General features: G+C 63.9%; 56 protein-coding genes and 4 tRNA genes (2 of these 60 running past the window's edge). 46 read left to right on the top strand and 14 right to left on the bottom strand.

Annotation, left to right across the window (positions count from 1 at the left end):
* A protein-coding gene (gene denD, locus U0004_RS21785; RefSeq protein ID WP_070254034.1) for a D-erythronate dehydrogenase crosses the window boundary here: on the top strand, nt 1–4 show its 3' end. 974 nt of this gene lie to the left of the window's left edge; only the last 4 of its 978 coding nucleotides appear in the window; its start codon lies off the left edge, out of view; its stop codon occupies nt 2–4.
* Here the strand turns inward: denD and U0004_RS21780 are convergent.
* Nucleotides 1–843: a helix-turn-helix domain-containing protein gene (locus U0004_RS21780; RefSeq protein WP_231958015.1), complete on the bottom strand. Its 843-nt coding sequence runs from the start codon at nt 841–843 to the stop codon at nt 1–3. The genes denD and U0004_RS21780 overlap by 4 nt on opposite strands.
* Before the next feature lie 56 nt (nt 844–899).
* On the opposite strand from U0004_RS21780, the gene U0004_RS21775 reads away from it, so the two are divergent.
* Nucleotides 900–1,397, top strand: a complete 498-nt coding sequence (locus U0004_RS21775) for a DUF3224 domain-containing protein (protein ID WP_231958017.1) — start codon at nt 900–902, stop codon at nt 1,395–1,397.
* 24 nt (nt 1,398–1,421) lie between these two features.
* Here U0004_RS21775 and uvrB read toward each other — a convergent pair whose 3' ends face one another.
* Nucleotides 1,422–3,509, bottom strand: a complete 2,088-nt coding sequence (gene uvrB / locus U0004_RS21770) for an excinuclease ABC subunit UvrB (protein WP_034788988.1) — start codon at nt 3,507–3,509, stop codon at nt 1,422–1,424.
* Nucleotides 3,510–3,621: 112 nt separating this feature from the next.
* On the opposite strand from uvrB, the gene U0004_RS21765 reads away from it, so the two are divergent.
* The 5 genes from U0004_RS21765 to U0004_RS21745 all read left to right on the top strand — a co-directional run bounded on the left by U0004_RS21765 (nt 3,622) and on the right by U0004_RS21745 (nt 5,874).
* Nucleotides 3,622–4,836 (top strand): amino acid aminotransferase, encoded by a 1,215-nt coding sequence (locus tag U0004_RS21765; protein WP_174718107.1) that lies wholly within the window; start codon nt 3,622–3,624, stop codon nt 4,834–4,836.
* 131 nt (nt 4,837–4,967) lie between these two features.
* A tRNA-Asn gene (locus U0004_RS21760) sits at nt 4,968–5,043 on the top strand.
* A gap of 136 nt (nt 5,044–5,179) precedes the next feature.
* Nucleotides 5,180–5,255, top strand: a tRNA-Asn gene (locus U0004_RS21755).
* Nucleotides 5,256–5,378: 123 nt separating this feature from the next.
* Nucleotides 5,379–5,705, top strand: a complete 327-nt coding sequence (locus U0004_RS21750) for a Dabb family protein (RefSeq protein WP_081345588.1) — start codon at nt 5,379–5,381, stop codon at nt 5,703–5,705.
* A gap of 93 nt (nt 5,706–5,798) precedes the next feature.
* Nucleotides 5,799–5,874 (top strand) — tRNA-Asn (locus U0004_RS21745).
* A 248-nt stretch (nt 5,875–6,122) separates the two neighbouring features.
* Here the strand turns inward: U0004_RS21745 and U0004_RS21740 are convergent.
* The 4 genes from U0004_RS21740 to U0004_RS21725 form a co-directional block, all read right to left on the bottom strand.
* Entirely contained in the window at nt 6,123–7,145 is a 1,023-nt protein-coding gene (locus U0004_RS21740; RefSeq protein ID WP_230520921.1) for an alpha/beta fold hydrolase, read from the bottom strand.
* A gap of 99 nt (nt 7,146–7,244) precedes the next feature.
* On the bottom strand, nt 7,245–8,267 hold the full coding sequence (locus U0004_RS21735) for a sulfotransferase (protein ID WP_070255765.1): 1,023 nt from the start codon (nt 8,265–8,267) through the stop codon (nt 7,245–7,247).
* Nucleotides 8,264–9,010 carry an aspartyl/asparaginyl beta-hydroxylase domain-containing protein gene (locus U0004_RS21730; protein WP_070255762.1) on the bottom strand — a complete coding sequence of 249 codons (747 nt, stop codon included), beginning with the start codon at nt 9,008–9,010 and terminating at the stop codon, nt 8,264–8,266. Before U0004_RS21730 ends, U0004_RS21735 begins: the two co-directional genes overlap by 4 nt.
* Nucleotides 8,995–9,513 carry a GNAT family N-acetyltransferase gene (locus U0004_RS21725; RefSeq protein WP_070255759.1) on the bottom strand — a complete coding sequence of 173 codons (519 nt, stop codon included), beginning with the start codon at nt 9,511–9,513 and terminating at the stop codon, nt 8,995–8,997. The genes U0004_RS21730 and U0004_RS21725 overlap by 16 nt, the downstream gene beginning before the upstream one ends.
* A gap of 148 nt (nt 9,514–9,661) precedes the next feature.
* Between U0004_RS21725 and U0004_RS21720 the strand changes: the two genes are divergently transcribed.
* The 6 genes from U0004_RS21720 to U0004_RS21695 all read left to right on the top strand — a co-directional run bounded on the left by U0004_RS21720 (nt 9,662) and on the right by U0004_RS21695 (nt 16,625).
* Complete coding sequence (locus tag U0004_RS21720) at nt 9,662–10,684, top strand: SAM-dependent methyltransferase (protein ID WP_070255756.1); 1,023 nt, start codon at nt 9,662–9,664, stop codon at nt 10,682–10,684.
* A gap of 119 nt (nt 10,685–10,803) precedes the next feature.
* On the top strand, nt 10,804–11,463 hold the full coding sequence (locus U0004_RS21715) for a sugar dehydrogenase complex small subunit (RefSeq protein ID WP_070255753.1): 660 nt from the start codon (nt 10,804–10,806) through the stop codon (nt 11,461–11,463).
* Complete coding sequence (locus U0004_RS21710; RefSeq protein ID WP_070255750.1) at nt 11,460–13,118, top strand: GMC family oxidoreductase; 1,659 nt, start codon at nt 11,460–11,462, stop codon at nt 13,116–13,118. Before U0004_RS21715 ends, U0004_RS21710 begins: the two co-directional genes overlap by 4 nt.
* On the top strand, nt 13,115–14,575 hold the full coding sequence (locus U0004_RS21705) for a c-type cytochrome (protein WP_081345587.1): 1,461 nt from the start codon (nt 13,115–13,117) through the stop codon (nt 14,573–14,575). Before U0004_RS21710 ends, U0004_RS21705 begins: the two co-directional genes overlap by 4 nt.
* A 278-nt stretch (nt 14,576–14,853) precedes the next feature.
* On the top strand, nt 14,854–15,255 hold the full coding sequence (locus U0004_RS21700; RefSeq protein ID WP_034788967.1) for a GtrA family protein: 402 nt from the start codon (nt 14,854–14,856) through the stop codon (nt 15,253–15,255).
* Between the two features lie 71 nt (nt 15,256–15,326).
* Nucleotides 15,327–16,625, top strand: coding sequence for an NCS2 family permease (locus U0004_RS21695; RefSeq protein WP_070255747.1), 1,299 nt, complete (start codon nt 15,327–15,329; stop codon nt 16,623–16,625).
* A 242-nt stretch (nt 16,626–16,867) separates the two neighbouring features.
* On the opposite strand, the gene U0004_RS21690 is transcribed toward U0004_RS21695, so the two are convergent.
* Nucleotides 16,868–17,575 carry a GntR family transcriptional regulator gene (locus U0004_RS21690; RefSeq protein ID WP_052140687.1) on the bottom strand — a complete coding sequence of 236 codons (708 nt, stop codon included), beginning with the start codon at nt 17,573–17,575 and terminating at the stop codon, nt 16,868–16,870.
* A gap of 260 nt (nt 17,576–17,835) precedes the next feature.
* Here U0004_RS21690 and U0004_RS21685 point away from each other — a divergent pair.
* Nucleotides 17,836–17,911: transfer RNA gene (locus U0004_RS21685), tRNA-Asn, on the top strand.
* A 152-nt stretch (nt 17,912–18,063) separates the two neighbouring features.
* On the opposite strand, the gene U0004_RS21680 is transcribed toward U0004_RS21685, so the two are convergent.
* Nucleotides 18,064–18,447 (bottom strand): hypothetical protein, encoded by a 384-nt coding sequence (locus U0004_RS21680; RefSeq protein ID WP_225317379.1) that lies wholly within the window; start codon nt 18,445–18,447, stop codon nt 18,064–18,066.
* A 325-nt stretch (nt 18,448–18,772) separates the two neighbouring features.
* On the opposite strand from U0004_RS21680, the gene U0004_RS21675 reads away from it, so the two are divergent.
* Nucleotides 18,773–19,564: an alpha/beta fold hydrolase gene (locus tag U0004_RS21675; protein WP_070255744.1), complete on the top strand. Its 792-nt coding sequence runs from the start codon at nt 18,773–18,775 to the stop codon at nt 19,562–19,564.
* The gene (locus tag U0004_RS21670) at nt 19,561–19,938 is read left to right on the top strand and encodes a VOC family protein (protein ID WP_034787247.1); all 378 of its coding nucleotides are present in this window, start codon (nt 19,561–19,563) and stop codon (nt 19,936–19,938) included. The genes U0004_RS21675 and U0004_RS21670 overlap by 4 nt, the downstream gene beginning before the upstream one ends.
* Before the next feature lie 26 nt (nt 19,939–19,964).
* Here the strand turns inward: U0004_RS21670 and U0004_RS21665 are convergent, their stop codons facing one another.
* Nucleotides 19,965–20,648: a hypothetical protein gene (locus U0004_RS21665; RefSeq protein WP_167468686.1), complete on the bottom strand. Its 684-nt coding sequence runs from the start codon at nt 20,646–20,648 to the stop codon at nt 19,965–19,967.
* Between the two features lie 135 nt (nt 20,649–20,783).
* Here U0004_RS21665 and U0004_RS21660 point away from each other — a divergent pair, with 135 nt between their 5' ends.
* From U0004_RS21660 to U0004_RS21645, 4 genes are all read left to right on the top strand, one after another.
* Nucleotides 20,784–21,623, top strand: coding sequence for a M15 family metallopeptidase (locus U0004_RS21660; protein WP_070255738.1), 840 nt, complete (start codon nt 20,784–20,786; stop codon nt 21,621–21,623).
* Nucleotides 21,624–21,840: 217 nt separating this feature from the next.
* Nucleotides 21,841–25,677, top strand: coding sequence for a type VI secretion system membrane subunit TssM (gene tssM, locus U0004_RS21655; RefSeq protein ID WP_070255735.1), 3,837 nt, complete (start codon nt 21,841–21,843; stop codon nt 25,675–25,677).
* Nucleotides 25,674–26,654, top strand: a complete 981-nt coding sequence (tagF, locus tag U0004_RS21650; protein WP_070255732.1) for a type VI secretion system-associated protein TagF — start codon at nt 25,674–25,676, stop codon at nt 26,652–26,654. The genes tssM and tagF overlap by 4 nt, the downstream gene beginning before the upstream one ends.
* 9 nt (nt 26,655–26,663) lie before the next feature.
* Nucleotides 26,664–27,443, top strand: a complete 780-nt coding sequence (locus U0004_RS21645; RefSeq protein WP_070255729.1) for an OmpA family protein — start codon at nt 26,664–26,666, stop codon at nt 27,441–27,443.
* 14 nt (nt 27,444–27,457) lie between these two features.
* Here the strand turns inward: U0004_RS21645 and icmH are convergent, their stop codons facing one another.
* The 3 genes from icmH to tssJ are packed head-to-tail and all read right to left on the bottom strand — an operon-like array spanning nt 27,458 to nt 30,235.
* The gene (icmH, locus tag U0004_RS21640) at nt 27,458–28,243 is read right to left on the bottom strand and encodes a type IVB secretion system protein IcmH/DotU (protein ID WP_070255726.1); all 786 of its coding nucleotides are present in this window, start codon (nt 28,241–28,243) and stop codon (nt 27,458–27,460) included.
* Nucleotides 28,240–29,610, bottom strand: coding sequence for a type VI secretion system baseplate subunit TssK (gene tssK / locus U0004_RS21635; RefSeq protein ID WP_070255723.1), 1,371 nt, complete (start codon nt 29,608–29,610; stop codon nt 28,240–28,242). Before tssK ends, icmH begins: the two co-directional genes overlap by 4 nt.
* A 37-nt stretch (nt 29,611–29,647) precedes the next feature.
* Nucleotides 29,648–30,235 (bottom strand): type VI secretion system lipoprotein TssJ, encoded by a 588-nt coding sequence (gene tssJ / locus U0004_RS21630; protein WP_070255720.1) that lies wholly within the window; start codon nt 30,233–30,235, stop codon nt 29,648–29,650.
* Between the two features lie 278 nt (nt 30,236–30,513).
* Here tssJ and U0004_RS21625 point away from each other — a divergent pair, with 278 nt between their 5' ends.
* From U0004_RS21625 to U0004_RS21570, 12 genes are all read left to right on the top strand, one after another.
* Nucleotides 30,514–31,110, top strand: a complete 597-nt coding sequence (locus U0004_RS21625; RefSeq protein WP_070255718.1) for a tetratricopeptide repeat protein — start codon at nt 30,514–30,516, stop codon at nt 31,108–31,110.
* Nucleotides 31,111–31,147: 37 nt separating this feature from the next.
* Nucleotides 31,148–31,657, top strand: coding sequence for a type VI secretion system contractile sheath small subunit (gene tssB, locus U0004_RS21620; RefSeq protein ID WP_070255715.1), 510 nt, complete (start codon nt 31,148–31,150; stop codon nt 31,655–31,657).
* A 1-nt stretch (nt 31,658) separates the two neighbouring features.
* On the top strand, nt 31,659–33,158 hold the full coding sequence (gene tssC / locus U0004_RS21615; protein ID WP_070255712.1) for a type VI secretion system contractile sheath large subunit: 1,500 nt from the start codon (nt 31,659–31,661) through the stop codon (nt 33,156–33,158).
* Between the two features lie 31 nt (nt 33,159–33,189).
* Complete coding sequence (locus U0004_RS21610) at nt 33,190–33,681, top strand: Hcp family type VI secretion system effector (RefSeq protein WP_034779593.1); 492 nt, start codon at nt 33,190–33,192, stop codon at nt 33,679–33,681.
* Nucleotides 33,682–33,747: 66 nt separating this feature from the next.
* On the top strand, nt 33,748–34,221 hold the full coding sequence (gene tssE / locus U0004_RS21605) for a type VI secretion system baseplate subunit TssE (RefSeq protein ID WP_035820620.1): 474 nt from the start codon (nt 33,748–33,750) through the stop codon (nt 34,219–34,221).
* A complete protein-coding gene (tssH, locus tag U0004_RS21600; RefSeq protein WP_070255709.1) occupies nt 34,218–36,860 on the top strand; it encodes a type VI secretion system ATPase TssH in 2,643 nt (880 codons plus the stop codon). The genes tssE and tssH overlap by 4 nt, the downstream gene beginning before the upstream one ends.
* Nucleotides 36,861–36,880: 20 nt before the next feature.
* On the top strand, nt 36,881–37,912 hold the full coding sequence (tssA, locus tag U0004_RS21595) for a type VI secretion system protein TssA (protein WP_070255706.1): 1,032 nt from the start codon (nt 36,881–36,883) through the stop codon (nt 37,910–37,912).
* A gap of 42 nt (nt 37,913–37,954) precedes the next feature.
* Nucleotides 37,955–38,746, top strand: a complete 792-nt coding sequence (locus U0004_RS21590) for a substrate-binding periplasmic protein (protein WP_231958019.1) — start codon at nt 37,955–37,957, stop codon at nt 38,744–38,746.
* Between the two features lie 25 nt (nt 38,747–38,771).
* On the top strand, nt 38,772–39,284 hold the full coding sequence (locus tag U0004_RS21585) for a lipocalin family protein (RefSeq protein WP_070255819.1): 513 nt from the start codon (nt 38,772–38,774) through the stop codon (nt 39,282–39,284).
* Between the two features lie 266 nt (nt 39,285–39,550).
* Nucleotides 39,551–41,323: a methyl-accepting chemotaxis protein gene (locus U0004_RS21580; RefSeq protein WP_070255700.1), complete on the top strand. Its 1,773-nt coding sequence runs from the start codon at nt 39,551–39,553 to the stop codon at nt 41,321–41,323.
* 71 nt (nt 41,324–41,394) lie between these two features.
* The gene (locus U0004_RS21575; RefSeq protein ID WP_081345585.1) at nt 41,395–42,102 is read left to right on the top strand and encodes a tRNA-uridine aminocarboxypropyltransferase; all 708 of its coding nucleotides are present in this window, start codon (nt 41,395–41,397) and stop codon (nt 42,100–42,102) included.
* A 128-nt stretch (nt 42,103–42,230) separates the two neighbouring features.
* On the top strand, nt 42,231–43,373 hold the full coding sequence (locus tag U0004_RS21570) for a PA0069 family radical SAM protein (RefSeq protein WP_070255815.1): 1,143 nt from the start codon (nt 42,231–42,233) through the stop codon (nt 43,371–43,373).
* Between the two features lie 192 nt (nt 43,374–43,565).
* Here U0004_RS21570 and U0004_RS21565 read toward each other — a convergent pair whose 3' ends face one another.
* The gene (locus U0004_RS21565; protein WP_115057640.1) at nt 43,566–44,156 is read right to left on the bottom strand and encodes a gamma-glutamylcyclotransferase; all 591 of its coding nucleotides are present in this window, start codon (nt 44,154–44,156) and stop codon (nt 43,566–43,568) included.
* Between the two features lie 61 nt (nt 44,157–44,217).
* Nucleotides 44,218–45,186 (bottom strand): LysR family transcriptional regulator, encoded by a 969-nt coding sequence (locus tag U0004_RS21560; RefSeq protein ID WP_070255694.1) that lies wholly within the window; start codon nt 45,184–45,186, stop codon nt 44,218–44,220.
* A 126-nt stretch (nt 45,187–45,312) separates the two neighbouring features.
* On the opposite strand from U0004_RS21560, the gene U0004_RS21555 reads away from it, so the two are divergent.
* The 14 genes from U0004_RS21555 to U0004_RS21490 all read left to right on the top strand — a co-directional run.
* A complete protein-coding gene (locus tag U0004_RS21555) occupies nt 45,313–45,846 on the top strand; it encodes a VOC family protein (RefSeq protein ID WP_092606169.1) in 534 nt (177 codons plus the stop codon).
* Nucleotides 45,847–45,906: 60 nt separating this feature from the next.
* Nucleotides 45,907–46,929 (top strand): fumarylacetoacetate hydrolase family protein, encoded by a 1,023-nt coding sequence (locus U0004_RS21550; RefSeq protein WP_070255688.1) that lies wholly within the window; start codon nt 45,907–45,909, stop codon nt 46,927–46,929.
* Between the two features lie 14 nt (nt 46,930–46,943).
* Nucleotides 46,944–47,594, top strand: a complete 651-nt coding sequence (gene maiA, locus U0004_RS21545) for a maleylacetoacetate isomerase (RefSeq protein ID WP_070255685.1) — start codon at nt 46,944–46,946, stop codon at nt 47,592–47,594.
* A gap of 137 nt (nt 47,595–47,731) precedes the next feature.
* Complete coding sequence (locus U0004_RS21540; RefSeq protein ID WP_070255682.1) at nt 47,732–48,511, top strand: uracil-DNA glycosylase family protein; 780 nt, start codon at nt 47,732–47,734, stop codon at nt 48,509–48,511.
* A 38-nt stretch (nt 48,512–48,549) separates the two neighbouring features.
* Nucleotides 48,550–49,101: an NADAR family protein gene (locus U0004_RS21535; protein ID WP_070255680.1), complete on the top strand. Its 552-nt coding sequence runs from the start codon at nt 48,550–48,552 to the stop codon at nt 49,099–49,101.
* Nucleotides 49,102–49,317: 216 nt separating this feature from the next.
* Nucleotides 49,318–49,794 carry a Fe-S cluster assembly transcriptional regulator IscR gene (iscR, locus tag U0004_RS21530; protein WP_034779566.1) on the top strand — a complete coding sequence of 159 codons (477 nt, stop codon included), beginning with the start codon at nt 49,318–49,320 and terminating at the stop codon, nt 49,792–49,794.
* A 40-nt stretch (nt 49,795–49,834) separates the two neighbouring features.
* Nucleotides 49,835–51,091: an IscS subfamily cysteine desulfurase gene (locus tag U0004_RS21525; RefSeq protein ID WP_034779564.1), complete on the top strand. Its 1,257-nt coding sequence runs from the start codon at nt 49,835–49,837 to the stop codon at nt 51,089–51,091.
* A gap of 55 nt (nt 51,092–51,146) precedes the next feature.
* On the top strand, nt 51,147–51,533 hold the full coding sequence (gene iscU / locus U0004_RS21520; RefSeq protein WP_034750082.1) for a Fe-S cluster assembly scaffold IscU: 387 nt from the start codon (nt 51,147–51,149) through the stop codon (nt 51,531–51,533).
* Between the two features lie 157 nt (nt 51,534–51,690).
* The gene (iscA, locus tag U0004_RS21515; protein WP_010399774.1) at nt 51,691–52,011 is read left to right on the top strand and encodes an iron-sulfur cluster assembly protein IscA; all 321 of its coding nucleotides are present in this window, start codon (nt 51,691–51,693) and stop codon (nt 52,009–52,011) included.
* Nucleotides 52,012–52,077: 66 nt separating this feature from the next.
* Nucleotides 52,078–52,593 carry a Fe-S protein assembly co-chaperone HscB gene (gene hscB / locus U0004_RS21510; RefSeq protein WP_070255677.1) on the top strand — a complete coding sequence of 172 codons (516 nt, stop codon included), beginning with the start codon at nt 52,078–52,080 and terminating at the stop codon, nt 52,591–52,593.
* Between the two features lie 108 nt (nt 52,594–52,701).
* Nucleotides 52,702–54,582: a Fe-S protein assembly chaperone HscA gene (gene hscA / locus U0004_RS21505; protein ID WP_070255674.1), complete on the top strand. Its 1,881-nt coding sequence runs from the start codon at nt 52,702–52,704 to the stop codon at nt 54,580–54,582.
* Nucleotides 54,583–54,653: 71 nt separating this feature from the next.
* Complete coding sequence (gene fdx, locus U0004_RS21500) at nt 54,654–54,995, top strand: ISC system 2Fe-2S type ferredoxin (RefSeq protein WP_034750070.1); 342 nt, start codon at nt 54,654–54,656, stop codon at nt 54,993–54,995.
* A gap of 1 nt (nt 54,996) precedes the next feature.
* A complete protein-coding gene (gene iscX / locus U0004_RS21495; protein WP_070255671.1) occupies nt 54,997–55,191 on the top strand; it encodes a Fe-S cluster assembly protein IscX in 195 nt (64 codons plus the stop codon).
* Nucleotides 55,178–55,439 carry the beginning of a class I SAM-dependent methyltransferase gene (locus U0004_RS21490; RefSeq protein ID WP_070255659.1) on the top strand. It continues 656 nt past the right edge of the window, so only the first 262 of its 918 coding nucleotides appear in the window; its start codon is at nt 55,178–55,180; the stop codon falls past the right edge of the window. Before iscX ends, U0004_RS21490 begins: the two co-directional genes overlap by 14 nt.

The following is a 55,439-nucleotide window of genomic DNA, read 5'->3' as shown; positions in this document are numbered from 1 at the left end:
CTAGGCGACTGTCGCCAGCTGCGAGCGGCGATAGTCGAGCGGCGTACTGCCCACCAGTTCCGCAAAACTGCGGCTGAAATGGGCCTGGTCAAAAAAGCCCAGTTCATGCGCCAGGCTGGCCAGGTCGGGCGCATCGGGCTGCGCCAGGCGCCAGATCGCTTCCTGCAGGCGGTAGCGCTGGATCACCCATTTCGGCGGCACGCCCACGTAGTTGGCGAACAGGCGCTGCAGCCGGCGTTCGCCGATGGCCATCTTTTCGCACAACTGCGCCACGCTCGCCGGGCCGTTGCGGGCCGCCGCCGCGGCAGTCAGCCTGGCGGCCAGCAGGGCGGCGTCATCGGCTTGCGGCAGCCTTGCCTGCAGCAGCGCCTGTGCCTGCGCCACCATGGCCGTATCGCCGGCTTGCTGCAGTACCAGCGCCTCGGCTTGCGCAGCCGGCATGTCCAGCAGGGCATCGGCGGCGATGGTCGTATCGGTGAACGACGATAAGGGCTGAGTGATGAACGGGCGCAGGCCGCCCGGCGCAAAACGCACGCCCAGCACCTTGCCTGCACCAATCAAGGGCCTGTCAAAGGCGCCGCGCACCACGCCATGGATGGCGGTGCGCCCAAGCTCGAAGACCAGGTGGGCGTTCGGGTAGGGCAGCACGCGCTGCGTCTGCGGCGCGCAGCCCCGCCTGTCCCATTCCACGACCCAGAAGTACTCGACGAACGGCGCCAGCGCGCCAGCCGGCGGATAGGTCGCCAGCCGTATGCGGCGCGCCGCTGCCTGCGGGTCGACGATGCCTTTCGGCGCCTGGCCGCGCGCGGCGAGCACATTGCGCGTGCTGTCGGTTTTATCCAATATTTGTCTCCTGCGCTGCCTTAAGCTGCTTCTCTCGCATCGATTGAAAGGGAATCATGAAATCACACAGTTTGCCGGGCCTGGTGCTGGCCGCATGTTGTCTATCGGTGGCGCCAGCCGGCGCCGCCTCGTTTGCAGAAGGGGATCATCGCATGCATGTGCACGCCACAGGAAGTTTCAGCATCACCATGACGCCATCCGCGGCGCCGCAGCGCTCCGGGCGCACGACCTTGGGCAAGGTACTGCTCGACAAAGTCTATGCCGGCGACCTGGTCGCCACTGCCACGGGCGAGATGCTCAATGCCGTCACCGACACCAAGGGCGCGGCCGCTTATGTCGCCATGGAAGCCATCACGGGCGTCCTGCAGGGCAGGGAAGGCAGCTTCGTGGCGCAGCATGCGGGCACGATGGCCGATGGCAAGCAGCATCTGTCCATCGTGATCGTGCCGCATTCCGGCACGGGGCAGCTGACGGGCATCAGCGGCACGCTGGCCATCCGCATCGTCAATGGCCAGCATTTCTACGACATCGACTATTCGCTGCCGCAGCCGTAGGCCAGGCAAGGCACGGATAGCCGTTTATTTGCCCAGGATCGACGCCACGTTGTCGGTGCCGGGCGCGCCGAACAGCTGCTGCTTGAGGACGTGCAGCTGGTCGCGCACCTGCGCCGCCTTTTCGAACTCCAGGTTCTTGGCGTGGTCGACCATCAGTTTTTCCAGGCGCTTGATTTCCTTGCTGACCTGTTTCTCGCTCATGGCTTCGAACTTGGCCGCTTCCTGCGCCACTTGCAGGGTTTCTCGCGCTTCCTGCGGGCTGTAGACGCCGTCGATCATTTCGCGGATCGATTTCTTGACGCCGATCGGGATGATGTTGTTGGCCGTATTGAAGGCGATCTGCTTGGCGCGGCGGCGTTCCGTCTCGTCGATGGCGCGGCGCATGGAGTCCGTGATGCGGTCGCCGTACAGGATCGCCGTGCCGTTCAGGTTGCGCGCGGCGCGGCCGATGGTCTGGATCAGGCTGCGCTCGGAGCGCAAGAAGCCTTCCTTGTCCGCGTCGAGGATGGCGACCAGCGACACTTCCGGCAAGTCCAAGCCTTCGCGCAGCAGATTGATCCCCACCAGCACGTCGAAGGTGCCCAGGCGCAGGTCGCGCAGGATTTCCACGCGCTCCACCGTCTCGATATCGCTGTGCAGGTAGCGCACCTTGATGCCATGGTCGCCCAGGTATTCCGTCAACTGCTCCGACATGCGCTTGGTCAGGGTCGTCACCAGCACGCGTTCGTCCTTCTTGATGCGCTCGACGATTTCCGACATCAGGTCGTCCACCTGGCTGCTGGCGGGGCGCACGATGATCTGCGGGTCGACCAGGCCGGTCGGGCGCACGACCTGCTCGACCACCTGGTCGGAATGGCTCTTTTCGTATTCGGCCGGCGTGGCCGAGACGAACACGGTCTGGCGCATCTTCTGTTCGAATTCCTCGAATTTCAAGGGCCGGTTGTCGAGGGCCGACGGCAGGCGGAAGCCGTAGTCGACCAGATTCGTCTTGCGCGAACGGTCGCCGTTGTACATGGCGCTCAGCTGGCCCGTCAGCACGTGCGACTCGTCGAGGAACATCAGGGCGTCGGGCGGCAGGTAGTCGACCAGGGTCGGCGGCGGCTCGCCCGGCAGCGCACCGGACAGGTGGCGCGAGTAGTTCTCGATGCCCTTGGTGAAACCGATTTCCGCCATCATTTCCAGGTCGAAGCGCGTGCGTTGCTCCAGCCGCTGCTCTTCGATCAGTTTATTCTCCTTGCGGAAGAACTCGAGACGCTCGCGCAGCTCGTCCTTGATGGTCTCGACGGCGCGCAGCACGGTGGAGCGGGGCGTCACGTAGTGCGAGCCCGGGTACACGGTGAAGCGGGGGATTTTCTGGCGCACTCTGCCCGTCAGCGGGTCGAACAGCTGGATCGATTCGATCTCGTCGTCGAACATTTCCAGGCGCACGGCCAGTTCCGCATGCTCGGCCGGGAAGATGTCGATGGTATCGCCGCGCACGCGGAAGGTGCCGCGGCCGAAGTCGACCTCATTGCGCGTGTACTGCATCTGGATTAGGCGCGCGATGACGTCGCGCTGCGCGACCCTGTCCTTGACGCGCAAGGTCAAAATCATCTGGTGGTACTCGTTCGGATTGCCGATACCGTAGATGGCCGAGACGGTGGCGACGATGATGACGTCGCGCCGCTCCATCAGCGACTTGGTGCACGACAAACGCATCTGCTCGATATGTTCGTTGATCGACGAGTCCTTTTCGATGAACAGGTCGCGCTGCGGCACATAGGCTTCCGGCTGGTAGTAATCGTAGTAGCTGACGAAGTATTCGACCGCGTTCTGCGGGAAAAAGTCGCGGAACTCGCTGTACAGCTGCGCCGCCAGGGTCTTGTTCGGCGCGAAGACGATGGCGGGCCGGCCCATGCGCGCGATGACGTTGGCCATGGTGTAGGTCTTGCCCGAACCGGTCACGCCCAGCAGGGTCTGGAAGGCCAGTCCGTCGGCAATCCCCTCGGATAACTGGTCGATTGCCGTGGGCTGGTCACCGGCCGGAGGAAAGGGCTGGTGCAGCTTGAAGGGGGAGTCCGGGAAAGAGATAATTGCGCTTTCCGCCTCGCTGGCGGTAGATAATTCGGGCATGTGAATCAGACCTTTGTTAGAATAGTGCTCTGCTGGCGGCCCTGGCGTTGTATTTTGGGGCGCTGTCTACAACTCCGCTGTGAACCTGCTTCCAATCGAATCCAATCTTATCATGACGAACCCAACTGTTTCTGCCAGTCTGTTTAGCGCCATCGAGATGGCCCCACGCGACCCGATCCTGGGCATCACCGAAGCATTTAACGCGGACCAGAATCCCGCCAAAATCAATCTGGGCGTTGGCGTCTATTATGACGACAACGGCAAGGTGCCTCTGTTAGCTTGCGTACGCAAGGCGGAAGCCATCCTGATCGAACAGGCGGCGCCACGCACCTATCTGCCGATCGAAGGCCTCGCTGCCTACGACAAGGCGGTGCAAGAACTCGTATTTGGCGCCGATAGCACCGTAATTCAAGAGCGCCGCGCCGTGACCGTGCAAGCCATCGGCGGCACGGGCGCATTGAAGATCGGTGCCGACTTCCTGCAGCGCTTCGCGCCGGGTGCCCAGGTCTACATCAGCGACCCGAGCTGGGAAAACCACCGCGCGCTGTTTGAAAACGCCGGTTTCGTCGTGAATAACTACACCTACTACGATGCCGCCACCCATGGCGTGAACTTCGACGGCATGCTGGCCAGCCTGAACGCCATGCCAGCCGGCTCCATCGTCGTGCTGCACGCCTGCTGCCACAACCCGACCGGCGCCGACCTGAGCGTGGCCCAGTGGGATCAGATCATCAGCGTGGTGACCTCGCGCGGCCTGGTGCCGTTCCTGGACATGGCGTATCAAGGCTTCGCCAACGGCATCGCCGAAGATGGCGCCGTGGTGCGCCGCTTCGCCGACGCGGGCGGCCCGCTGCTGGTGTCGAACTCGTTCTCGAAATCGTTCTCGCTGTACGGCGAGCGCGTGGGCGCCCTGAGCGTCGTCGCCGCCAGCGCCGACGAAGCGGCCCGCCTGCTGTCGCAACTGAAGCGCGTCGTGCGCACCAACTACTCGAACCCGCCAGTACACGGCGGCAAGGTGGTCGCCACCGTCCTGGCCACGCCGGAACTGCGCCAGCTGTGGGAAGAGGAACTGGCCGGCATGCGCGTGCGCATCCGCGAAATGCGCAATGCCTTCGTGGAAAAGCTGAAAGCCAAGGCGCCGGCCCACGACTTCGAATTCGTGCGCCAGCAAATCGGCATGTTCTCGTACTCCGGTCTCACCAAGGAGCAGGTGGCATCGCTGCGCGAGCAGTCGATCTACGCCGTCGACACGGGCCGTATTTGCGTGGCAGCATTGAATTCGCGCAATATCGACATCGTTATTGACGCGATCGCCAAAGTGCTTTAAGATCTTGCTTCTTCGGCGCTGCATGCAAGTGCGGCGCTGATGGCGGTAGAAAGTCGGCGATGGCCGTGTTTGTGTAGATGCAGTATCAGTCTTGCAAATATGGAACAAGCGACATATAATATTGCCTCTTTTCCCTGATAGCTCAGTTGGTAGAGCGACGGACTGTTAATCCGCAGGTCCCTGGTTCGAGTCCAGGTCGGGGAGCCAGAATTCGGAAGGCCACGTTGAAAAACGTGGCCTTTTTTGTTATTGCGCCGCCTGGCATGGGCGCCAGGGCAAGATAAGATTTCCCCTATGGAAATCTGGACAGCGCCAAGTTTGGCCTATATAATACGGCCTCTTTTCCCTGATAGCTCAGTTGGTAGAGCGACGGACTGTTAATCCGCAGGTCCCTGGTTCGAGTCCAGGTCGGGGAGCCAGAATTCGGAAGGCCATGTTGAAAAACATGGCCTTTTTTGTTTTCTGCCGCAGCCCGCAGGGACGGCCGGTGCGTTATCGCGTTTTGCGCTATCCTGAATGCATCACTTCAGGAGCACCTTCCCATGACTTGTCCCTCCGCCTTGCGCCATATCGTCCTGTGCGACTTCCTCGATGGCATCACGTCTGCCAAGCACGCCGAGCTCGTCTACGAGTTTTCCCAGCTGAAACACCGCATTCCCGGCGTGCGGCAATTTGAATGGGGGCCGAACGTCAGCCCGGAAGGCCTCGACGATGGCTTTACCGATTGCTTTACCCTGACCTTCGATGACGCCGGCGCGCGCGACGTGTATCTGAGCCATGCGGCCCACCTGGCCTTTGTCGAGCAGCTCAAGCCATGGCTGGGTCGCGTGCTGGTCTTTGACTACTATCCGCAAGAGCATCCCGGCTGACCGCTGCCAGGCAGGGTAGCGCCGGGAAAATACACATTTTTCTGGGGGAAATCTGGACATCGTAAAATTTACCCTATAGAATGCGGCCTCTTTTCCCTGATAGCTCAGTTGGTAGAGCGACGGACTGTTAATCCGCAGGTCCCTGGTTCGAGTCCAGGTCGGGGAGCCAGAACACGCAGTAGCAAAAAGCCCAGCCTTCACCGGTTGGGCTTTTTGCGTTGCAGGGCCCGCGTGCGACGCCCGTGTCGCTCGACGGTGGTCGAAGTTGCCGGGAGTCATGCCATTTATATTTCGCAAGCCCGCGCGGTGGCGTTGCTGATCGGCAAGGCTGCGGCGAGCATTGCCGGCGACTAGGCCGGCAGTACGCCGGCCAGTCTGTCGGCCCTCCAAAAGGGCCCCATGTCATGGGGCGTCGTATCAGAACTTGGCAGTCGCATCCAATGTCTTGATGATGGCTTCTTGAAATTGCACCGGTTCATCCTGGTGTATCTGATGCCCGGAATGCTCGAAGAAAAACAAGCCCTTCCTTGGCGCCTTCAAGGTCTCGAAATACGCCTGCGTGATCCTGGTCGAGGTCTGGATATCGTTTTTGCCGACGAAGAAATACACGGGGCAGTCAACGCTCTTCAAGGTCTTGGGCAAATCAATGTTCATGACCTCGTTCCAGACGGGCGACCAGGTTTTTGACCATTGCAGAAAACCCGTCTTGAACCCTTCGCTCGTCGCAAATGCCTTGCCATCCTTGTAAAAAAGCCATTTCCTTAAATAAAACATGCTTTCGTCACTTGCAAACGGAAAATTGATGCTGTTCAGCTCCTGGCTGGCGACGGCATTGTCCTTGAAATGCACTTTCAAGGCTTGCAGCAATTCCTTCTCGCTTTCCAGCTGGCTCACGACAGGATTCGACGCGAAATAGGCATGCAGCAGTTCCGGGTGACGCTTGACGATATCAAAGCCCAGGACGTTGCCCCAGGAACTGCCCAGCAAGTATATTTTGTCCTGCTTTAACTCCTTGCGCAGAAACTGGATGACTTGATACGTATCCTGCTCCATCTGCCCGACGGATGGCTGCGTGGGGGAGGGATTCAGTTTCAAGGTTTTTCCGGCATCCCGCTGGTCCCATTGCACAATCGTAAATCTGCTTTTCAGGAGATTCGTAAAGGCATCCGCCCCCTTGATCATGGAGCTTCCCGGGCCGCCGGATAAAAATAGCAGCACGGGCTTGTTCGCGTCGTCCGTCCTGATTTCCACCACTTGCTTGATGCCGCCAATATCGGGTGTCAGGGTGGTGGTGACTTCCGCGGAAGCCGGTTTCGCTTCCGCCGTGGTTTGCGCCTGGCATGCGTAGAAGGGAATCAGGGCGGTCAAGAGCACTGCCAATGTCATTTTTTTTATCATGGTGTGAGGGTCAGTTTCAGGTTGCTTGTAAGGGCGGCGCATTGCACGCGGGGATTGCGCCGTAGTTGAACAGCTATCTATCGCATGGTCTTGAGCGGGTACGTCGACATGCCTCCTTGTCAGAGTTGGGTTTCATGGAAGTCATTGGCTTTGCCCGGCATGCAGCCGCAACGCTTCCAGCGCCAGATAGCCTGGTTGCAATTGCGCGGCGATGGCGGCCAGGCCGTCTGCTGCTGGCACTGGCGGATCGCCGCGGTAGACGGTGCCGTATTTCGCATGCACGCCGCCGCGCGCGCGCATCGCTTGCAACTGCGTCGCTGTAGTGGCGATGCCGAAGCGGGCCAATAAATCGCTGAAGAGGATGCCTGGCAATTGCTTGTAGTTAATTAACTGCAACTGGCCGGCGGCCGCATGGGGCAGGGCGGCGTTGAGCAGGCTGGCCAGCACCAGGCCCGTATAACCGTCGATATCGCCCGGCGCCAGCTGGTGCGCGGGCAGCGGCAGCTGTGCCGGGTGCAGCATGCCGGGCACCATTTGCGGCCCGCGCTGGCGCTGGTGCGAGGCGAGCACGGCCAGCGGTTCGCGGTAGACGAACAGGCAGGGCGTGCCGGGAAATGCTTGCCGCAGCAAGTCCAGGCTGTGGATGTGCCAGCAGTCGAACTTGATGATGAAGTGTGATTCTTCGCCGGAGCGGCGCTGGCCCAGTGCCAGGATGGCCTGGCGCAGCAGGGTGATGCTGGCCGCCGGGTCGCCGCTGTCGTGATGCAGGCGCAGCAGCGAGTCGATAACGGGCGGCTCGGACATGACTATGCATTGCGGCAAGGACGCCAGCAGCTGGCTCAGCAGGGTTGAGCCGCAGCGCGAGACGTGGAAGATGAAGGCGTCTGGCGCCAGGCAATCGCCGGGCGTCGCCAGCGCGGCCAGCGGCGTGCGGCAGACGCGGCGCTCCTCGTGCGGCTGGCGCGTCAGCGTATTGACAAAGAAGGCGTCGCTGAAAGCCGTTTCTCCCAGCTCGCGCCAGCACATGGCAGCGTCCGCCAGCGCATCGCCGCGCTCCACGTACAGCGGATACCAGCCGCGCAGATCCATGCCCTCGTGCCATGCCACCGTCTCGCCCCTGGCCAGCAGGCGTTCTTGCTGGGCCAGGCCCGGCGCGGCGCTCACGGCGCGCTCCCGTCTGCCAAGGCGGCCAGGGCGGCCAATTCCCTGGCCAGTGCCAGGCTGGCAGGCGAGGGCGACAATCGCAGCTGGGCGATGACGGCCCGCACATTGCCATCGTGGATGCCGGGGTCGCCATACTTGTGGGCCGCTTTCGGCACGAATCCCGCCGAGGCGAACAGCGCTTCGAGCCAGGCATTGGTGACGCAGTCGAGCACGAGGTGGATGCGCGGCGTCGTGCCCCGGTTGTGCACCGCGTGCAGGCAGCTGGCGTCCATGTACCAGGCGTGGCCAGCCGTGAAGTGGACAGTTTCACCATCGATGGTAAACAGCACCTGCGGCGAAGTGTGGATGGGGATGTGGATGCGGATCAGGCCATCGGCCAGCGACGTGCCGGCGTCGCGGTGCGCGCGGATGATGGCGCCCGGCGCCAGCGCCATCAGGCGCGCGGCGCGGATCTCGCATGCGAAGCTGGCAAGCACTTCGCGCAGGCAGGGGCAGCGCGCCAGTTGCGGCGTGCCTGCGTAGGCGGCGCCGTCGACGGGCATGATGTTGTCGGCTGCACCGCCGGGCGAGAACAGCGGCACGCAGCTCCAGCCCTGGTCGTAGGCGCCCGTATTGAAATGGCTGATCCACTCGTCCGTGGCGAACTGGTCGCTGTCGTCCTGCATGCGCGCCACGTCGAAGTGCAGCGGCAGCTGCAGCCAGCTGCTGGGGATATGTTGCGCCGGCACTATGGCGCGCTCCATTCCAATTGCTCCTGCACCTCGTTTTCCCCGCGCAGGCGAAAGCCCAGCCGCTGGTACAGGGTGCGCGCGGCGGCGTTGCTTTTGTTGACGGCAAGGTGGATCTGCCATTGCTCCGCGCCCGCTTGCGCCTGCAGGCCGCGCAGCACGGCGCTGCCGGCGCCCTGGCCTTGCGCGGCGGGCAGGATGGCGATGTCGACCAGGTGCAGCACCTGATCCTGGCGGTCCAGGATCAGGCGGCCGATGGGGGTATCGCCGTGCTGCAGCACCAGGTACACGGCGTGCGGATAGGCCTGGCGGTAGCCGTGGCTTTGCATGCGCTGCTGCATGGCGATCAGCTGTTCGATGACGGCGGGCTCGGCCGGCATCTGGCGCAAGTCGCCGCGTGTGGAACTGTACAGCGCGGCGGCAAAGCCATCGTCGTCGTCGCGCTGGACGCGCAACTGGTAGGGGGCGGGCAGGCTGGCGAGGACGAGGGTGAGGTCGGAAAGCGGCAAGGCGTGCATCGATGCTCCGGTAGGTGTTTGCGGCTGGAGATAAATTAACAGGCGTACAGTTATTTGCTATGCTGCCAATTTTTCCGCGTACTTGCAATCATTTCAAGGAAGCCGCCATGCATTCTGTCTTTATCCCGTCTTGCCAGTGGAGTCTCGCATGAATCCGGCACGCGCGGAACTGGCCGCCATCGCGGCTGCGCTGTGCGATCCGCAGCGTTCGCTGGCAAGCCTGGTCGGCGAAACGGTGCAGCTGCGCCAGCTCGTCGAACGCCATTCGCGCCTGCCCATGGACCGGCAGGACGGTTTGCGCGACGGCGAAAGCTTTCTTCCCAGCGGCTGGGCCATCTCGCCCGTGCAGGCGGGCCTGTGCGCGCGCGAGCCGTACCGCAGCGCCGCCTTCATCCAGGGCCTGGCCCTGGCCGTGCGCGAGCGCCTGGAGGTGAGCGGTGGCCGGCCCGTGCGCGTGCTGTATGCGGGCTGCGGCCCGTTCGCCTTGCTGGCCCTGCCGGTGATGGCCATGCTGGATGCGGACTTGGTGCAGTTTGCCATCCTCGACGTGCATGCCGAGACCCTGGCCTATGCGCGCGAACTGATTGCAAGCCTGGGCCTGGATCGCCATGTCACGGCATACATTTGCGCCGACGCGGCCGCCTACCGCATTGCTGGCGGCGCCATGCCGGACGTGATCGTCAGCGAAACCATGAATACGGCGCTGGGCAAGGAGCCGCAGGTGGCCATCCTGCGCAATCTGCACGCGCAAGCGCCTGCGGCGGCGGCGCTGCTGCCGGCGTCCGTTACCGTGCACCTGGGCCTGGACCGGCGCGCGCCGGATGCACCGTGCACCGACTGGGGGCGCGTGTTTGCCCTCGATGGTGACGCCCTGCGCGCCTGGCAGGACGAGCAGGGCGACAGTTTGCCGGCCGCCAGCATCCGCCTGCCTGACGTGCTGGAGCAGGCGCCGCGCCTGCTGACGCGCATCCGCGTGCATGGCGACATCGTCCTGGGCGACCATGACTGCAGCCTGAACCTGCCCCTGGCCCTGCCGGGCAAGCCGGCCCTGGCTGGCGGCAGCGTGCTCGACTTCCATTACCGCCTGGGCGGCCAGCCGGGACTGGCGTTTAGCGTGCGCGACACGCCTGAATCCATCCAGGAATTGCACCAGCCAGTGTCTCAGTCGTAATACTACATTGGCAGACAATTTACTTCTGTAGGATAATATGGAACCGGTTCCATCTATGCGCAAATGCAATGTAGCGCAATCATCGAAGTCAATAAAACAACAAGTCTTGCGGGAGTCTCATGAACCATCCAGGCAGCGAACCATCTGCAACATCCGTTTCATCCCTTCCCCGCATCAGCCGCCGCCACGCCCTGATCGGCCTGGCCGCCTTGCTGGCGCAGGCAGGTTTCTGGAGCAATCCCCTGTCCGCCGCCATGCAGGCGCCGGCCAGCGCTCCGGCACCCGGCCTGGCGCCCGTCACGATGCTGTTCTACACCTTGTCGCAAACGATCACGGGCCACCGCGATTTGTCCGCCGACACGGCGGCGCGCATCGAGCAAGCCATGCGCACGAACGTGCCCGGCTTTGCCGAGCGCTTACCGCAACTGGGCGCGCTGCTCGTCACGGGCCAGGAAGCGAAAGCCCTGCTGGCGGCCGCCAGCGCCGCGGACACCGGCCTGCGCGAACTGGCGCTGGCCATCGTTGCCGCCTGGTACACGGGCACTGTCGCCGGCAACGCGGCGCAGGGCACGAAATCCATCGTCGTTGCGTATGCGGAAGCGTTGATGTACCGCACGGTGGCCGATGGCCAGGTCGTGCCGACCTATTGCAATTACGGCCCCTTGTGGTGGCTGAAGGCGCCGCCGGCCGTGCGCGTCTCCGCGCCCGTGGCGCCAAAACCCGTACCGGCCCCGGCCACCACCGGCACTCCCGAACCGAAAGGCAAGCAAGCAAAATGAAATCACCCCAATTCAAGAGTAATGGCGACGTCGTCGCCGATGTCGTCATCGTCGGTACTGGCGTCGTCGGCGCCATGATGGCCGACCAGTTGGCCGCACAGGGTCACTCCGTGATCATGCTGGAAGCGGGCTTGCGCATCGAGCGGGGCCAAGCCGTGGAAAACTGGCGCAACATGCCGTTCGAGAATCGCGTCGGGTCCGACTTCCAGGGGCTGTATCCGCAGGCCGACAACGCGCCCGCGCCGCTGTATTTCCCGAAGAATAACTACGTGGAATTGTCCGGCCCCAGCGGCAGCAGTTTCCAGCAGGGCTATCTGCGCACGGTGGGCGGCACGACCTGGCACTGGGCCGCGTCGTGCTGGCGCCATTTGCCGTCCGACATGCGCATGAAAAGCGATTACGGGGTGGGACGCGACTGGGCCATTTCCTACGATGAGCTGGAACCGTACTATTGCCGCGCCGAACAGGAAATGGGCGTGGCCGGCCCCAACGATCCCGCCCTGCAATCGCCCAGCGAACGCAGTGCGCCGTACCCGATGGACATGGTGCCCTGGGGCTATGGCGACAAGCGCTTCGCCGAAGTAGTCAACCCCCACGGCTACCGCTCCGTGCCGATCCCGCAAGGCCGCTCGACGCGTCCGTGGCAGGGCCGTCCGACCTGCTGCGGCAATAACAATTGCCAGCCGATCTGCCCCATCGGCGCCATGTACAACGGCATCCACCACGTGGAGCGTGCCGAGCTGAAAGGCGCGGGCGTGCTGGCCGAGGCCGTCGTCTACCGCATCGACACGGACCAGAACAACCGCGTGACGGCCGTGCACTGGTATGACGCGAAGAAACAGTCGCATATGGCGACGGGCAAGGCTTTCGTGATTGCCTGCAACGGCATCGAAACGCCGCGTTTGCTGCTGCTGGCGGCCAACCAGAACAATCCGAACGGCATCGCCAACAGTTCTGATCAAGTCGGCCGCAACATGATGGACCACTCGGGTTTCCACTGTACTTTCCTCGCCAATGAACCGATCTGGACGGGCCGTGGTCCTGCGCAGAGCAGCTGCCTGGTGGGCCCGCGCGATGGTGCCTTCCGTGCACAGTATTCGGCCAACAAGATGATCCTGAACAATATCACCCGCGTCGGACCCGCTACGCAGCAGTCGTTGAAGCTGGGCCTGGTGGGCAAGGACCTCGACGATGAAATCCGCCGCCGCGCCGCGTTTGGCGTGGACTTGTCGATCAGCCTGGAACCGCTGCCCGAAGCGCATAACCGTTTGACCTTGAGCAAGACGCGCAAGGACCCGCTGGGCCTGGCTTGTCCCGACATTTACTATGACGTGGGCGATTACGTGCGCAATGGCGCGAAGGCCGCGCATGCGCAGCTCGAGCACATCGGCAAGCTGTTCGGCGCCGTGGAATTCCATATCACCGAGAGCCTGAACGCGAACAACCACATCATGGGCGGCGTCATCATGGGCAGTAACCGTGCCGATTCTGTGGTCGACGGCAATTGCCGCGCGCACGACCATGCCAATTTGTGGCTGCCGGGCGGCGGCGCCATGCCGTCGGCCAGCGTGGTCAACACCACCCTCAGCATGGCAGCGCTCGGCTTGCGCGCGGCCGACGACATCGCCCGCACCCTGGCAAGGGAGGCAGCATGATGCGCCGTTTATTACTGAGCCTGGCGCTGGTGGCCGGCTTGCCGCTGGCCGCCCACGCTGTGCCACCGGCACCGCCTGTCACCCTGACGCCGGACCGCCCGGCCGCGCCTTCGGCTGCCAGTCCCGATGCGCGCCTGGAGCGGGGTCGCTACCTGGCCATCGCGGCCGATTGCATGGCTTGCCATACGGCAGCGGGCGGCAAGCCGTATGCGGGTGGCTACGCCATCGATTCTCCGCTGGGCACGATCTACGCGACGAACATCACGCCGTCGAAACAAGGCGGCATCGGCCACTACACGGAAGCCGACTTTGCGCGCGCGCTGCGGGAAGGCGTGCGCGCCGACGGCAGCCATCTGTATCCGGCCATGCCCTACACCAGCTATGCGCAGCTGACGGATGCGGACGTGGGCGACCTGTATTATTACTTCATGCAGGCCGTCAAGCCCGTCGATGAGCCGGCGCGCCAGACGGCCCTGCCATTCCCGTTCAATGTGCGCTTGTCGATGCTGGGCTGGAATACCTTGTTCCTTGACAATAAACGCTTCGTGCCGGACGCGGCGAAGAGCGCGCAGATCAACCGCGGCGCCTACCTGGCCGAAGGCCTGGCGCACTGCAGCGCCTGCCACACGCCGCGCAACGCGCTGATGGCGGAAATCGGCAGCCAGACCCTGGCCGGCGCGTCGCTTGGTTCCTGGCATGCGCCGAACATCACGTCCGACAAGGTCAGCGGCATCGGCGCGTGGACGGATGCGGAAATCACGGCCTACCTGAAGACGGGCCACGTGGAAGGCAAGGGGCAGGCGGCGGGCGGCATGGCCGAAGCCATCCAGAACAGCCTGCAATTTTTGCGCGACGACGACGTGGCCGCCATCGTGGCCTGGCTGCGCACAGTGCCGCCCGTGCGCGCGCCGGGCCAGACGAAAGCTGCCTTCAGCCATGGCAGCGCCGCCAGCGAAGAGCCGTTGCTGCGCGGCATGGCCGGTTCCACCGAGCACCATTCGCTCAACAGTGGCGCCGTGCTGTTTTCCGGCTACTGCGCCAGCTGCCATTCGGCCAGCGGCGCCGGCAGCACGGGGCAGGCGTATCCCGCCCTGTTCCACAACACGGCGACGGGCGGCAACACGCCGGCCAATCTGGTCTCGGCCATGTTGTTCGGCGTCGAGCGCAAGATCGAAGGGGAAGAACACGAAGCGTTCATGCCCCGTTTCGACCAGCGTTCCTACGTGCAGCCATTGACGGATGAGCAGATCGCCGCTATCGCCAATTACGTATTGAAACAGTACGGCAACCCCGATGTATCCGTCACGCCCGCGTATGTGGCGCAGGCGCGCAGCGGCGGCGAGAAGCCCTTGCTGGCGCGCGCACAACCGTTCATGCTACCGGGCGGCATCGTGGGAATCTTGCTGCTGATCGCGCTGTTCGTGTGGCTGCGCCGACGCCGCCAGCGCAAGGAATAAGTACGCCTATCAAAACCTGCTGCGCGTCGTAATTTGCGGTCTGCGATGCTCACTGCCTCGGCGGCCCCGTACTTCGTACAGTTGCGCTTCTCAACCACAACTTCCTTCCGCTCGCTACGGTTTTGTTAGGCGTTGTAAGTGTCGAAACGGCGGCGAATATGAACGTTGGGCGCAACTTGCAGTAAAATGCAGGCTGAAAAATGGTTACGAGCAATCGTAGCCATTTTTTATTCTGGCCTGATCCTGGCGATTGTTTTCGTCTTATTTGAAAATTGACAATGTCCCATTCCCTGCATCACCAATTTTTACGTTTCGCCGCCGTCGGCGCTTCCGGCACGGCCGTGCAATACAGCGTGCTGTGGGGCGGCGTGGAATGGGCCGGCATCAGCGCCGCCGCCGCGTCCGGCATCGGCTACATCCTCGGTTCCGTCGTCAACTACCTCCTCAATTACTTTTTCACGTTTAAAAGCGACAAGGGCCATGGCGAGGCGGCCAGCAAGTATTTCACCTTGCTGGGCATCGGCTGGTGCATCAATACGGGCCTGATGTGGCTGCTGGTACACCAGCTGGGCTGGTATTACTGGCTGGCGCAGGTGCTGGCGACGGGCATCGGGCTGGTCTGGAATTTTGCGGGCAGCCGCTGGTGGGCCTTCAAGCCGGCCGGCGCAGCGGGAAAGTAGTCATTTCGTCATAAAAAGAGGCGCACTGGCCACACGCAGGCGCCCGGTTTTACCAAAACAAGGGGTTAATCATGCAGTTCCTGGAACGCTATTTCAAACTGAAGGACAACGGGACCAATGTGCGCACGGAGCTGCTGGCCGGCCTGACCACGTTCCTGACGATGGCCTACATCATCTTCGTCAACCCGTCCATCCTCGGCGACGCGGGCATGCCGAAAGACTCCGTTTTCGTCGCCACCTGCCTGGCGGCCGCCATCGGCACCCTGATCATGGGCCTGTACGCGAACTACCCGATCGCGCTGGCGCCGGGCATGGGCTTGAATGCGTACTTCTCGTACACGGTGGTCAAGGGCATGGGCATGAGCTGGGAAGTGGCGCTGGGCGCCGTCTTCATTTCCGGCTGCCTGTTTATCCTCGTCAGCCTGTTCAAGGTGCGCGAAATGATCATCAACAGCATCCCGCCCGCGTTGCGCACGGCCATCACTGTCGGTATCGGCCTGTTCCTGGCCATCATTTCCCTGAAAAGCGCCGGCGTGGTGGTGTCGAACCCGGCCACCATCATCGCCCTGGGCGACTTGCACCAGGCGGCGCCCATCCTGGCCATCCTCGGTTTCTTCATCATCGTCGCGCTGGACCGCCTGAAAGTGCCGGGCGCCATCCTGATCGGCATCCTCGCCATCACCGTCGCCAGCTTCTTCTTTGGCGGCAACCAGTTCAACGGCATCGTCTCGGCGCCGCCCGCCATCGAGCCGACCTTGTTCAAGCTCGACATCATGGGCGCGCTGTCGATCGGTATCGTCAACGTGGTGCTGGTGTTTTTCCTGGTGGAATTGTTTGATGCGACGGGCACCTTGATGGGCGTGGCCAACCGTGCCGGCTTGTTGAAAGACGGCAAGATGGAACGCATGAACAAGGCCTTGCTGGCCGACAGCACGGCGATTGCCGCCGGCGCCTGCCTGGGTACGTCGAGCACGACGGCCTTCGTGGAAAGCGCGGCCGGCGTGCAAGCGGGCGGCCGCACGGGCTTGACGGCCGTGGCAGTTGCATTGTTGTTCCTGGGCAGCCTGTTCTTCGCTCCGCTGGCGCACACGGTGCCGCCGTACGCGACGGCGCCCGCGCTGCTGTACGTAGCCTGCCTGATGCTGCGCGAACTGACCTTCATCGACTGGGATGACAGCACGGAAAGCATTCCTGCCGCCATCACGGCGCTGATGATGCCGTTTACCTATTCCGTGGCCAGCGGCGTGGCGTTCGGCTTCATCACCTATGCCGTCTTGAAACTGTTGACGGGCAAGGGCAAGCAGGTATCGGTGGTGGCTTACATCATCGCTGCCATTTTCCTGTTCAAGTTTATCTACCTGGGCGAATAGCAAGTTTGCCGGCAAGCAGTTGCCGCAGCAATGACAAGGCCGCCCGTGCATCCGCATCGGCGGCCTTTTTTGATGGGCGGCTGAGAACCTATCCCAGTAGATGAATACATCCGCTGCTGGCGCCCCTCAAAAGCGGGGACTGCGTTGTTCGTCGTTGCGTGGCTCGCCACGCGTCCTCCTCACGCCTTGTCCGCGCTCCTGATACGCTGCCAGCAGAAGACGCTCCCTACTGGGATAGGCTCTTACATCAGCAGCGCGGCCACCAGGTCTTTCTTGTGGTCGCCGGCGCTGCCGTCGAAGCGCAACGCTGCTTCCACATGCGCCAGGTGCTCGACCATCAGGCGCGCCGCCAGGTCGGCGTCGCCGCTGCGCGCCGCGTCGAGAAAGCGGCCGTGTTCGTCGCAAGAGCAGGCCGCGTCGTGGCCGGACTGGTACAGCATGGTGATGAGCGAACTGCGGCCCACGAGTTCGCGCACGATGTCGCGCAGCACGGCGTTGCCGGCGATATCGGCCAGCAATACGTGGAAGTCGCCCAGCAGTTGCGAGCGCAGCGGCGTGTCCCGTGCCAGCGCCTGGCGTTCCGCTTTCAGGTGCCGCTCCAGCATCCGGTAGTCGGCAGCTTTGGCCCGCGCGACGAATTCGCGCGCCAGGGCCGCCTCGATGATGCGCCGCGCGGCAAAGATGTCGCGTGCCTCCGCCTCCGTTGGCTGGCTGACGAAGGCGCCCTTGTCGGGCACCATGCGTATGAGTTTGTCTTTCGAGAGTATCAGCAGGGCGGCGCGGATCTTGGTGCGGCTGACGCCATACAGCCGGCACAGCGCCTCCTCGCGCAGCCGCGTGCCGGGCGGCAATTGGCGCGCCACGATGGCGGCTGCCATATGCTCGGCAATTTCCGCCGAGCTGTCGCCGCTGCCGGGTTGGTCCACCAGGGTTGCGCTTGATTCTGTCATGTCGGATGAGAGCAGTAAGCCAGGGGCAAGGCGAACCTTGCAAGCGCATGTCCGCGTGGCGGCGTGGTTGACGCCCCGCTGCCGGCATGCGGTTGTGCGCCTTGCGTGTCGCTAAGGCCTGGCTATTCTACTATCTTGCGTGGCGCAGCGCAGACGGACCCTGCCATCTGGCGAGGCTTGCTCGCTGGCGGCCTGTTTTGCTGGCCATGCAGATTGAAACTGGACATGGGAAATTTTGACGTATATAATTCGGCCTCCTTTCCCTGATAGCTCAGTTGGTAGAGCGACGGACTGTTAATCCGCAGGTCCCTGGTTCGAGTCCAGGTCGGGGAGCCAGAACAAGCAGCAGCAAAGGGCCACGTGGCAACACGTGGCCCTTTTGTCATGCGCGCACGGTTTCCCGTTCGCGCTGGCCATTGCTTCAGTGCCTTGGCGACGTGCGCGATGCCGGCCCGCTGGTGGCGGGCGCGTGCGCAGTGTTTCCCGGATCAGGGATCCACAAACACGTCGAAACGCACCTTCAGCGGGCTGCCCCACGAGATATCCACCCAGGCCCGGAAACCGCCGTTATACGGTGCGATGTTGTACACGGCCATGCGGGCGGCGCCGATGAAACGGTCCTGTGGCGTCGCGGCATACTCGCTGATGTTGAGCAATACGCGCGAATTGGCCTTCACGTTGGCATTGGCGAAGTTGACCGAAGGATGCACGCCATTGGCCGTCCACGTGTAATAGGTGGTGAAGGCGGCGGGGCTCAGGTTCAAGTCTTGTGCGGCAGCGCCTTTTGCACTCTTGCCTTCCTGCTCCATCGGCGCATCGGTTTCTTCCAGTGCCAGGTTGCTGCCGGTGCGGTGTTCTACTTTCATTTCCATGATGTACTCCTGATCGATAGTTTGGACGCCGCGCCTGTCGTCGTGCGGCAAGACGCCTTATCTGTTGCCGTGACGGCCAGTGTCACGTCCTGGCTGATAAGGTAGCCGTCTGCTCCATGCTGTTGGAGTAAGCCATTCTAGGCAAACGCGCGGGCAAAAAGCGCGCGGCGCCGCCGGAAAAACGGCGCTCACTTGTGCTGGCGCAAACACCTTGCAGGCAGGCGGGAATATCTTTTCCAGTAGGCTATTTTTACGGGGCGCCACGCATGCCGTGCAGGACAATGGCACAATAGGCCCAGCCGACCTGCCGATGCGAGCCTAGCCCATGCCGATACTGAACCTGAGCGCCGAAACCGATATCTATTACGAATTGATCGAAGGCGACCCCGCCAAGCCTTGCCTGGTATTCCTGCACGAGGGACTCGGTTGCTGTGCGATGTGGAAAGATTTCCCCGCGCAGCTATGCCAGGCGACGGGGTGCCGCGGCTTGCTGTATGACCGCCATGGCTATGGGCAGTCGTCGCCGCTGGCGGCGCGCCGCCAACTCCATTATTTGCACGACTACGCGCTGTGCGAGCTGCCGCAGGTGCTCGCGGCACTGCTGCCGGGACAGGACCATTTTCTCGTCGGCCACTCCGATGGCGGCAGCATTGCCCTGATCTATGCGGCGCAGCAGCCGCCGCGCTTGCGCGGCATCATCACCGAAGCGGCGCACGTGTTTGTCGAAGGCATCACGCTCGATGGCATACGCGTGGCGGATGCGGCGTTTGGCGCGGGCAAGCTGCGCGCGCTGGCGAAATACCATGGCGACAAGACGGAGACCATCTTCAAGGCCTGGTCGGATACCTGGCTCAGTTATGGTTTCCAGTTCTGGAACATCGAATACCTGCTGCCCTCCGTCGAATGTCCGGCGCTGGTGGTGCAGGGCAGCGAGGACCAGTACGGCAGCGCGGCCCAGGTCGACACGATCGTGGCGCAGGCGCTCAACGCCGTGCCCGCCATTGTCGAGCAGTGCGGCCATACGCCGCACCAGGAGCAGCCGCAGGCACTGCTGGCGCTGATGGAAGGTTTTTTGCAAGGCCGCATGGACGCGGCCACTCACCCGAGAACTGTATGATAGACCACCTGGATCACCTGGTATTGACCACCCGCGACAAGCCCGCCTGCATCGATTTCTATACGCGCGTGCTGGGCATGCAGCTGGAAACGTTTGGCGCCGGCCGCCATGCCTTCAAGTTTGGCGCGCAAAAAATCAACCTGCATGAGGCCGGCAAGGAATTCCTGCCCAAGGCGGACTTGCCCACGCCCGGCTCGCTGGACCTGTGCTTCATCGCCGCCGTGCCGCTCGACGCGTTCATCGCCCACCTGGCGGCGCTGGGGATTGGCATCGAGGAGGGACCGGTGGCCCGCACGGGCGCCAATTGGCCCATCCGCTCCGTGTATCTGCGCGACCCGGACCGCAACCTGATCGAAGTGTCCGAGCGCGCCTGAGGGTCGTCAACCGCCGGCAACCCCCATCAATGGCAGGCGGGATCGCTGTCCCAGCGGCCCGAGCAGATGCGCGAGCGGCACAGCATGCCTTCGATCAGGCCCAGCTGCTGACAGCGCCGCAACAGTTCCGCCGTTTCCTGTTCCCCGTCCCGCTGGCGCAGCACCACGTCGCGCACAGGCACTGCCGCGCTTTCTTGCCGGTGCGCATGGGCCACCATCGCCGTCAGCAAGGTCACGTCGCTGTCGCCGGGCGCGGCAACCGGCCTCGGCCCCTGAGGGCGCGCGGCGGCCTGGCGCACGGGCGGTAGCGTCTTGTGCGGTGCGCTTGCTGTCGTGGCGGCCATCGCAGGCAAGGGCGGTCCCGCCGTATTGACGATGGTGGCCGCCTGCGACGCGTGCGGCGGCACCGTTGGCGCCGGCATTGCGGGCGGAGCCTCAGTCACCGCCGTGACGGGCACCGGCGGCAGGGGCAGGTCGTCCGTGTCATAAGCGAGCACGGCCGTGATCAGCAGCGCCAGGCACAGCGCGCCAGCAGCCCAGTGCCGCCAGGCGGGGCGCCAGCGCAGTGCAGGCCTGGCCGCAGGCGCGGCGATGCCGTGTTCGAGCTGCGACAGGATGCCCTTGTCTTCGATGCGCGCGCCAGCCGCGCCGGTCTTGCTCAACAGGTCAGGGCTGCGCGCCTGGCCATCCCCGTTTTTCAGTAAAGACAAAATATCACCTCCGCAGTGGAACAAACTCGACTGACCTTGATGTAAACCGCGCTCATGCGGACCGCGGACGCCTACGATCTAGCGATGCCGCCGAGCATGCTGCCCGGCCCCCGCTATCCCCGTCACGGAGCGCCCATGTTCGTCGCCCTGGTCTTGATGTATTTCCTGCTCGCCTGTCTTGCTTGCTGGCTGCTGCTGTTTCCCGGCGGCCGCGCCATCGTGCTGCACACGCTCGTCAACCTCGGTTGGCGCGTGCAGCGGCGCGCGCAGCACCTGAAGGGCGGAAGCGGCGCGCAGTGGCAACGCGTGCAGCGGCAAACGGGCTCGGGCATGGCGCGCGCCTGGCAGCTGCTGTGGCTGCATCGCTGGCTGAGTTTGGCGGGCAGCGTGCTGGTCATCGTGCCGCCGCTGCTGGCCTGGCTGTCCAGCGACCGCATCGCCTTGCGCGGCTATGCTGACCAGCAACACGCGATCAATGACCAGGTCAGCGACTTGCTGAAGGGCGAGCAGCTGGTGCCGCCGCCGGCCTTGCCGCCGCTGCTGTTTTCCACGGCGGAAGTAACGCAGCTGCGCCCGCTGCTGGGCGGCGCCAGCCGCAACTGGCAATTGCTCGACCACGATTTCGCGCAGCGCCTGCTGCTGGTCTTCAAGATCATGAAAGACGTGCATGGCTACGACATGGTCTTGCTGGAAGGCTATCGCAGCCCTGCGCGCCAGGATCAATTGGCGGCGGCCGGCCCGAACGTGACGAACGCGAGGGCGTTTCAAAGCTATCACCAGTATGGCCTGGCGGCCGATTGCGCATTCATGCATGAAGGAAAGCTCATCATTTCTGAAAAAAATGCCTGGGCCATGCGCGGCTACCGTTTATATGGCGTGACGGCTGAATCGGTGGGCCTGCGCTGGGGCGGGCGTTGGACCATGATGGATTTTGGCCACACGGAATTGCCGCAACCGCGCGTGCTGGGCAAGTAAGCCGCGCCAGCCATTCTAGCGCCGGGGTTCGGCCTGATTTTCACCGCTGCAAGCTTGCTTGCGCGGCGTCAATGGCAGGCCAGCGCCTGCCGCGCGCTGGCACCTGATACTTGTCATATGTCAACAAAGGCGCGCCGCATTGCTGTCAGCATGGGCCGAATCCGCCTCGCTGCGCGGCGGCGTTCCTCCTGCTTTGCGACCTCACCCTGGGCTCATCATGCTGCGACGAATCTGGCATTTCCTCACCGACAGCCGCAATCTGACCATCCTCGGCTTCATGGCGCTGGCCGTGTTCCTGTACCTGGGCGCCGAGGTGCTGGAAATGGCGCTGGTCTGGGCCCTGGTCTTGCTGCTGCTGGCCTTTGTCACGTGGCTGGGCCTGTGGCTGTGGCGCCGGCGCCGCGCGCGGCGCGATGCGCAGGCGTTGGGGCAGGCCATTCTCAACGAGGCCGAGATCGCCGCCGCGCAAGCCGCTTCGGCATCCACTGCCGGCAGCACCCAGCGGGGGGAACTCGACGCCGTGCGCACGGGCATGCTGGCCGCCATCGAGACCATCAAGACGTCCAAGCTGGGTATCAAATCGGGCGCCGCCGCCTTGTACGAATTGCCGTGGTACATGATCATCGGCAATCCGGCCGCCGGCAAGAGCAGCGCCATCCTGCATTCGGGCCTGCAGTTTCCCTTTGCCGACGGCAAGATCGTGCAAGGCGTGGGCGGCACGCGCAATTGCGACTGGTTTTTCACCACGGACGGCATCGTGCTCGACACGGCGGGACGCTACTCCGTCGTCGACGAGCACCGCGGCGAGTGGTTCGGCTTTCTCGACCTGCTGAAAAAATACCGGCGCAAGGCGCCCATCAACGGCATCCTCATTGCCGTCAGCACCGCCGAATTGAAAGGCGACCCTGATGTCGGCATGCAACTGGCGCGCAGCCTGCGCAAGCGCGTGCAGGATGTCATCGAACGCCTGGAAGTGTTCGCGCCCCTGTACATCGTGTTTACCAAGGCGGACCTGATCGCCGGCTTCACCGAGTTTTTCGCGGATGCCGAGCGTAGCGAGCGCGAGCGTGTCTGGGGCGCCACCATGCCGTACCAGCGCAAGTTGCCCACGGCCGATTTGCTGGCGTTTTTCGACCAGGGTTTCGATGAATTGCACGATGGCTTGACGGAACTGAGCCTGGCCAACATGGCGCACCGGCAACGCAAGACGATGGCGCCCGGCGTGTTTACCTTTCCGCTGGAGTTTGCCGCCATCAAGCCGGCCTTGCGCGCCTTCATCGCCACCCTGTTCGAGGAAAACCCATTCCAGTTCCAGCCCGTGTTCCGCGGCTTTTACTTTACCAGCGCGCTGCAGGAAGGCGAGCCCGTCAGTGCCTCCTCGCAGCAGGTGGCGCGCCGCTTCGACCTGGCCTTCGCGCCGGTCCCGGCCATGCTGCCCGCGGGTGCGCGGCAGCATGGCTATTTCCTGCTGGAGCTGTTCCGCAAGGTGATTTTTGCCGACAAGCACCTGGTGGCCAACTATGCCAACCGCGCCAAGCTCCGCTTCAAATATGCCGTGTTCTTTGCCGCCACGGTGTTGCTGGGTGCCTGCCTGGGCGGCTGGAGCTGGTCCTACCTGGGCAACCGGCAACTGGTGGCCAACGTCGAGGCCGATTTAACCAAAGTGGTGAAGCTGCAGGAGCGGCGCCTGGACTTGCAGTCGCGCCTGGAAGCGCTCGAGATCTTGCAGGACCGCATCGAGCAGCTGGAAGCGTACCGCACGCAACGGCCGTGGTCCCTGCGCCTGGGCCTGTACCAGGGTGAGCTGCTTGAACGCAAGCTGCGCGAGGAATATTTTGCCGGTGCGCGCCAGGTCATGCTCGGCCCCGTGGCGGGCGCGCTGGAAGCCTTGCTGTTTGAAATGAACGCCAGCGCGGATCAGCTGCAGCCCACGGCGCGCACGCCGCAGACGCCGGCCGCCGCCTCACCCACTGCAGCACCCGCCGCGCCGCGCAGCGTCCAGTACCAGGCGGCCAGCGCGACGAATGTGGAAGATGCCTACAATGCGCTGAAAACCTATCTGATGCTGGCCGATAAGACGCATGCGGAAAGCAGCCACCTGAATGACCAGCTGACGCGTTTCTGGCGCGCCTGGCTGGAGGGTAACCGGGGCGCCATGCCGCGCGAGCAGATGATACGCAGCGCGGAACGGCTGCTGACGTTTTACCTGGCGCAGATCGGCGATCCGTCCTGGCCGCGCATCGAGCAGAAGCTGGCGCTGGTCGACCAGGCGCGCGAAAACCTGCGCCGCGTGGTGCGCGGCATGCCGGCGCGCGAGCGCGTGTATGCCGACGTCAAGGCGCGCGCCGCGACGCGCTTTCCCGGCATGACGGTGGCGCGCATCGTCGGTGAACAGGATCAGGCGCTGCTGGCGGGCAGTTACGCCGTCTCCGGTGCCTTTACGCGCCAGGCCTGGGAAAAGTTCGTTGAGGGCGCGTTTCGCGATGCCGCCAACCGCGAGCTGCAAAGCGCCGACTGGGTGCTGAAAAGCGCCTCCACCGACGACCTGACCCTGGAAGGCAGTCCGGAACAGATCGAGAAAAACCTGGTGGCCATGTACAAGGCCGACTATGCGCGCGAGTGGCAGAAATTCGTGCAGGGCGTGGCCGTCGCCGACCTGCAAGGTTTTGACGGTGCCGTGCAGGCGATGAACCGCCTGGGCGACCCGCAGTCGTCGCCGATCGCCAGGCTGCTGACGACCATTTACGCGGAAACCTCGTGGGACAACCCGGCGCTGCAAAATGCCCAATTGCGCCAGGCCGAGCGGGGCATCGTCGGCTGGTTCAAGGAAACCGTGCTGCGCCGCGCGCCGTCGCCGCTGACGGCCAGTCCCGCTCTCCATGCGCAGCTCGACCCGGCCCGCCTGGACAAGCCCATGGGGCCTGTCGGGCGCGAATTTGCCGGCGTGGGCAAGCTGGTGGCGGCCAGGGACAACAATGCATCCCTGATGCGCGCCTACCTGGAAGCGCTGTCGAAACTGCGCAGCCGTTTGAACCAGCTGAAGAACCAGGGCGACGCGGGGCCGGGCGCGCGCCAGTTCATGCAGCAGACCCTGGAGGGCAGCGGTTCCGAACTGGCCGACGCCCTGAAACTGGTCGACGAGCAGGTGCTCACGGGGATGAGCGACGCGCAAAAGCAGGCGATCCGCCCCATTCTCGTGCGCCCGCTGATGCAGACCTTTGCCGTCATCGTCGCGCCGGCCGAACTCGATATCAACAAGACCTGGGCGGCGCAGGTGTATGAACCGTTCCAGAAATCGCTGGCCAACAAATATCCATTCGCGCCCGCGGCGCGCATCGAGGCGAGCAACCTCGAGATCGGCCAGTTCTTCGGCCCGGAAGGCCTGGTGGCGAAATTCGTCACCACGTCCATGGGCCCGCTGGTGGTGCGGCGCGGCGACGTGCTGGCCCCGCGCACCTGGGCCGACATGGGCATCAGCCTGTCGCCGCAGGTGGTGGCGCGTTTCCCCGGCTGGATCGCGCCGCTGGGCGCGGGCGGCGTGGCGGCCACGTCGACGGCGGCGCAAACCGTCTTCCAGATCCAGCCGTCGCCCGCGCCGGGCACCCTGGAATACACGGTGGAGATCGACGGCCAACAGCTGCGCTACCGCAACACCCCGGCGCAGTGGACGAACATGGTCCATCCGGGCCCGCAAGGCGCGGCGGGCCAGCAGGGCGCGCGCATCACGGCCGTCACCTTCGACGGGCGCACGGTGGAACTGTTCAACGAGCCGGGGCAATTCGGCTTGAAGCGCATGATCGACGCGGCGGCCAAGAAGCGCAAGGAGGGCGGCGTGTTCGAACTGCGCTGGGCGCGCGGCGAGGTGGCCGTGGCGGTCGACCTGAAAATCACCAGCAGCGCCGAGACGACGGGCGCGGGATCCGCCACGGCGGTGCAGGAGCAGGGCTTTCGCGGCATGCAGCTGCCCGAGACGATCGTCGGCGCGCCCGGTGCTTCTGCCGCGTCTCCCGCGCAGGCCATCGCCGCCGCAGTCATGCCCGGAGTTTCGCCATGATGCGCGCGGCGCAGCAGGTGCGCCTCGGCTACTTTGGCAAGATTCCCGCACGGGGCGACTTCATCAAGGCTTGCGACAATCACGCGCTGGTGCAGCTGCTCGACGACTGGCTGGCGCAGGTCATGACTGCCCTGACGGTGGAACCGCGCTGGAAGCTCAATTACGACGCCTTGCCGCCGCTGCGCTTTGCCTTCGTCGGCACGCGCAGCCGGCGCGCCATCGCCGGGCGCCTGGAAGCGAGCAATGACCAGTCGTTGCGGCGCTTTCCCTTCATGGCAATGGGCGCGCTGGAAGTCGATGACGCGGAGACCTTTGTCGCTTGCAGTCCGCTGGCGCTGGCGCCGCTGTGGCAGCGGGTGGAGCAGCTGTCGCGAGGCATCGTGGCCAGCGCCGAACCGGGGCCGGCCCTGCTGGCGCTGGCCGGCAACGTGGTCGAAGTCGAACCGGCGGCACCTGATCATGCGGCGCGGCTGGCTGCCTTCTTGCAGGCGCAGACGGTGCACGGCTTGCAGACGCTGCTGGCATCGCCCGCGTTTCCCGTGACGGTGCGCGAACTGCTGCTGGGCCTGGGCATGCTGCTGCAGCCGGTGCGCCAGAGCGGCTTGCCGCGCCTGGAAAAAAGCCTGGTGCTGCCGCTGCCGCAGGACGCGCAGCTGCGCGAGCTGGTGGCCAGCTTGTGGCTGCACCTGATCGCGCCTTTTCTGAGCCTGGCCGATTTCGAACTGGCGCTGTTCTTTTCCCACCTCGACGAGGCGCCCGTGCTGGTGATCGGCTTTTGCGGCGCCGACCCGCATGGCTTGCGCGCGCTGATCGATCCGCAGGCCGGCTGCGAACGGCTGATCGTGTTCGATCAGCTCGACTGGGTCGAGGAGCAGCTGGGACGCGATGCCGCGCTGCGCCGTTTTTCCGCCTGCCTGCAGCAGGAACAGCTGTCGCTGCGCTCGGCCTGCGCCATGTTTGCCGATACCTTTGTCTGAAGGATTGCGATGAAATATCCTGTCATTCTCCTGCTGCTTGCTGCAGCCGCTCCCTGCCACGCGCAGGCGCAAGCGCCCCAGACACCGATGCCGGGGCAGATTCTTGTCACGGGCACCCTGGCCGACGAGGCGGGCAAGGCGGCCGTGCTGGCCCGCCTGCGCGAACTGTATGGCGCCGAGCGCGTGGTCGACCAGATCGCCATCGGCAGCGTGGCCGTGCCGGCCAACTGGAACGCCTACGTGCACAAGCTGATCGCGCCGAACCTGAAGCTGATTTCACGGGGGCAGATCAGTATCGACGGCAATAACGTCAGCGTGCGCGGCGAAGTGGCGAACGAGGCGCAGCGCCAGCAGATCGCCAGTGACATCGCCACCAGCCTCAATCCCACCTACGTCGTCAACAACGGCTTGCGGGTCAAGGCGGCGGAGGCGGAGCAGGGCTTGCTCGATGCGGCGCTGGATAAACGCATCATCGAATTCGACAGCGGCAAGGCATCTATCACGCCGGCGGGCCTGGCCATCCTCGACGAGATGGCGGCCGCCATGCTCAGGCTGCGGGGCCGCAAGGTGGAGGTGATCGGCCACACCGACGACACGGGCCTGCGCGCCAGCAATGTGGCCTTGAGCCAGGCGCGCGCCGAAGCCGTGCGCGCCTACCTGGCCAGCAAGGGCGTCGCCGCCGATTCGGTGCTGGTGTCGGGCCAGGGACCGGACCGTCCCGTGGCCAGCAACGCCACGGCCGATGGCCGGGCGAGGAACCGGCGCATCGAATTCAGGATCGCACAGTAGGTTCTGTGAGGTGTTCAGGGCAGCGTGATGGTCAGGTGCGCCGGGCGCGGCGCCAGCTTGACCAGGTCCGCATACGCGGCCAGGGTCGTTTGCGTGCCGCGCGTCAGATGGGTTTTCAGGCCCAGGTAGGCGCAGATGGCCAGCAGGGCGAAAAAGCTCGACAGCGCCCACAGCGGTACGTCGCTGCCGCGCTTGTTGACCACCTGGTCGGGGCGTTCCGCGCGCGGCGCGAAGCCACGGCTCTTGCCCTTGATGTGGGCGATCTCGTCGCCCAGGCGTGCCGTCAGGTAGCTGAGTTTTTCGCCGCCGTCGATCGCATACTTGCCCTGGAATCCCAGCAATAAACACATGTGGAAGACCTGCAGCGCCTGCACGCGCATGGCGCCCTTGCCGCGCAAGGCGTCGAGGCGGTCGAAAAAGTGTTCGCCGGCCAGCTGGTCGCCAAAGATCAGCAGCTGCAGCGGGCGCCGCTCCCACTGCTTGCGCAGGGCGAAAGGCGAGGCCAGGATGATTTCATCGACGGCCGCGCAAAACGCATACTTGGCTGCCGCGATATCGTCGCCATCGGCGCGGATCTTTTTTGCTTCGCGCTCGAAGTCGTCGAGGAAGGCCGTGATGCGGTCCATGAAGCTTTGCTCGTCGCCGGGTGCCGAACCGTGCTTCAGCATGAACAGCATATAAAAGCCTTCGTGCATCAGGTCCAGCAGGGCGCTGCCGGCATGCCGGCTGCTGCCGGTTGGGGCGGAACCGCGTTGTCCCAGCAGGGAGGGCGCTGCGCGCCGTTCGATGAGCTGGCTCATGCCGTCACCGCGATCAGTTCCAGCTGCAGGTCGCGTATGCCGGCCGGCACGTACACGGAGATCGACTGTGCCTTGAGCATCTGTTCATATGGCACGCCACGGTTTTCAATCGCAAAATAATAGGTGTCGGGGCGCACGGGAATGGCGGCCGGCACTTGCGGCGCATGCGACAGTTTCAGGCCGGGCATGGCCGTGAGCACGCATTTTTCCACGTCGTCGGGCGCGCCCACTTTCACGCGCAGCGGCACCACGTCCACCAGTTCGATGGCGGGCATGGCGGCGCGGATCGCCAGGTACAAGGTGGTGTGCTGGTCGATCTTGCCCGAATCGAGCTTGCCCAGGTAGTACGACGGCTGGTCCTCGAGCAGGGCGATGGAAAAATACTTCGACGAGATGACGGTGTCGAGCAGTTCGCGGATGATGCCGTCGATGGCGTCGAAGCAGGCGCCCGGTTGCGCGTGGTCGTAGGCGGGCAGGCTGGCCAGGGTGTAATGCTTGGAGTAGCTGAGCAGGCCGCCCGCCAGTCCCAGCAGCGCTTCGTACAGGCGCTCCGGATGCAGGGCCGGATGGCGCACATAGTGCATCAGCGCGGCGGCGGCCGTGCTGACCGTGTGCAGCAGCCAGAACGAGGACACGTCGCCGGAGCGGAACTCGATCACGTTGCGGCTCGGTTCGCGGTGGTGGCCGTGCAGCGCGCTCACCTTCGCCTGCAAGGCGTCGAGCAGGTGTTCCAGCACGCCCTGCAGGCGCGGTGCGCCGGCGATGGCCAGGCTGGGGGCCATGAACGAGGGCACGGGTTCGAAGCCGCCCGATACCGTGCGCCGCAGGGCGATCAGCGGCAGGCAATCGTAGGAACCACGTGCCTCGCTGTCGGGAATCAGCCGCACGGTCTTCTTCAGGTAGGCCACGTCGGCCACGGCGGACTCCGTAAACAGGTCGGGCGTGGCGCGCATGGCGTGCGCAAAGCGCGTGGCCGCCAGCGTGTCTGCCGTCGATGCCTGCGCCGTGTAATTCATGCCTTCGCGGTTGAGGATGGGCAGCGCCGCGTAATACGTCACTTCCTGCACCGCCGGCGGCAGCGCTTCCAGGTCCACGGGCGGGGGCAGGGTATCGCTGCCGGGCGCGCCGTCGCCCAGCGACTCGAACACTTCGCCGTCGCGGAAGATCGCCGACAGGGCATGCAGGCGCAAGGTGCCCGTCTTCAGCGCCGCCAGGTCCCACGCCATGTGCGCCACGCCCCACAGGTAGGGATGCAGCGCGCTGGCCGTGTGATGCAGGCGCGCTTCGTGATACTGGTCCTGGCGCTGGAAATGCTGCGGCCGCAGGAACAGGCCCTCTCCCCACAAGATTTTCGCTGCCATGCCCATCTCGTTTCTCCTTGAATGTGTGGCGTTTCTGTTCGTGCTACTGGCAGCGCGGAGCCGACAGCGCGGCCATGCCGCTGACGCTCAGCGCGCAGGCGTGCAGGCCGACGGTGATGCCGCCGCGTTCCGCGTCCGCGGCGACAAAGGTGGCGCGCCAGCGCTGTACCGCAGGCGCGCGGAACAGGGCTACCACGCCGATGAAATATGCCTCCTTGCTGACTTTTTCCTGCACTTCGTAGCGCTGGCCCGGCACCAGCAGCACTTCCTTCACTTCCATCAGGTCGGCGCCCAGCGCGGTCTTTTCACGCTGCGCGTCGAGGAAGCTGTCGTAGGGCGCCTGCTCGAAGGCGGCGCTCTGGCGCAGTTTGTAGATGCGCGCCACCAGCGCCAGCGGCCGGCCTTCGGCATCGGTGTTGAGGCGCTGCGCCGCGTGCAGGCGGATGCTGACATTGCGCGGCGGCTTTTGCGCGTCGGGCAGTTCCGCTGGCGGCTTGGCCACGCCGGCCACTTGCAGCGCCGCGTTGGCCAGGGTGCCGATGGCACCGCCCGCACAACCGGCCAGCAGAAGGGCCGGCAGCAGTGGCGCGGTGGCGCGGGCCAGGCGGCGGAGCGGGGCGTCAAATGGCATGGCTGATCTTTGCAAGGTGAAGGGTGGAAATAAAAGTGTTGCAGTCATTTAAGCGCATGCAGGGGCGACCCGCTTGCGTTGGCACAAAGTCCGCCTGCGAACAAGGTAATTACTGCGCCAGATCAGGATTCATGTCGCTGCGCGCGGCTGTGATGTGGAACTTCTTCTTTGCTGATTAATCTCAATTTGGCAAAAAAATTGGCGATCAATAATGGCCTCCACCAAGGCGCCGCCCATCTTTCCCAGCGGTAGCGTCCTCCACGTGAAGGAATGCCCCGATGAAGCCAGCCACCATGTTGCCCCGTATTGCCTGCCTCGCCAGCGCCCTGCTGCTGGCCGCCTGCGCCACGCCAGAACAGCCGGCGCCCAAAAAACCTGCCGCGCCGACCCTGGCGCAAGTGATGAGCGATGCCGATGCGGCCGCGCGTGCCGGCCAGTACGAGCGCGCCATGACCCTGCTCAAGGCCGGCGGCAGCAGTTACCCGGCCGACAAGGCGCCATGGCTGCAAATGGCGCAAATGAAGTTCGACCGCGGCCAGTACGGCGACGCTATCGGCCATGCGCTCGAAGCGCTGGAACGCGACCCGGACGACAAGGTCGCCAACAGCATCGTCGCCGTCAGCGGCTTGCGTTTGTCCGGCAAGGCGCTGTCCGACCTGTCGCGGCAAAACAATCTGAATGGCTCGCTGCGCTCGGAAGCGCAGGATCTGGCCAAGCTGCTGCGCGCGAGCATCGGAGAAGACGTGCTGGTGCCGCCTGCCAAGCGCCCGCCGGCGGCCGGCAAGCGCGCTGCCATGTCCGGCTCCGGCACACCGGCGGCGAAGGGCGCGGCAGCGCCGGCAAGCGTGGCCGATCCGTTCAGCGGCTTGAAATAAGCGAGCATCCCCACCATCCCCTTGCAAAGGAAGCGACATGCCCAAGTCCGACAGCGTGCAGAAACGCCTGCAAAAGATACGCGCGCCGCGCGTGCAAATGACCTATGACGTCGAGATCGGCGACGCGATTGAAAACAAGGAGCTGCCCTTCGTGGTCGGCGTGCTGGGCGACTTTGGCGGCAATCCGGACAGCGAGAAAAAGCGCCTGAAGGACCGCAAGTTCGTCGCCCTCGACCGCGACAACTTCGACGAAGTGCTGGCCGGCGTGGCGCCGGTGGCGCGTTTCGCCGTGCCGAACCGCCTCAGCGAGGCGGGCGGCACGTTCGCCGTCGATCTGCATTTCCGTTCGATGGACGACTTCCGCCCCGAATCGGTGGTGCGCCAGGTGGCGCCCCTGCGCAAGCTGCTCGAGGCGCGCACCAAGCTGGCCGACCTGCGCAACAAGCTGGCCGGCAACGACAAGCTGGAAGACTTGCTGACGGAAGTGCTGAACAACACGGACAGCCTGGCCACTCTGAAGCCGCAGTTCCCGGCGCAGGAGGATTGAGATGAGCGCCCAGGCAGAAGCCCCAGAATCCCTCGCTGTATCCGCATCCGATGCGCCGGCCGCCACCGATTTGCTGGACCAGATCGTCGAGCAAAGCCGCGTCGCCAAGTCCGGCGCCGAACATGCGCGCGCGCGCGACCTGATCTCGGAGCTGGTGGCGCAGGTGCTCGATGGCACGGTGCTGATGTCCAGCAGCCTGTCGGCTACCCTGGACGGGCGCGTGGCGGAAATCGACCGCCTGATCTCCGCCCAGCTCAGCGAAATCATGCATGCGGCGCCCTTCCAGCAGCTCGAGCAAAGCTGGACGGGACTGCGCTACCTGGTCGGCAATTCCGATACGGGCACGCGCCTGCAGATCCGCATGTTCAACGCTACCAAGCGCGAACTGGTGAAGGATTTCCAGGCCGCGCTGGAGTTCGACCAGAGCAGCATGTTCAAGAAGGTGTATGAAGAGGAATTCGGCACCTTCGGCGGCGCGCCGTTTGCCGCGCTGCTGGGCGACTTCGCCATCTCGCGCCAGCCGGAAGACATGTATTTTGTCGAGCAGATGTCGCACATCGCCGCCGCCGCGCATGCACCGTTCATCGCCTCGGCCGCGCCGGAACTGTTTGGCCTGGAAAGCTACGGCGACCTGGGCAAGCCGCGCGACCTGGCCAAGGTGTTCGACACCATCGAGTACGCGAAATGGAAAGCCTTCCGCGAATCCGAGGATGCGCGTTATGTCGGCCTGACCTTGCCCCGCTTCCTGGGCCGCCTGCCGTTCAATCCCGTCGATGGCACCACGGTCGAAGGTTTTAACTTTGTCGAGGAAGTCGATGGCAGCGACCATCACAAATACCTGTGGTGTAACGCCGCGTATGCGTTCGGCTGCAAGCTGACGAGCGCCTTTGCCGACTACGGCTGGTGCGCCGCCATCCGCGGCGTGGAGGGCGGCGGCCTGGTGGACGACTTGCCGACTCACACCTTCAAGACGGACGAGGGCGACGTGGCCCTGAAATGCCCGGCCGAAGTGGCGATCACCGACCGCCGCGAAAAGGAATTGTCGGACCTGGGTTTCATTTCGCTGGTGCACTGCAAGAACACGGCGTATGCGGCGTTTTTTGGCGCGCAGTCGGCGCAGAAAAGCCGCAAGTACAACAGCGATGCGGCCAACGCGAACGCGGTGCTGTCATCCCAATTGCAGTACATCTTTGCCGTTTCGCGCATCGCCCACTACATGAAGGCCATGATGCGCGACAAGATCGGCAGCTTTGCCGCTGCCTCCAACGTGGAGGATTTTCTGAACCGCTGGCTGATGCAGTACGTGCTGCTCGACGATAACGCCAGCCAGGAACAGAAGGCGCAGTTCCCGCTGCGCGAGGCGTCCGTGCAGGTGCATGAAGTGCCGGGCCGGCCCGGCGTGTACCGCGCCGTGTCGTTCCTGCGGCCGCACTTCCAGCTCGATGAGTTATCCGTTTCGCTCCGACTGGTCGCGGAGTTGCCGAAGTCGACCAATTCCTGATCCACCCATCTTTCAACCAGAGGAGCACACCATGGCAATCGATGTATATCTGCAGATAGACGGCATCAAGGGCGAGTCCACCGATGACAAGCACAAGGACTGGATCGAATGCAAATCGGTCAGCTGGAGCGTCGCGCAGCCGAAGTCCGCCACCGCATCGACGGGCGGCGGCCACACGGCCGAACGCTGCGAGCACAAGGACATCGTCATCTCCAAGCTGGCCGACCTGGCCTCGCCGGTGCTGCTGCAGACCTGCTCGGCCGGCAAGACCATCCCCAAGGCGCGCTTCGAATTCATGCGCGCCGATGGCCAGGGCGAGCGCGTCAAGTATTTTGAAATCGAAATCGAGAATGTGCTGATCGGCGCCGTGACGCCGAACGTGGAAGAGGGCGATATCCTCGGTGAACACGTTGGCTTCAAGTTCTCGAAAGTGAAGTGGAAATACACGCAGCAAAAAGTGACGGGCGGCGCCGGCGGCAATACCTCGGGCGGCTGGGACCTGGCCGCGAACCGCGTGGCTTGATCCACGGTGCGCGGCGCGCGGCGGCCACCTTCGCCCGCGCGCCGCGCCGACTTTTCAGGAGAGCGCATGGACAGTTATGTACCTGGCCTGTTCGACCGCCTGATGGGCGACGGCGGTGCGGCGGGCGGCGTGGCGGTGCGCCTGTCGCTGGAACAATTGAAGGATGCGGTGGCGCGCGACCTGGAAGAGCTGCTCAACACGCGCGTGGCCCTGCCGCCCGGCGCGCTCGACGCCTATCCGGAATGCGCGGCATCCATCGTCAACTATGGCCTGATCGATTTCGCCGGCATGTGCTTGTCCAGCAGCGATGACCGCGCCCGCATCTGCGCCGCGCTGAAGGCGGCCATCGAACGCCACGAGCCGCGCCTGCGCAATGTGCGCGCCCGCCTGGAGCGCGAAGCGGGCGCCATCAACCGGGTCGGCTTTGTGATCAGCGGCACCCTGGCCGTGAGGTCCGGCGGCGAGACGGTCAATTTTGACGCCGTGCTGCAGCCGTCGTCGCTGCGCTATTCGATCAACCGCAAGGGAGCCGCCGCATGAGCAACAACCTGAAAACCCTGATCGCCAAATTCAATGACACGGCGCGCACGGCCGCCACCCGCGCCGCCGCCATCTGCGTGGGCCTGGGCCAGTACGAAGTCGATATCGAACACCTGTTTTTGGCCTTGCTGGAACAGGAGCGCAGCGATTTCGTCACCATTGCGCGGCGCAGCGAAATCAGCCTGACAGCGCTGGAGGCGGACCTGCGCCGCGAGATCGGCAGCTTCAGGACGGGCAGCGCGCGCACGCCCGTCTTCTCTCCCCATTTGCCGCTGCTGTTCGAACACGCCTGGCTGATCGCCTCGCTGGACACGGCGCAGCCGGGGCCCATCCGCAGCCGCCACCTTTTGCTGGCGCTGCTGACGGAGCCGGAACTGTCGCAGCTCGCGTACCGCGGCTCGAAGCTGTTCGCCCGCTTCAGCGTGGAGCAACTGAAGCATCATCCGGACAAGCTGACGGCCGGCTCCGGCGAGCAGGAAAGCGCGGCAGTGCCGCAGCCTTCCGAAACACCTTGCGACCCGCTGACTGCCCTGGCCAGCAAAACCCCGGCGCTGGACCAGTTCACCACCGACCTGACGCAGCTGGCGCGCGACGGCAAGCTCGATCCCGTGATCGGCCGCGAGGCGGAGATACGCCAGGCCGTCGATATCCTGCTGCGCCGGCGCCAGAACAATCCGATTCTCACGGGCGAGGCGGGGGTGGGCAAGACGGCCGTGGTGGAAGGCCTGGCCTTGCGCATCGCCGCCGGCGACGTGCCCGACGTGCTGCAGGGCGCGCGCATCCACGCGCTCGACATGGGCTTGCTGCAGGCCGGCGCCAGCGTGAAGGGGGAATTCGAAAGCCGTCTGAAGAATGTCATCGACGAGGTGGCGAAAAGCCCGCATCCGGTCATCCTCTTCATCGACGAGGCGCATACGATGATCGGCGCCGGCGGCCAGGCGGGGCAGAACGATGCGGCCAATCTGCTGAAACCGGCGCTGGCGCGCGGCGCCCTGCGCACGATTGCCGCCACCACCTGGAGCGAGTACAAAAAGTATTTTGAAAAGGATGCGGCGCTGGCCCGGCGCTTCCAGGTGGTGAAGGTGGAAGAGCCGAGCGAAGACATCGCCTGCGCCATGCTGCGCGCCATGGCGCCGCTGATGGAGCGCCATTTCGGCATCCGCGTGCGCGACGCCGCCATCGTCGAGGCGGTGCGCCTGTCGCACCGCTACATCAGCGGGCGCCAGCTGCCCGACAAGGCCGTCAGCGTCCTCGACACGGCATGTGCCAAGGTGGCGCTGGGCCAGCGCGCCACGCCGGCGCAGCTGGAAAACGCGCACCGGCGCCAGGAACGCGTCGGCGCGGAAATCGCCGCCCTGGCCCGCGAGGCGGCCGATGGCGAAGTGTCCGATAAAGCCGGCGCTGCACGTCTGGCGCAGCTGCGGCGCGAACATGACGAGGGGCAGGCGGCGATCGCGGCGCTGGCGCAGCGCTGGGAGCGCGAAAAGGCGCTGGTGGCGCAGATCGGCGAATTGCGCGCGCAGTTGCGCGGCGAGCGGCCGGGCGAGATCGGCGCGGCGCGTCTGCTGGCGCTGAAGGAAGAGCTGGCGGTTCTGCAGGGAGAGGCGCCGCTGTCGCCGCTGGAAGTCGATGCACAGGTGGTGGCCGGCATCGTCGCCGGCTGGACCGGCATCCCGCTGGGAAAAATGCTCAAGGACGAGATCCGCACGGTGCTGACCCTGGATGGGGCGCTGCGCGAACGGGTGCTGGGGCAGGACCACGTCATCGAGGCGGTGGCGCAGCGCGTGCGCACGGCGCGCGCCAGCCTGGACGACCCGAACAAGCCGCAAGCCGTGTTCCTGTTCACGGGGCCGTCCGGCACGGGCAAGACGGAGACGGCGCTGGCGCTGGCCGACCTGCTGTATGGCGGCGAGCGCAAGCTCATCAGCATCAACATGAGCGAGTACCAGGAAGCGCACAGCGTGGCCGGCCTGAAAGGCTCGCCGCCCGGCTATGTCGGCTATGGCGAAGGCGGCGTGCTGACGGAAGCCGTGCGGCGCCAGCCCTACAGCGTGGTGCTGCTCGATGAAGCGGAAAAGGCCCATCCCGACGTGCTGGAACTGTTCTTCCAGGTGTTCGACAAGGGCGTGCTCGATGATGCGGAAGGGCGCGAAGTCGATTTTCGCAACACCATCATCATTGCCACCTCGAACCTGGGTTCGGGCGCCATGATGGCCGCCTGCCTGAACCGGGTGGCGCAGGACTTGCCCACGCCGGCCGCGCTGGAAGAACTGGTGCGCCCGCAACTGGTGGCGCACTTCAAGCCGGCCTTGCTGGGGCGCCTGAAGGTGCTGCCGTTCTATCCCCTGAGCGACGCGGTGCTGGCCGAGATCATCGTGCTGAAGCTGGCGCGGATAGGCGCGCGCATCGCGCGCAACCACCAGGCGCAGTTCAGCCATGACGCGGGCCTGGTCGACGCCGTGCTGGCGCGCTGCACCGAGGTCGATTCGGGCGCGCGCAATGTCGACCAGATCCTCAACGGCAGCTTGCTGCCGGCGATCGCCGAAGCGGTGCTGGCGCGCATGGCAGACGGCGAGCCGGTGGCGTCGATACGCGTCAGCGCGAATAAGCAGGGACAGTTCAAGTACACGATCCGATAATCCATCTTCCGGAGAGCGCCATGTTCAATCTGGAGCAATTGCTGCACCCCGTCAGCGCCGTCAGTCAATGCGGCGAAGACCTCACCTTCAGCCAGGAGCTCGACGCCATCGCGCGCGCGCGCCAGCACGATGATCCCACCCTGGACCAGGGCGAGTGGGTGACGGCGCTGAAGGAAGCCGACTGGCCTTTCGTGGCGACGCGCTGCGAACAGCTGATCGTGGCGCGCAGCAAGGATTTGCGCGTGGCCGTGTGGCTGGCCGAGGCGCATGCGAAGACGCGCCACTTCCGTGGCCTGGGCGATGGCTATGCGCTGCTGGCCGGCCTGTGCGAGCGTTACTGGGATGGCCTGTACCCGCTGGCGGAAGAGGGCGACCAGGAACAGCGCATCGGCAATGTCTTCTGGCTGCTGTCACGCACGCCGCAGCTGCTGCGCGAGATCCCGCTGACCGAAGGCGCAGATGGCCTGTTTTCATCGCAGGATTTCGATGCGGCGCGCCAGCGCGCGGCCGCCAGCCTGGCGCAGGGCGCAGCGGATCAGGGCTGGGGCGATACGCGGCACGACGAAGGGGCGACCCTGGCGCAGATGGAGGCGGCGCGGCAAAGAAATACGCGCGCCTTTTCCGACGGCTTGCTGGTCGATGCGCAGTACTGCATGCAGTCGCTGCTGGCGTTCGAGCGCAGCGTCGATGCACGTTTTGGCGCTGATGGCCCGAGTTTTCGCGTCGCGCGCGAAGCGCTGGAAAACGTCATTCACTTCATCGCGCCGCTGTCGCCAGGTGCTGATCTTGCCGGCGCGCCGCCCTCCGCTGGCCAGGGCGCTGGCGGCAGCGGGGGCGCCATCGTGCAGCGCCAGCAAGCGCTGGCCCAGCTGCGTCAGGTCGCCGATTTCTTCCGCCGCACGGAGCCGCACAGCCCCGTCGCCTACCTGGCGGACAAGGCCGCCAGCTGGGGCGAGCTGCCGCTGCACCTGTGGCTGCGCGCCGTCGTGAAGGACTCCGCCACCCTGGCGCAGCTCGACGACATGCTGGGCACGAACAGTGCAAACGGATGATGGCGTTTGCCCCTTCCATGCTACTCTTCGGGCATGTTCAGAATGCTCTTTTTTCCTGCCGCGCTATGCCTGTTCATCGCTGCCAGCGCGCGGGCCGGAGCTGCGGTGCCGCTGGTGATTTATGGCGACGATGATTATCCGCCGTACTCCTATGTTGAACATGGCCAGATGAAAGGCATTTACACGGAGATCGTGCGTGTAGCCGTGCAATCGATGCCGCAGTATGCGGTGCAGCTGCGCCCCGTGCCCTGGAAACGGGGCGTGCTGATGCTGCAGACGGGCGAGGCATTTGCCCTGTATCCGCCGTATTCGTGGCGCAGCGAGCGGCCATATGTGCGCTATTCCGTGCCGCTGCTGATGGAGCAGCTGGTGGTGCTGTGCAATCAGGACGTGCTGGCCAAACGCACGCTGCGGCAGTGGCCCGCCGATTACGGCGGCCTGCACATCGGCGTGAACGCGGGTTTTTTGCTGGGCGATGCGAAGCTGACGGCTGCCGTGCAAGCGGCCAACATCGTGTTCGATACGGCCAAGGGCACGCGCACGAATCTGCTCAAGCTGATGCGCGGGCGCATCGATTGCTATGTCAGCGACCGTCTGTCGGCGCAGTGGGAATTGCAGCGCATCCGGCGCGAGGGTCCGCCGGGCACGCCGATGCAGGCGATACAGGAAACGGCGCAGCTGGCCAGCCAGCAAGGCCACCTGGGCTTTACGGTGCGCCGGCCTGCCGCCTACCCGTATCGCGATGATTTTATCGAACAATTCAATGCCGCCATCGTGCGCATGCAGAACAATGGCGCGATCCGCCGCATCGTCGACCACGCGCTGCTGCCCTGACTGATTCAACCCGATGGAGAAAAATATGAAAAGAATATTATTGCTATGTGTGCTCGTGCTGGCCGGCTGCGTGGGCCGGCCCGAGAATATTCATCCCGTCAATAACTTCGACACGACCCGCTATCTGGGGAAATGGTATGAGATCGCGCGCCTCGACCATTCGTTCGAACGGGGCCTGAGCCACGTGACGGCCGACTACAGCCTGCGCCAGGATGGCGGCCTGAAAGTGCTCAACCGTGGTTACAAGGACGCGGACGCGAAGTGGAAGGAGGCGGAAGGCAAGGCGTATTTCGTCGACAAGAAAGACGAGGCTTACCTGAAAGTGTCGTTTTTTGGTCCCTTCTATGGTTCCTACATCGTCTTCGACCTCGATCAGCAAAATTACAGCTATTCCATGATCAGCGGCCCCGACAAGTCTTACTTCTGGTTGCTGTCGCGCACGCCCACCATGGACCCGGCCTTGCAGCAGCGCCTGATCGAGAAAGCCGCTGGCCTGGGTTTCGATACGTCAAAATTGATCTATGTGAAGCAAGACTGACCTTGCTTGCCTGCCGCCCGTTCGTGGCGGCATACCGCCTTCTGGTTGTTGCTTTTCTGCATGTTATTTCTTGCAATACCACTCTGATTCACTCACAATCTGCTCCAAAGTGGTGCGCTGCGGCGTGCTGCCATTCTGGTGACGCGGGTAGCGTTGCGTCGCCGCTCGTGATTGCCGCACGGCAGATGCCTGCTATATTGTGATACGTAGCAGTAGGTCGGTTTCGTGGCGTCTGTGCATCGTTTTTTTCAGATAGGAATCACGCAATGAAAAACCTCAAAATCGGCGTACGTCTCGGTGGCGGTTTTGCCGCCGTCCTGCTCCTGTTGACCAGCCTGACCGTGGTGGGCATCGTGCAGATGCAAAGCGCCAGCAAGGAAACCGATGCGCTCGTCAACGTCAAGGTGCGCAATGAGCGCCTGATCGGTGAATGGACCAAGGTCATCGAGGTCAATGCGGCGCGCACGGCGGCCGCCTGGAAAGTCAGCGACCCCGAACACCAGAAGCAGTTTGAACAGGAAATGGCGGTCTCGTCTGCCCGCGCCACGGAAATCCAGAACGATATCGGCAAGAGCGAACTGAGCGCGGACGAGCAGGCGCTGTACCAGGAAGTGTTGAGCACGCGCAAGGCCTACACGGAAGTGCGCAAGAATGTGTTCAAGGCCAAGAATGCGGGCGACTTGGAACTGGGCAAGCGCCTGTACGAAGGCGACATGGCTGTCAAGCGCGACATCTACCTGGCGTCGCTGAAGAAGCTGGAATTGCTGGAAGCCAAATTGCTCGATGAAACGGCCGCGCAAATCCGTTCGCGCTACGAAAACGGCCGTCTGCTGCTGATCTCGCTGGGCGTGGTGGCCATCTTGCTGGGCATCGCCTGCGCATACTGGATCACGCGCTCGATCACGCGCCCCATCACGCGAGCCGTCGAGGTGGCGGAAGCTGTTTCCGCCGGCGATCTGACCAGCCATATCGTCGTGGAAAGCCGCGATGAGACAGGGCAATTGATGCATGCGCTGAAAAACATGAACGACAAACTGGTCAGTATCGTGGGCCAGGTGCGCGCCGGCACCGAATCGATCAGCACGGCGTCGAGCGAAATTGCCGCCGGCAACCTGGACTTGTCGTCGCGCACGGAAGAACAGGCCAGTTCGCTGGAAGAGACGGCGTCTTCCATGGAAGAACTGACTTCCACCGTGAAGCTCAACGCGGACAATGCGCGCAGCGCCAACCAGCTGGCCATCGACGCCTCGCAGATCGCCAGCAAGGGTGGCGTGGTGGTGTCGGAAGTGGTCAGCACCATGGGCTCGATCAACGATTCCTCGCGCAAGATTGTCGACATCATCAGCGTCATCGACGCCATTGCTTTCCAGACGAATATCCTGGCCCTGAACGCGGCCGTGGAAGCGGCCAGGGCTGGCGAGCAGGGCCGTGGTTTTGCCGTCGTGGCATCCGAGGTGCGCAACCTGGCGCAACGCTCCAGTGCGGCGGCCAAGGAAATCAAGGGCTTGATCGACGATTCCGTGCAAAAAGTCGAAGCCGGTTCGCAACTGGTGGACAAGGCGGGCCGTACCATGGACGAGATCGTGCAAAGCATCAGCCATGTGACGCAGATCATGAACCAGATCACCGACGCCAGCGATGAACAGCGCGCCGGCATCGAACAGGTCAACCAGGCCATCGGCCAGATGGACCAGGTGACGCAGCAAAACGCGGCGCTGGTGGAAGAAGCGGCCGCGGCGGCCGAATCCATGCAGGAACAGGCGGCCAAGCTGGCTGACGTGGTGGGCCTGTTCAAGCTCGATGCAACGCAGCACTATGTTTCGGCCAGTGCCGGTCCGTCCGTGACAGCGTCTGCGCCAGGAAAACCTGTCACTCGACCTGCAATACGGCCCGCCATCCAGCCTGCCAGGCACCGCGCGCCGGCGGCAACCACCGTAGCCGCGCCCGCGCCGGGCAAGGCGGCGCAAGCGGAAGCTGCGCGCGCACCCGTGCCGAAGGCGCCGGTGGCGTCGGGCGCCGACGAATGGGAAGAGTTTTAAGCGCAGATTCCCCTTGGCATGGCGTGGGCGCTACAATCGCGGCTTGAAGACAGCCGCGAACGCGCTCCGCCATGACTACCCGCCGTACCTCCAGCCTGATTTCCAGCGCTATCTCCAGCCCTGCCGCTGCCTCGTCTTCCCTGGCGGAACCCGCCAAACGGGCGCGCTGCCCAGCCTGCCTGCGCGCCGCATCCAGCTGCATCTGCCGCTGGATCGCCCCCGTTTCCCACGCGGTGGAAGTGCTGATCCTGCAGCATCCGCTGGAAGTTCACAATGCCAAGGGCAGCGCCCGCTTGCTGCACCTGAGCTTGCCCAACAGCCGCATGTTGACGGGCGAGCAGTTTGCCCCGGATACGCTCGCCGAATTGCTGGCAGACAAGCACAATGTGCTGCTGTATCCGGAGACGCCCGGCGACCGTTCGCTGGGCATCGCGCCGCCGCCAGCGCTCGACCCCGCCATCTTGCTCGATCCGGCCCGATTCTCGGCCCGGTTGCGGCTGGTGGTGCTGGACGCTACCTGGCGCAAGAGCCGCAAGATGCTGTATCTGAATCCCCCGTTGCAACAGCTGCCGCGCCTGCCCCTGCGCGGTACGCCCGCTTCCCATTACCTGATCCGCAAGGCGCACGCGCCAGACCAGCTATCGACCCTGGAAGCGACGTGTTATGCCCTCATGCAGTTGGAGCAGGACGCGGCCCGCTTCGTTCCCCTGATCGCGGCATTTGACGGTTTTGTCGCGCAGCAGTTGAGTTATGTCATGCCGCATGGTGAAAAAGCGTGAAACGGCATTACGCCAGCCCTTGATCTTGTCCGTACAGCGGCATAGTATACTGTACATATATACAGTTGATGGGGCCGTTCATGAAAGCAATCATTCCAGAGCACGATGACAGCTTCGCCGGGCAAGCCATGTTGCCGCCGCAATCGCTGAAAGCCCAGAAGGGGCGCGGTGCAGTCTCGAACCTGCAAGGGCGCTACGAGGTGCACGCGCGCGCCGGTTTCGATGACGGCTGGAGCGTGGGAGGCCTGGATGAGGAGGCTGGAGAGGCGGCGGTGCCGGGCTGGAAGACGCAGGTCAGCGACGAGCAGGCGCGCACCATCCTCACGCGCAATGCTTCGCCCGATTTGCCGTTCAATGTCTCGCTGAATCCATACCGGGGCTGCGAACATGGCTGCATCTATTGCTTTGCCCGCCCCACGCACAGTTATCTGGGGTTATCGCCGGGCCTGGACTTCGAAAGCCGCATCTACGCCAAGGTGAACGCCCCCGAACTCTTGCGCCGCGAACTGGCCAAGCCCTCCTATGTGCCCGAACCGATCGCCCTGGGCGTGAACACGGATGCGTATCAGCCGTGCGAACGCGAACGGCAGTTGACGCGGCGGGTGCTGGAAGTGCTGCACGAATGCGACCACCCCGTGGCGCTGATCACGAAATCGTCGCTGATCGAGCGTGATATCGACATTCTGGCTCCCATGGCGGCCAGGCGCCTGGCGGCCGTGGCCGTCACTGTCACCACGCTCGACCCGGCCATCGCGCGCACCCTGGAACCGCGCGCTGCCGCCCCGGCGCGACGCTTGCGCACGATCCGCACCCTGACGGAGGCGGGCATCCCCGTGGGCGTGAGCATCGCGCCCATCATTCCGTTCGTGACGGAACCGGAAATCGAGCAGTTGCTCGAAGCCGTGTGCGACGCGGGCGCCATCCACGCTCATTATGTGGTGCTGCGTCTGCCGTGGGAAGTGAGCCCCCTGTTCCAGCAATGGCTGGAAGCACACTTCCCCGAACGGGCCCAGCGCGTGATGAACCGGGTGCGCGAAATGCGCGGCGGCAAGGATTACGACAGCGCGTTCGGCACGCGCATGCGGGGCGAAGGCGTATGGGCCGACCTCATCCGCCAACGCTTTGAAAAAGCCGTACACCGGCTGGGCTTGCATGGGAAGGGCGGCCGCTTCAAGCAGCTCGATTGCACGCAGTTCCGCCGCCCGCTGGTGGTGCCGCCGCTGGGCGCGAAAGTAAAAAATGGCAATGCGGGGCAGCTGGATTTGTTTTAGGTTAAGTCATTCTCGCCGCTGAGAATGCTGGGGCGCGCTCATGAGCTGAAAGGCGGGCGACGCTGACCTGCGGCCGGGGGATTGCCGCAGGTCGCCGGGAGCGGCGCGCCATCGTCCGGGCATCTTGAGGCAGGGTCTTGCCCGGACACCGGAGGGTGCCGCGGTGCTGCCGTGCGGTGCTATGTTGGGACACTATCCTGTCGCGTTATCCTGTGTCTGTGTCTGCATCTGTGCCAGATGTTGTTCGATGGCAAAGACATGGGGATCGCTCTTGCCCAGTTCGCGCAGGGCGCTGGCCAGGTGCAGCAGGTATTCGCTGTTCGGGCCGCTGGGGCCGTTTGAACGGGCGATCTGGCGCGCGATGTCCAGTTCCGGGGCGGCACCAAGGAAGGCGGCGTTTTCCTCGTTGGCGATGTACACCAGGCCTTCGGCCTTGCTGCCATCGTTGAAGGTGATCTCGGTGGCCAGGCGCAGGTAGCCGTTCTTTTCGCGGTGGTCGAGATGGGCGAAGACTTCGGGCGTGATCAGATAGGCCATGCCGTCGCACACGGCGCCTGCCTGCGGCACGATGGTGGCGACCCGGCCTGGCGCCATCGGCGTGCCCCGGTGGTCGTGCGAACCTTGCCAGAAGCGCCGCGTCCAGCCGGCGATGCTGGCCGGGCGGCGCTCGATGTAGGGGAAATCGGCCTTGTAGATCAGCGAGCCATAGCCGAACAGCCAGACCTGTGCGTGGCCGTCGAATTTGTTCATGCGCTGGTTGATGGCGATGGTGGCGGCGTCGATGGACGACAGCTCGTTCAGGGCAGCTTGGGTCATGGTGCGGGCGGTATGGAGTGATGCGCCATTATAAAGGGGCGGCGGCCGAACCGTCCGCAGGCAAGGCCACGCGTGCTGCGCCGCCGTTCGCCCCCACGTTCCATTCGTGCGTCTCGACGAACTGGAACAGGAAGGCCATGAAGCTTTCGGCCGCCGGCGACAGCGAACGTCCCGTCTTCGTGTACACGAAAAAGCGCCGCGTCAGTTCCGGCTCGTGCAGGGCGCGCATGTGCAAATTATATAGTTTGACCATCGGTTCCGCGTACGGCAGGCAGACCGTGATGCCCAGGTTGGCGCTGACCATGGCCAGCGCCGTCGTCATGAACGTCACTTCGTTATAGGGATTGAGCGACAGTTCGCGAAACGCGCCGTGCATGTCGCGCAGCAGGCGTTCCGTAAATTGCCCCTGCAGCGAAATGAACGGGTAGTCGCCCACGTCGGCCCAGGTGACCCTCTCCTTTTGCCGCAGCGGATGCTGCTCGGGGTAGACCAGCACGAAGGGCATTTCGAACAGCACTTGCGCGGCGATTTCCGCCGTCGGATCGCGTTCGGGACCGATGCCGAAATCGACTTCGCCGCTGAAGACGCGCGCCGACACGTTTTCCACGGGGCAGTCGACGAGGCGCAGCTGCACGTCCGGGTGCGCCTGGCGGTAGGCGGCGATCACTTCCGGCAGCAGGGTGCACGCCATCATCTGCGGCGCGGCGATGCGCACCAGGCCCGTCTTCAGGGCCTTGCGCTGGGCGATGCCAGCCATGGCGCCATCGAGGTCTTCGATCATCTTTTCAAACAGCGGATACAGTTCGCGGCCGATTTCGGACAGCTGCGTCTTGCGCGTGCTGCGCTCGACCACGCGCACGCCCAGCACGCTTTCCAGTTCCTTGATCAAGCCGCTCAAGGCGGACTGCGTCACGTGCAGGTATTCGGCGGCCAGGGTAAAACTGCCGGTCTTGGCCAGTGCCACGAAGGCGCGCATCTGTCGCAGGCTGGGACTCATAAGATAATCCGATAAATCAATGGTTAAAAATTGTTTGTATGATAGCTGGAACTCGATTCTAATGGTGAAAAGCTGAAAAACAGGCCAGCCATTGCGCCCAGGGCGCCATCCATTGGAGACAAGCACATGAAGATCAAGCAAATCCACCACGTCGCCTACCGCTGCATCGACGCGAAGAAAACCGTCGAGTGGTACGTCAAGCATTTGAACATGAATTTCGTCCTCGCCATCGCCGAAGACCTGGTGCCATCGACCAAAGCGCCGGATCCGTACATGCACGTCTTCCTCGACGCGGGCCAGGGCAATGTGCTGGCCTTCTTCGAGCTGCCGACGCAGCCGCCGATGGACCGCGACCGCAATACCCCGGCCTGGGTGCAGCACCTGGCGCTGGAAGTGGGCAGCATGGACGAACTGCTGGCCGCCAAGGAGCGGCTGGTGGCCGGCGGCATCGAGGTGCTCGGTCCCGTGAATCACGCCATCTTCCAGTCGATCTATTTCTTCGACCCCAACGGCCACCGCCTCGAGCTGGCGGCCAACGTGGGCACGCCTGAAATGATGGCCAAACTGGACGCCGTCAAATGGGAAATGCTGGAAGAATGGTCGCAGACGCGCCGCGCGCCGAAACACGCCGCCTGGATGCACGCGCCGGCAGAAGCCTGAGCGCAGTAGATTGAATATTGCAGACCGACACTCTCTGAAATACACAGAACAAGGAACACCATGAAACTCGCAACCCTGAAAAACGGCAGCCGCGACGGCACCCTGATCCTCGTCAGCCGCGATCTGCGCCAGTACCAGCGCGTGGCCGCCATCGCGCCCACCCTGCAGGCAGCGCTCGACAACTGGGACGCCATCGTGCCGAAACTGGAGCAGGCGTATGCCGACCTGAATGCGGGCCGGGCGCCGGACGCCCAGCCCTTTGACGCGGCGCTATGCCACTCGCCGCTGCCGCGCGCCTACCAGTGGGCCGACGGTTCCGCCTATATCAACCACGTGGAACTGGTGCGCAAGGCGCGCAACGCGGAAGTGCCGGCTTCGTTCTACACGGACCCGCTGATGTACCAGGGCGGCTCGGACAGCTTTATCGGTCCGCGCGACCCGATCTTCGCCCTGTCCGAAGAGTGGGGCATCGACCTGGAAGCGGAAGTGGCGGTCATCACGGGCGACGTGGCCATGGGCGCCGGCGTGGACGACGCGGCGAAGGCGATCCGCCTGGTCATGCTGGTCAACGACGTCTCGCTGCGCAACCTGATTCCGGGCGAACTGGCCAAGGGTTTCGGTTTCTTCCAGTCGAAGGCGGCCAGCGCGTTTTCGCCCGTCGCCGTCACGCCCGATGAACTGGGTGCCGACTGGGCGGACAGCAAGCTGCATTTGCCGCTGCTGGTGGACCTGAACGACAAGCCGTTCGGCAAGCCGAATGCGGGCGAAGACATGACCTTCAACTTTGCCCAGCTGGTGGCGCATGCGGCGAAGACGCGCGAACTGGGCGCCGGCAGCATCGTCGGTTCCGGCACCGTGTCGAACAAGCAGGGCAACCTGTTTGGCTCCAGCATCGGGAACGGCGGCGTCGGCTATTGCTGCCTGGCCGAAGTGCGCATGTATGAAACCATCGAACACGGCGCGCCGAAGACGGCGTACCTGAAGTTCGGCGACACGGTGCGCATCGAGATGCGCGACGCGGCCGGTGCCAGCATCTTCGGCAGCATCGAGCAGACCGTGGCCCCGTACGCTGGCCGCGCCTGAGGGGAGGGCGCCCCATGAAGCTGTACACCTATTTCCGCAGTTCGGCCGCCTATCGGGTGCGCATCGCCCTCAATTTGAAGGGCATCGCCTACGACAGCATCGCCGTGCATCTGCTGCAGGACGGCGGCCAGCAACTGCTGCCAGCCTACCGCGCCGTCAACCCGTCGGCGCTGGTGCCGGCCCTCGATGACGGTGGCGCCATCCTGACGCAGTCGCTGGCGATGCTGGAATATCTGGACGAGACGCGGCCAGCCGTGCCGCTGCTGCCGGCCGATGCGCTGGGACGCGCCAGGGTGCGCGCGCTGGCGCTGGCCATCGCCTGCGATGCCCATCCGCTGACGAATCTGCGTGTTTTGAAATACCTGAAAAACACCCTGGGGCTGTCGGACGAGGCCAAGCAGGAGTGGTACCGCCACTGGATGGCCGAGGGACTTGCGGCCGTGGAAGCGCTGCTGGCGCAGGGCGACCCGGCCGGCACGGGCCTGTTCTGCCATGGTGGCAGCCCGACGATGGCCGACTGCTGCCTGGTGCCGCAGGTATTCAATGCACAGCGTTTCGCCATCGACCTGGCGCCGTACCCGCGCGTGGCGCGCATTCACGCGCATTGCACCGGCTTGCCTGCGTTTGCCGCCGCGCATCCGTCGCAGCAGCCTGACGCAGAATAAGTTTGATCCGCGTCAAGCCGCGAACCGCCCCGGCCAGCATGCAGGCCGGGGCTTTTTTATGCGTGCTTGATTTTGGGCAGTCAGTACCAGCTTGCCGGTAGGCTACAATTTGCGTTTGCCCAAATACTTCACGCCCCATGACCGCAACAATCGTTCCTGCCAGCATCACCGATGCCCTGTCCCTGGCGCACGCTTCCTGGCGTCCCATCCTCCTGCGCGGCTTGCAGGCCGTGATGGCGGCCGACCCCGCCTACCTGCCGGCGCTGGCCATCGACGACTTCCTGCCTACGCAGGGCCGGCTGTTTGCCGCCTTTGCCTTGCCGCTGGCACAGGTGCGCTACGTGCTGGTGGGCGAGGGGCCGTATCCGCGCGCCGACAGCGCCACGGGCGTGTGCTTCATGGATGGCGCCGTCGGCAGCCTGTGGTCGGCGACGGGCCTGTCGAAGCCCGTCAACCGCGCCACGTCCCTGCGCAACTTCATGAAGATGCTGCTGGTGGCCGATGGCCAGTTGCAGGGTGGCGACACGTCCGGCGTGGCCATGGCGCCCGTGGCGGCCGCCGCGCAGCTGCCGGGCAGCGGCGTGATCCAGACCCTGCCCGACTTGCAGCGCAAGATGACGGAGCAGGGCTTCTTGCTGCTCAACGCGGCGCTGGTGTTCCGTTCCCACGTGCCGCCCGTGCAGGATGCGCGCGGCTGGCTGCCTTTCCTGCAGGTGGTGCTGGAAGCGCTGGCGCAGCCGGGCGGGGCGGTTACGCCGCAACTGGTGCTGTGGGGCAAGATCGCCGAGCTCATCAAACGCCTGCCGGTGGCCGCATCCTTGCCGCAGGTGACGGCGGAACATCCGTATAATCTGTCCTTTATCGGCAATCGTGACATGCAGGCCTTGTTTGGCCCGATGCAACTATTGCGTGCTTGAGCTTGAATCATCGCCTGTCCGGCGGAAGTGCGGGGAATATGCAAATCAGTAACGTGGAAGAATTGAAGGCGTGGATCGCGGCGGGCGGCGTGCCCGACTATCTGTATTTCTGGGGCCACACGCCGGCGCAGCCGCAGGTGGCCGACAAAAGCTGCTTCAGCCAGTGGTTTCCGTCACCCTTCAGCCTGGCCGGCGTGACGTATGCGACGGCCGAGCACTACATGATGGCGCAAAAGGCGGCCCTGTTTGGCGACACGGCCGTCCAGGCGCGCATCGTGGCGGCCGAGCGGCCGTCGGAAGTGAAGAAGCTGGGACGCGAAGTGGCGAACTTTGACGCCAAAGTATGGGAAGCGGCACGTGCAGGTATCGTCTTCGATGGTAATTTTGCCAAGTTCTCGCAAAAGGCCGCGCTGCGCAAGTTCTTGCTGGGCACGGGCGAGCGCGTCATCGTCGAAGCCAGTCCCGTCGACCGCATCTGGGGCGTGGGCCTGGCCTCGGACAATCCGCGCATCCTGGACCCCGCCAGCTGGGACGGCTTGAACCTGCTGGGGTTTGAACTGATGAAGGTGCGTGCCGCCTTACGGGGCTGAGAGCTGACGCCAAGCACGTCCGCGATTTCCCGACTGTTGTTTTCCTGAAGCCGCCGCGCCTGGCGCGGCCGGCCATGCCCCTTCCAGCCCTGTGGTCATCGAGGGGCGCTCTGACAAACCCCGCCGAATTTGTTATACTTGACTAAATCATTCAACTACTCGGGGTTTGAGGAGTTGAAAAACCGCAATATTTTAAACCAGTTGACCAGAGGATGTATGCGTCTGACTACAAAAGGCCGTTTTGCCGTGACAGCGATGATCGATCTTGCCCTGCGCCAGGGCAAGGGACCGGTCACCTTGTCCGGCATCAGCCAGCGCCAGTCGATTTCCCTGTCCTACCTGGAACAGCTGTTCGGCAAGCTGCGCCGGCATGAGATCGTCGAGTCGATCCGCGGTCCCGGCGGCGGCTACAGCCTGGCGCGCCGTGCAGACAAGGTGACGGTGGCCGACATCATCATCGCCGTCGACGAACCGCTGGACGCCACGCAGTGCGGCGGCAAGGAACATTGCCACGGCGCCGATGCGGCCACGGGTGCGCGCTGCATGACGCATGAATTGTGGTCCACACTCAACGAAAAAATGGTCGATTATCTGGATTCTGTGTCCTTGCAGGACCTGGTCGACCAGCAGAGACAAAAGATTGCCGAACAAAGCGTGATGGTGATGCACCGTAACCACGCCGCCCTCGGTTGATAATGACAAAAATACCAGTTGCTGATTGCAGGAGTTATTGATGAACGCCCCAGAAAAAAACGTAGGCCAAGTGCACTTTGAAACCGCACCGCATTTCCCGATCTACATGGATTACTCGGCCACCACGCCGATTGATCCACGCGTCGCCGACAAGATGATTCCGTACCTGCGCGAGCAGTTCGGCAATCCGGCATCGCGCAGCCACATGTATGGCTGGACGGCGGAAAAAGCCGTGGAAGAGGCGCGCGGCTACGTGGCGGCCCTGGTGAACGCCGATCCGCGCGAAATCATCTGGACGTCCGGCGCGACGGAAAGCAACAACCTGGCCATCAAGGGCGCGGCACAGTTCTACAAGACCAAGGGCAAGCACATCATCACCGTCAAGACCGAGCACAAATCGGTGCTGGACACGGTGCGCGAACTGGAACGCATCGGCTTTGAAGCGACCTACCTGGAACCGCAGGACAACGGCCTGATCACCGTCGAGCAGCTGGCCGCGGCCGTGCGCCCGGACACCATCCTCGTGTCGGTCATGCTGGTGAATAACGAAATCGGCGTGATCCAGCCGATCGACGAAATCGGCGTGTTCTGCCGCTCGAAAGGCATCATCTTCCATTGCGACGCCGCACAGGCGACGGGCAAGGTCGTCATCGACCTGCAAAAGACCAAGGTCGACCTGATGACCTTCACGGCACATAAAACCTACGGCCCGAAAGGCGTGGGCGCCCTGTACGTCTGCCGCAAGCCGCGCGTGCGCCTGGAAGCGCAAATGCACGGTGGCGGCCATGAGCGCGGCCTGCGTTCGGGCACCCTGCCGACGCACCAGATCGTCGGCATGGGCGAAGCGTTCCGCATCGCCAAGGAAGAAATGGACAGCGAAATCGGCCGCATCAAGGCCTTGCGCGACCGCCTGGCCAAGGGCTTGCAAGAGATCGAAGAAGTCTACATCAACGGCGACATGGATCACCGCGTGCCGCACAACCTGAACGTGAGCTTCAACTACGTTGAAGGCGAGTCGCTGATCATGGCGATCAAGGATATTGCCGTGTCGTCCGGTTCGGCCTGCACCTCGGCCAGCCTGGAACCATCGTACGTGCTGCGCGCCCTGGGCCGCAGCGACGAACTGGCGCACAGCTCGATCCGCTTCACCATCGGCCGCTTCTCGACCGAGGAAGACATCGACTTCGCCGTGAACCTGCTGAAATCGAAAGTACACAAGCTGCGCGACCTGTCGCCGCTGTGGGACATGTTTAAAGATGGCATCGATATCAATTCGATCCAATGGGCTGCCCACTAACCAACACCCTGGCCCCTGTTGACGGGGCCGGCAAGAATATTTAAGGAGCATCAAAATGGCTTACTCGGACAAAGTACTCGATCACTACGAAAACCCGCGCAACGTGGGCGCTTTCGACAAGGGTGATGAAACCATCGGCACCGGCATGGTAGGCGCGCCTGCCTGCGGCGACGTGATGAAACTGCAGATCAAGGTCGGCGCCGATGGCCTGATTGAAGACGCGAAATTCAAGACCTACGGCTGCGGTTCGGCCATCGCGTCGAGCTCGCTGGTGACCGAATGGGTCAAGGGCAAGACCCTGGACCAGGCACTGGCCATCAAGAACACGCAGATCGCCGAAGAACTGGCCCTGCCGCCAGTGAAGATCCACTGCTCGATCCTGGCGGAAGACGCCATCAAGGCGGCAGTATTGGACTACCAGACCCGCCATCCGGCAGCGTAGAGCGCCTGAGAAAACGCCCATGGCTGCGTTGCATTGCCTTGTCGTACTAGTCGTACTGCCTTCGGCAATGCGCCTTGCCCTGAACGTTTTTCAGGCACTCTAGAATTTGTTGGATTTTGATACCTGTTCCCATGTGGGAACAGGAGCGGAGAAATACATGATCACACTGACCGAAAAAGCGGCGAAACACATCAACCGTTATATCGAACGGCGCGGCAAGGGCATGGGCCTGCGCTTTGGCGTGCGGACCACGGGCTGCTCGGGCCTGGCTTACAAGCTTGAGTATGTCGATGAAGTGGCGGCCGAAGACAGCGTCTTCGAATCGCACGGCGTGAAAGTCTTCGTCGACCCGAAAAGCCTGCCTTACATCGACGGCACGGAACTCGATTTCGCGCGCGAAGGCTTGAACGAAGGCTTCAAGTTCCACAATCCGAACGAAAAAGACGCCTGCGGCTGCGGCGAGTCCTTCAGGATTTAAACAGCTGGCAAGACCCCGGTCGGTGCGCTGTACCCATCGATTGCGGTACAGCGACCACCGACCATTATGCAAAACCACTTCGAATTATTCCAGTTGCCGGCGCAGTTCTCGCTCGACATGAGCGCGCTCGACTCTGCCTACCGCGACGTGCAGGGCAAGGTCCACCCGGACCGTTTCATCAACGCCAGCAGCGCTGAAAAGCGCGTGGCGATGCAATGGGCCACGCGCGCCAATGAAGCCTATCAAACCCTGAAAAGCCCGCAAAAGCGCGCGCAATACCTGTGCGAACTCAATGGCGTCGACCTGCAGACGGAGTCGAACACGGCCATGCCCGTCAGCTTCCTGATGCAGCAGATGGAATGGCGCGAAGAACTGGGCGACGCCCGCGCCGGCAAGGATGCCGATGCGCTCGATGCCCTGGACCGCCAGCTGCGCGGCGAACGCAAGGCATTGCTGGCCCAGGTGGCGGCCCAGCTGGACGCGGCCGACTACGCGAATGCCGCGCAAAGCGTGCGCGCCCTGATGTTCCTCGACAAATTCGGCGAGGAAGTGCGTTTTGCCTATGAGGCCATCGAGGCTTGACCAGGCGATCGCTTGACCGGCGTGCCAAGCGCCAGTCTGGCCCGCGACTTATAATGCGCGTCAGGCATCAACTGCATCACGCAAAAAATTAATCGAGGCACGAATACAATGGCACTTCTGCAAATTTCCGAACCAGGCATGTCGACCGCGCCGCACCAGCACCGCCTGGCCGTCGGCATCGACCTTGGCACCACCAATTCCCTGGTCGCCACCGTCCGCAACAGCATTCCCGAGGTGCTCAACGACGAAGACGGGCGCTCCCTGCTGCCCTCCGTCGTGCGCTACCTGCCGAACGGCCACGCCAACATCGGCTACAAGGCCCTGGCTGCGCAAACCACCGACCCGAAGAACACCATCGTTTCCGTGAAACGCTTCATGGGCCGCGGCCTGGCCGACATCGCCTACGCGGAAAACCTGCCCTACGACTTCCAGGATACGCCTGGCATGGTGCAGCTGAAAACCGTGGCCGGCGTGAAAAGCCCCGTCGAAGTGTCGGCGCAAATCCTCGCCACGCTGCGCCAGCGCGCGGAAGATTCGCTCGGCGACGACCTGGTGGGCGCCGTGATCACCGTGCCAGCCTACTTTGACGACGCGCAGCGCCAGGCAACCAAGGATGCGGCGCAGCTGGCCGGCATCAACGTGCTGCGCCTGCTGAGCGAGCCGACGGCCGCCGCCATCGCGTATGGCCTCGACAACGCTTCCGAAGGCGTGTACGCCGTATATGACCTGGGCGGCGGCACCTTCGACATCTCGATCCTGAAACTGAGCAAGGGCGTCTTCGAAGTGCTGTCCACGGGCGGCGACTCGGCCCTGGGCGGCGACGATTTCGACCGCCGCCTGTTCTGCTGGATCAGCGAGCATGCCAAGCTGGCGCCGCTGTCCGACGAAGACACGGCCATCCTGATGGTCAAGGCGCGCGAAATCAAGGAATTGCTGTCGACCAAGTCGGAAACGACGATCGACGCCAAGCTGAACTCGGGCGAAGAAATCCATCTGCGTATCACGGCAGAAGAATTCGCCGCCATGACTTCGCACCTGGTCGTGAAAACCATGAACGCCATCAAGAAAGCCTTGCGCGACGCGAACGTGGATGCGGACGACGTCGACGGCGTGGTGATGGTGGGCGGCGCCACGCGCATGCCGCACGTGCAGCGCGCCGTGAGCGAATTCTTCCACACGACGCCGCACGCGAATATCGACCCGGACAAAGTGGTGGCGCTGGGCGCGGCCATCCAGGCGAACTTGCTGGCAGGCAACCGCGCCGCCGGCGACGACTGGCTGTTGCTGGACGTGATCCCGCTGTCGCTGGGCATCGAGACCATGGGCGGGCTGGTGGAAAAGATCATCCCGCGCAATTCGACCATCCCGTGCGCCAGAGCCCAGGAATTCACGACATTCAAGGATGGTCAGACGGCCCTGGCCGTGCACGTGCTGCAGGGCGAGCGCGAACTGGTCAGCGATTGCCGTTCGCTGGCGCGTTTTGAGCTGCGCGGCATTCCGCCGATGGTGGCGGGCGCCGCGCGCATCCGCATCACGTACCAGGTCGATGCGGACGGCTTGCTGTCCGTCTCGGCGCGCGAATTGCGCTCGGGCGTGGAAGCGTCGATCAGCGTCAAGCCGGCGTATGGCCTGGGCGACGACGACATCGCCCGCATGCTGCAGGATTCGTACACATCGGCCGACGTCGACATGGTGGCGCGCGCGCTGCGCGAAGAGCAGGTGGAAGCGGAACGTATCCTGCTGGCCACGCAGTCGGCGCTGAACGAAGACGGCGGCTTGCTCGATGACGCCGAACGCGTCACCGTGGATGGCTTGATGCACAAGGTGCGCGATGCCATCGTGCAATCGCAAAGCGGCGCCATCGACCACCAGGCCTTGAAGCTGGCGATCGAGGCGCTCGCCGACGGCACCGAGGATTTCGCCTCGCGCCGCATGGACCGCAGCGTGCGCACGGCCTTGACGGGTAAATCGCTCGACCAGGTCGTTTAACAAAAATTGAACAGCGCGCCGCAGGCACTCGCCGCGGCCGCGCCCCGAATGACAGACTGAAAGAAGACACCATGCCACAAATCGTTATCCTGCCGCACGCCAAGCTTTGCCCGGACGGCGCCGTCATCGAAGCACCTGCCGGCAAGTCCATCTGCGACATCCTGCTGGAAAACGACATCGACATCGAGCACGCCTGCGAAAAATCGTGTGCCTGCACCACCTGCCACGTGCTGGTGCGTGAAGGCATCGAATCCTTGAACGAAGCGACGGAACTGGAAGAAGACATGCTGGACAAGGCCTGGGGCCTGGAAGCCGTGTCGCGCCTGTCGTGCCAATCCATCGTGGCCGAGGCCGACCTCGTCGTCGAAATCCCGAAATACACGATCAACCAGGTCAGCGAAGGCAGCCACTAACATGAAATGGTCCGACATTCACGTGATCGCCGAGGCTTTGTTCGACGCGCATCCGGACATCGATCCCCTGACCGTGCGTTTCACCGACCTGCACAACTGGGTGGTGGAGCTGGACGGCTTCGACGATGACCACACGCGCGGCGGCGAAAAAGTGCTCGAAGCGATACAGATGGCGTGGATCGATGAAGCGCGCTAAGGCCGCGGCAACCGCCGCCACCGTAGCCGCCGCGCCGAAAGACGTCATCACCGCCGCCAGCAACATGCCCGAAATCAAGGATGGCCAGTCGGTCGCCTTGCTACAGGAATTGCACATCCTGACGCGCGACGGCAAGATGAACCAGGACAGCCGCCGCAAGTTGAAACAGGTATATCACCTGACGCAATTCATCGAGCCGCTGCTGCGCGAAGTGCAGCTCGATCATCCTGGCGTCTCGCTGGTCGACC

It is taken from the genome of Janthinobacterium lividum (assembly GCF_034424625.1).
Taxonomy (GTDB): Bacteria; Pseudomonadota; Gammaproteobacteria; order Burkholderiales; family Burkholderiaceae_D; genus Janthinobacterium; species Janthinobacterium lividum.
The sequence above is the reverse complement of the archived record's forward strand: the minus strand, read 5'-3'. Positions and strand labels throughout refer to the sequence as shown.

Excerpts from the sequence above, each read along its gene's own strand:
- U0004_RS21775 (WP_231958017.1), top strand. The coding sequence starts at position 900 with ATGAAATCACACAGTTTGCCGGGCCTGGTGCTGGCCGCATGTTGTCTA.
- uvrB (WP_034788988.1), bottom strand. The coding sequence starts at position 3,509 with ATGCCCGAATTATCTACCGCCAGCGAGGCGGAAAGCGCAATTATCTCT.
- U0004_RS21765 (WP_174718107.1), top strand. The coding sequence starts at position 3,622 with ATGACGAACCCAACTGTTTCTGCCAGTCTGTTTAGCGCCATCGAGATG.
- U0004_RS21750 (WP_081345588.1), top strand. The coding sequence starts at position 5,379 with ATGACTTGTCCCTCCGCCTTGCGCCATATCGTCCTGTGCGACTTCCTC.
- U0004_RS21740 (WP_230520921.1), bottom strand. The coding sequence starts at position 7,145 with ATGCGCCGCCCTTACAAGCAACCTGAAACTGACCCTCACACCATGATA.
- U0004_RS21730 (WP_070255762.1), bottom strand. The coding sequence starts at position 9,010 with ATGGAGCGCGCCATAGTGCCGGCGCAACATATCCCCAGCAGCTGGCTG.
- U0004_RS21725 (WP_070255759.1), bottom strand. The coding sequence starts at position 9,513 with ATGCACGCCTTGCCGCTTTCCGACCTCACCCTCGTCCTCGCCAGCCTG.
- U0004_RS21720 (WP_070255756.1), top strand. The coding sequence starts at position 9,662 with ATGAATCCGGCACGCGCGGAACTGGCCGCCATCGCGGCTGCGCTGTGC.
- U0004_RS21715 (WP_070255753.1), top strand. The coding sequence starts at position 10,804 with ATGAACCATCCAGGCAGCGAACCATCTGCAACATCCGTTTCATCCCTT.
- U0004_RS21710 (WP_070255750.1), top strand. The coding sequence starts at position 11,460 with ATGAAATCACCCCAATTCAAGAGTAATGGCGACGTCGTCGCCGATGTC.
- U0004_RS21705 (WP_081345587.1), top strand. The coding sequence starts at position 13,115 with ATGATGCGCCGTTTATTACTGAGCCTGGCGCTGGTGGCCGGCTTGCCG.
- U0004_RS21700 (WP_034788967.1), top strand. The coding sequence starts at position 14,854 with ATGTCCCATTCCCTGCATCACCAATTTTTACGTTTCGCCGCCGTCGGC.
- U0004_RS21695 (WP_070255747.1), top strand. The coding sequence starts at position 15,327 with ATGCAGTTCCTGGAACGCTATTTCAAACTGAAGGACAACGGGACCAAT.
- U0004_RS21690 (WP_052140687.1), bottom strand. The coding sequence starts at position 17,575 with ATGACAGAATCAAGCGCAACCCTGGTGGACCAACCCGGCAGCGGCGAC.
- U0004_RS21680 (WP_225317379.1), bottom strand. The coding sequence starts at position 18,447 with ATGGAAATGAAAGTAGAACACCGCACCGGCAGCAACCTGGCACTGGAA.
- U0004_RS21675 (WP_070255744.1), top strand. The coding sequence starts at position 18,773 with ATGCCGATACTGAACCTGAGCGCCGAAACCGATATCTATTACGAATTG.
- U0004_RS21670 (WP_034787247.1), top strand. The coding sequence starts at position 19,561 with ATGATAGACCACCTGGATCACCTGGTATTGACCACCCGCGACAAGCCC.
- U0004_RS21660 (WP_070255738.1), top strand. The coding sequence starts at position 20,784 with ATGTTCGTCGCCCTGGTCTTGATGTATTTCCTGCTCGCCTGTCTTGCT.
- tssM (WP_070255735.1), top strand. The coding sequence starts at position 21,841 with ATGCTGCGACGAATCTGGCATTTCCTCACCGACAGCCGCAATCTGACC.
- tagF (WP_070255732.1), top strand. The coding sequence starts at position 25,674 with ATGATGCGCGCGGCGCAGCAGGTGCGCCTCGGCTACTTTGGCAAGATT.
- U0004_RS21645 (WP_070255729.1), top strand. The coding sequence starts at position 26,664 with ATGAAATATCCTGTCATTCTCCTGCTGCTTGCTGCAGCCGCTCCCTGC.
- icmH (WP_070255726.1), bottom strand. The coding sequence starts at position 28,243 with ATGAGCCAGCTCATCGAACGGCGCGCAGCGCCCTCCCTGCTGGGACAA.
- tssK (WP_070255723.1), bottom strand. The coding sequence starts at position 29,610 with ATGGGCATGGCAGCGAAAATCTTGTGGGGAGAGGGCCTGTTCCTGCGG.
- tssJ (WP_070255720.1), bottom strand. The coding sequence starts at position 30,235 with ATGCCATTTGACGCCCCGCTCCGCCGCCTGGCCCGCGCCACCGCGCCA.
- U0004_RS21625 (WP_070255718.1), top strand. The coding sequence starts at position 30,514 with ATGAAGCCAGCCACCATGTTGCCCCGTATTGCCTGCCTCGCCAGCGCC.
- tssB (WP_070255715.1), top strand. The coding sequence starts at position 31,148 with ATGCCCAAGTCCGACAGCGTGCAGAAACGCCTGCAAAAGATACGCGCG.
- tssC (WP_070255712.1), top strand. The coding sequence starts at position 31,659 with ATGAGCGCCCAGGCAGAAGCCCCAGAATCCCTCGCTGTATCCGCATCC.
- U0004_RS21610 (WP_034779593.1), top strand. The coding sequence starts at position 33,190 with ATGGCAATCGATGTATATCTGCAGATAGACGGCATCAAGGGCGAGTCC.
- tssE (WP_035820620.1), top strand. The coding sequence starts at position 33,748 with ATGGACAGTTATGTACCTGGCCTGTTCGACCGCCTGATGGGCGACGGC.
- tssH (WP_070255709.1), top strand. The coding sequence starts at position 34,218 with ATGAGCAACAACCTGAAAACCCTGATCGCCAAATTCAATGACACGGCG.
- tssA (WP_070255706.1), top strand. The coding sequence starts at position 36,881 with ATGTTCAATCTGGAGCAATTGCTGCACCCCGTCAGCGCCGTCAGTCAA.
- U0004_RS21590 (WP_231958019.1), top strand. The coding sequence starts at position 37,955 with ATGCTCTTTTTTCCTGCCGCGCTATGCCTGTTCATCGCTGCCAGCGCG.
- U0004_RS21585 (WP_070255819.1), top strand. The coding sequence starts at position 38,772 with ATGAAAAGAATATTATTGCTATGTGTGCTCGTGCTGGCCGGCTGCGTG.
- U0004_RS21580 (WP_070255700.1), top strand. The coding sequence starts at position 39,551 with ATGAAAAACCTCAAAATCGGCGTACGTCTCGGTGGCGGTTTTGCCGCC.
- U0004_RS21575 (WP_081345585.1), top strand. The coding sequence starts at position 41,395 with ATGACTACCCGCCGTACCTCCAGCCTGATTTCCAGCGCTATCTCCAGC.
- U0004_RS21570 (WP_070255815.1), top strand. The coding sequence starts at position 42,231 with ATGTTGCCGCCGCAATCGCTGAAAGCCCAGAAGGGGCGCGGTGCAGTC.
- U0004_RS21560 (WP_070255694.1), bottom strand. The coding sequence starts at position 45,186 with ATGAGTCCCAGCCTGCGACAGATGCGCGCCTTCGTGGCACTGGCCAAG.
- U0004_RS21555 (WP_092606169.1), top strand. The coding sequence starts at position 45,313 with ATGAAGATCAAGCAAATCCACCACGTCGCCTACCGCTGCATCGACGCG.
- U0004_RS21550 (WP_070255688.1), top strand. The coding sequence starts at position 45,907 with ATGAAACTCGCAACCCTGAAAAACGGCAGCCGCGACGGCACCCTGATC.
- maiA (WP_070255685.1), top strand. The coding sequence starts at position 46,944 with ATGAAGCTGTACACCTATTTCCGCAGTTCGGCCGCCTATCGGGTGCGC.
- U0004_RS21540 (WP_070255682.1), top strand. The coding sequence starts at position 47,732 with ATGACCGCAACAATCGTTCCTGCCAGCATCACCGATGCCCTGTCCCTG.
- U0004_RS21535 (WP_070255680.1), top strand. The coding sequence starts at position 48,550 with ATGCAAATCAGTAACGTGGAAGAATTGAAGGCGTGGATCGCGGCGGGC.
- iscR (WP_034779566.1), top strand. The coding sequence starts at position 49,318 with ATGCGTCTGACTACAAAAGGCCGTTTTGCCGTGACAGCGATGATCGAT.
- U0004_RS21525 (WP_034779564.1), top strand. The coding sequence starts at position 49,835 with ATGAACGCCCCAGAAAAAAACGTAGGCCAAGTGCACTTTGAAACCGCA.
- iscU (WP_034750082.1), top strand. The coding sequence starts at position 51,147 with ATGGCTTACTCGGACAAAGTACTCGATCACTACGAAAACCCGCGCAAC.
- iscA (WP_010399774.1), top strand. The coding sequence starts at position 51,691 with ATGATCACACTGACCGAAAAAGCGGCGAAACACATCAACCGTTATATC.
- hscB (WP_070255677.1), top strand. The coding sequence starts at position 52,078 with ATGCAAAACCACTTCGAATTATTCCAGTTGCCGGCGCAGTTCTCGCTC.
- hscA (WP_070255674.1), top strand. The coding sequence starts at position 52,702 with ATGGCACTTCTGCAAATTTCCGAACCAGGCATGTCGACCGCGCCGCAC.
- fdx (WP_034750070.1), top strand. The coding sequence starts at position 54,654 with ATGCCACAAATCGTTATCCTGCCGCACGCCAAGCTTTGCCCGGACGGC.
- iscX (WP_070255671.1), top strand. The coding sequence starts at position 54,997 with ATGAAATGGTCCGACATTCACGTGATCGCCGAGGCTTTGTTCGACGCG.